Source organism: Herbiconiux sp., from assembly GCF_004297105.1.
Taxonomy (GTDB): domain Bacteria; phylum Actinomycetota; class Actinomycetes; order Actinomycetales; family Microbacteriaceae; genus Herbiconiux.
The window spans coordinates 115,061-171,112 of record NZ_SCVE01000008.1 but is presented as its reverse complement, the minus strand read 5'-3'; the positions used below and the strand labels follow the sequence as shown (position 1 = coordinate 171,112).

53 protein-coding genes (2 of these 53 only partly in view) are annotated in these 56,052 nt (G+C 69.5%); 26 read left to right on the top strand and 27 right to left on the bottom strand.

The window, feature by feature from the left end; all coding sequences use genetic code 11:
• Window positions 1–1,768 carry the 5' portion of a transglycosylase domain-containing protein gene (locus EPO52_RS05360; RefSeq protein WP_290802986.1) on the bottom strand. 542 nt of this gene lie to the left of the window's left edge, so only the first 1,768 of its 2,310 coding nucleotides appear in the window; its start codon is at window positions 1,766–1,768; its stop codon lies off the left edge, out of view.
• A gap of 159 nt (window positions 1,769–1,927) precedes the next feature.
• On the opposite strand from EPO52_RS05360, the gene EPO52_RS05355 reads away from it, so the two are divergent.
• Complete coding sequence (locus EPO52_RS05355; protein WP_290802983.1) at window positions 1,928–2,458, top strand: DUF664 domain-containing protein; 531 nt, start codon at window positions 1,928–1,930, stop codon at window positions 2,456–2,458.
• A gap of 67 nt (window positions 2,459–2,525) precedes the next feature.
• Here EPO52_RS05355 and EPO52_RS05350 read toward each other — a convergent pair whose 3' ends face one another.
• The 4 genes from EPO52_RS05350 to purF form a co-directional block, all read right to left on the bottom strand.
• Complete coding sequence (locus tag EPO52_RS05350; RefSeq protein ID WP_290802981.1) at window positions 2,526–2,996, bottom strand: NUDIX domain-containing protein; 471 nt, start codon at window positions 2,994–2,996, stop codon at window positions 2,526–2,528.
• A 91-nt stretch (window positions 2,997–3,087) separates the two neighbouring features.
• Window positions 3,088–4,368, bottom strand: coding sequence for a putative Ig domain-containing protein (locus EPO52_RS05345; RefSeq protein ID WP_290802978.1), 1,281 nt, complete (start codon window positions 4,366–4,368; stop codon window positions 3,088–3,090).
• A 53-nt stretch (window positions 4,369–4,421) separates the two neighbouring features.
• Window positions 4,422–5,693, bottom strand: coding sequence for a putative Ig domain-containing protein (locus tag EPO52_RS05340; protein WP_290802974.1), 1,272 nt, complete (start codon window positions 5,691–5,693; stop codon window positions 4,422–4,424).
• Between the two features lie 48 nt (window positions 5,694–5,741).
• Window positions 5,742–7,202, bottom strand: a complete 1,461-nt coding sequence (gene purF / locus EPO52_RS05335; protein WP_290802970.1) for an amidophosphoribosyltransferase — start codon at window positions 7,200–7,202, stop codon at window positions 5,742–5,744.
• Between the two features lie 167 nt (window positions 7,203–7,369).
• Between purF and EPO52_RS05330 the strand changes: the two genes are divergently transcribed.
• The 5 genes from EPO52_RS05330 to EPO52_RS05310 all read left to right on the top strand — a co-directional run bounded on the left by EPO52_RS05330 (window position 7,370) and on the right by EPO52_RS05310 (window position 13,882).
• A complete protein-coding gene (locus EPO52_RS05330) occupies window positions 7,370–8,638 on the top strand; it encodes a biotin/lipoyl-binding protein (protein WP_290802968.1) in 1,269 nt (422 codons plus the stop codon).
• 4 nt (window positions 8,639–8,642) lie between these two features.
• A complete protein-coding gene (locus EPO52_RS05325; protein WP_290802965.1) occupies window positions 8,643–9,413 on the top strand; it encodes an ABC transporter ATP-binding protein in 771 nt (256 codons plus the stop codon).
• Window positions 9,410–10,642, top strand: a complete 1,233-nt coding sequence (locus EPO52_RS05320) for an ABC transporter permease (protein WP_290802963.1) — start codon at window positions 9,410–9,412, stop codon at window positions 10,640–10,642. The genes EPO52_RS05325 and EPO52_RS05320 overlap by 4 nt, the downstream gene beginning before the upstream one ends.
• A 65-nt stretch (window positions 10,643–10,707) precedes the next feature.
• Window positions 10,708–11,670 carry a hypothetical protein gene (locus EPO52_RS05315; RefSeq protein WP_290802960.1) on the top strand — a complete coding sequence of 321 codons (963 nt, stop codon included), beginning with the start codon at window positions 10,708–10,710 and terminating at the stop codon, window positions 11,668–11,670.
• 1 nt (window position 11,671) lies between these two features.
• On the top strand, window positions 11,672–13,882 hold the full coding sequence (locus tag EPO52_RS05310; protein WP_290802957.1) for an HlyD family efflux transporter periplasmic adaptor subunit: 2,211 nt from the start codon (window positions 11,672–11,674) through the stop codon (window positions 13,880–13,882).
• A 119-nt stretch (window positions 13,883–14,001) separates the two neighbouring features.
• Here EPO52_RS05310 and EPO52_RS05305 read toward each other — a convergent pair whose 3' ends face one another.
• Complete coding sequence (locus tag EPO52_RS05305; RefSeq protein WP_290802955.1) at window positions 14,002–17,700, bottom strand: hypothetical protein; 3,699 nt, start codon at window positions 17,698–17,700, stop codon at window positions 14,002–14,004.
• A gap of 220 nt (window positions 17,701–17,920) precedes the next feature.
• On the opposite strand from EPO52_RS05305, the gene purM reads away from it, so the two are divergent.
• The 3 genes from purM to EPO52_RS05290 all read left to right on the top strand — a co-directional run bounded on the left by purM (window position 17,921) and on the right by EPO52_RS05290 (window position 20,140).
• Window positions 17,921–19,030: a phosphoribosylformylglycinamidine cyclo-ligase gene (gene purM, locus EPO52_RS05300; RefSeq protein ID WP_290802951.1), complete on the top strand. Its 1,110-nt coding sequence runs from the start codon at window positions 17,921–17,923 to the stop codon at window positions 19,028–19,030.
• Window positions 19,031–19,667: 637 nt separating this feature from the next.
• Complete coding sequence (locus tag EPO52_RS05295; RefSeq protein WP_290802948.1) at window positions 19,668–20,003, top strand: hypothetical protein; 336 nt, start codon at window positions 19,668–19,670, stop codon at window positions 20,001–20,003.
• An 8-nt stretch (window positions 20,004–20,011) separates the two neighbouring features.
• Window positions 20,012–20,140 (top strand): hypothetical protein, encoded by a 129-nt coding sequence (locus EPO52_RS05290; RefSeq protein ID WP_290802945.1) that lies wholly within the window; start codon window positions 20,012–20,014, stop codon window positions 20,138–20,140.
• Window positions 20,141–20,170: 30 nt separating this feature from the next.
• Here EPO52_RS05290 and EPO52_RS05285 read toward each other — a convergent pair whose 3' ends face one another.
• Entirely contained in the window at window positions 20,171–21,913 is a 1,743-nt protein-coding gene (locus EPO52_RS05285; RefSeq protein ID WP_290802942.1) for a hypothetical protein, read from the bottom strand.
• A gap of 110 nt (window positions 21,914–22,023) precedes the next feature.
• Between EPO52_RS05285 and EPO52_RS05280 the strand changes: the two genes are divergently transcribed.
• The 4 genes from EPO52_RS05280 (at window position 22,024) to EPO52_RS05265 (ending at window position 25,354) form a co-directional block, all read left to right on the top strand.
• Entirely contained in the window at window positions 22,024–22,248 is a 225-nt protein-coding gene (locus EPO52_RS05280) for a response regulator (RefSeq protein WP_290802939.1), read from the top strand.
• A 70-nt stretch (window positions 22,249–22,318) separates the two neighbouring features.
• A complete protein-coding gene (locus tag EPO52_RS05275; RefSeq protein ID WP_290802936.1) occupies window positions 22,319–23,362 on the top strand; it encodes a 2-oxoglutarate and iron-dependent oxygenase domain-containing protein in 1,044 nt (347 codons plus the stop codon).
• Window positions 23,363–23,560: 198 nt separating this feature from the next.
• Entirely contained in the window at window positions 23,561–24,472 is a 912-nt protein-coding gene (locus tag EPO52_RS05270) for a pseudouridine-5'-phosphate glycosidase (RefSeq protein ID WP_290802933.1), read from the top strand.
• Between the two features lie 39 nt (window positions 24,473–24,511).
• Complete coding sequence (locus EPO52_RS05265) at window positions 24,512–25,354, top strand: alpha/beta hydrolase (protein ID WP_290802931.1); 843 nt, start codon at window positions 24,512–24,514, stop codon at window positions 25,352–25,354.
• A 120-nt stretch (window positions 25,355–25,474) separates the two neighbouring features.
• Here EPO52_RS05265 and EPO52_RS05260 read toward each other — a convergent pair whose 3' ends face one another.
• The 3 genes from EPO52_RS05260 to purD are packed head-to-tail and all read right to left on the bottom strand — an operon-like array spanning window position 25,475 to window position 28,505.
• Entirely contained in the window at window positions 25,475–26,179 is a 705-nt protein-coding gene (locus EPO52_RS05260; RefSeq protein ID WP_290802928.1) for an alpha/beta hydrolase, read from the bottom strand.
• 59 nt (window positions 26,180–26,238) lie between these two features.
• Window positions 26,239–27,153 (bottom strand): phosphoribosylaminoimidazolesuccinocarboxamide synthase, encoded by a 915-nt coding sequence (locus tag EPO52_RS05255; protein ID WP_290802924.1) that lies wholly within the window; start codon window positions 27,151–27,153, stop codon window positions 26,239–26,241.
• The gene (gene purD, locus EPO52_RS05250) at window positions 27,150–28,505 is read right to left on the bottom strand and encodes a phosphoribosylamine--glycine ligase (RefSeq protein WP_290802922.1); all 1,356 of its coding nucleotides are present in this window, start codon (window positions 28,503–28,505) and stop codon (window positions 27,150–27,152) included. The genes EPO52_RS05255 and purD overlap by 4 nt, the downstream gene beginning before the upstream one ends.
• 59 nt (window positions 28,506–28,564) lie before the next feature.
• Between purD and EPO52_RS05245 the strand changes: the two genes are divergently transcribed.
• Both EPO52_RS05245 and EPO52_RS05240 read left to right on the top strand, forming a co-directional pair.
• The gene (locus tag EPO52_RS05245; protein WP_290802920.1) at window positions 28,565–28,927 is read left to right on the top strand and encodes a sterol carrier family protein; all 363 of its coding nucleotides are present in this window, start codon (window positions 28,565–28,567) and stop codon (window positions 28,925–28,927) included.
• Window positions 28,928–28,969: 42 nt separating this feature from the next.
• On the top strand, window positions 28,970–29,323 hold the full coding sequence (locus EPO52_RS05240; RefSeq protein ID WP_290802917.1) for a hypothetical protein: 354 nt from the start codon (window positions 28,970–28,972) through the stop codon (window positions 29,321–29,323).
• A gap of 31 nt (window positions 29,324–29,354) precedes the next feature.
• Here EPO52_RS05240 and EPO52_RS05235 read toward each other — a convergent pair whose 3' ends face one another.
• The 3 genes from EPO52_RS05235 to EPO52_RS05225 form a co-directional block, all read right to left on the bottom strand.
• Window positions 29,355–29,555 carry a DUF3073 domain-containing protein gene (locus EPO52_RS05235; RefSeq protein ID WP_290802914.1) on the bottom strand — a complete coding sequence of 67 codons (201 nt, stop codon included), beginning with the start codon at window positions 29,553–29,555 and terminating at the stop codon, window positions 29,355–29,357.
• A 102-nt stretch (window positions 29,556–29,657) separates the two neighbouring features.
• Complete coding sequence (locus tag EPO52_RS05230) at window positions 29,658–31,712, bottom strand: APC family permease (protein ID WP_290802911.1); 2,055 nt, start codon at window positions 31,710–31,712, stop codon at window positions 29,658–29,660.
• Between the two features lie 172 nt (window positions 31,713–31,884).
• On the bottom strand, window positions 31,885–32,196 hold the full coding sequence (locus EPO52_RS05225; protein ID WP_290802909.1) for a hypothetical protein: 312 nt from the start codon (window positions 32,194–32,196) through the stop codon (window positions 31,885–31,887).
• Between the two features lie 12 nt (window positions 32,197–32,208).
• Between EPO52_RS05225 and EPO52_RS05220 the strand changes: the two genes are divergently transcribed.
• Entirely contained in the window at window positions 32,209–32,721 is a 513-nt protein-coding gene (locus tag EPO52_RS05220; protein ID WP_290802907.1) for a VanZ family protein, read from the top strand.
• Between the two features lie 11 nt (window positions 32,722–32,732).
• Here the strand turns inward: EPO52_RS05220 and EPO52_RS05215 are convergent, their stop codons facing one another.
• Both EPO52_RS05215 and EPO52_RS05210 read right to left on the bottom strand, forming a co-directional pair.
• Window positions 32,733–34,076 carry a hypothetical protein gene (locus EPO52_RS05215; protein WP_290802905.1) on the bottom strand — a complete coding sequence of 448 codons (1,344 nt, stop codon included), beginning with the start codon at window positions 34,074–34,076 and terminating at the stop codon, window positions 32,733–32,735.
• A 129-nt stretch (window positions 34,077–34,205) separates the two neighbouring features.
• Complete coding sequence (locus EPO52_RS05210; RefSeq protein ID WP_290802902.1) at window positions 34,206–36,770, bottom strand: ATP-dependent DNA ligase; 2,565 nt, start codon at window positions 36,768–36,770, stop codon at window positions 34,206–34,208.
• A 48-nt stretch (window positions 36,771–36,818) separates the two neighbouring features.
• Between EPO52_RS05210 and EPO52_RS05205 the strand changes: the two genes are divergently transcribed.
• A complete protein-coding gene (locus EPO52_RS05205; RefSeq protein WP_290802899.1) occupies window positions 36,819–37,745 on the top strand; it encodes a Ku protein in 927 nt (308 codons plus the stop codon).
• Between the two features lie 12 nt (window positions 37,746–37,757).
• Here EPO52_RS05205 and EPO52_RS05200 read toward each other — a convergent pair whose 3' ends face one another.
• The 6 genes from EPO52_RS05200 to EPO52_RS05175 form a co-directional block, all read right to left on the bottom strand.
• Entirely contained in the window at window positions 37,758–37,907 is a 150-nt protein-coding gene (locus EPO52_RS05200) for a hypothetical protein (RefSeq protein WP_290802897.1), read from the bottom strand.
• A 74-nt stretch (window positions 37,908–37,981) separates the two neighbouring features.
• A complete protein-coding gene (locus tag EPO52_RS05195) occupies window positions 37,982–38,674 on the bottom strand; it encodes a hypothetical protein (RefSeq protein ID WP_290802894.1) in 693 nt (230 codons plus the stop codon).
• Window positions 38,671–39,021, bottom strand: coding sequence for a hypothetical protein (locus tag EPO52_RS05190; RefSeq protein ID WP_290802891.1), 351 nt, complete (start codon window positions 39,019–39,021; stop codon window positions 38,671–38,673). Before EPO52_RS05190 ends, EPO52_RS05195 begins: the two co-directional genes overlap by 4 nt.
• Window positions 39,018–40,883, bottom strand: a complete 1,866-nt coding sequence (locus EPO52_RS05185; protein WP_290802889.1) for a TIGR03767 family metallophosphoesterase — start codon at window positions 40,881–40,883, stop codon at window positions 39,018–39,020. The genes EPO52_RS05190 and EPO52_RS05185 overlap by 4 nt, the downstream gene beginning before the upstream one ends.
• Window positions 40,884–40,980: 97 nt before the next feature.
• Entirely contained in the window at window positions 40,981–41,973 is a 993-nt protein-coding gene (locus EPO52_RS05180; RefSeq protein ID WP_290802887.1) for a multidrug DMT transporter permease, read from the bottom strand.
• Entirely contained in the window at window positions 41,970–43,277 is a 1,308-nt protein-coding gene (locus tag EPO52_RS05175) for a hypothetical protein (RefSeq protein ID WP_290802884.1), read from the bottom strand. The genes EPO52_RS05180 and EPO52_RS05175 overlap by 4 nt, the downstream gene beginning before the upstream one ends.
• Before the next feature lie 78 nt (window positions 43,278–43,355).
• On the opposite strand from EPO52_RS05175, the gene EPO52_RS05170 reads away from it, so the two are divergent.
• Complete coding sequence (locus tag EPO52_RS05170; protein WP_290802881.1) at window positions 43,356–44,738, top strand: glycine--tRNA ligase; 1,383 nt, start codon at window positions 43,356–43,358, stop codon at window positions 44,736–44,738.
• 156 nt (window positions 44,739–44,894) lie between these two features.
• Entirely contained in the window at window positions 44,895–46,514 is a 1,620-nt protein-coding gene (locus EPO52_RS05165; protein ID WP_290802878.1) for an L-serine ammonia-lyase, read from the top strand.
• On the opposite strand, the gene EPO52_RS05160 is transcribed toward EPO52_RS05165, so the two are convergent.
• Both EPO52_RS05160 and EPO52_RS05155 read right to left on the bottom strand, forming a co-directional pair.
• Window positions 46,495–47,424 (bottom strand): GH25 family lysozyme, encoded by a 930-nt coding sequence (locus tag EPO52_RS05160; RefSeq protein ID WP_290802876.1) that lies wholly within the window; start codon window positions 47,422–47,424, stop codon window positions 46,495–46,497. The two genes, EPO52_RS05165 and EPO52_RS05160, sit on opposite strands and share 20 nt — an antisense overlap.
• 29 nt (window positions 47,425–47,453) lie before the next feature.
• Window positions 47,454–48,413, bottom strand: coding sequence for an aldo/keto reductase (locus EPO52_RS05155; RefSeq protein WP_290802874.1), 960 nt, complete (start codon window positions 48,411–48,413; stop codon window positions 47,454–47,456).
• Between the two features lie 130 nt (window positions 48,414–48,543).
• On the opposite strand from EPO52_RS05155, the gene EPO52_RS05150 reads away from it, so the two are divergent.
• Genes EPO52_RS05150 through EPO52_RS05140 form a run of 3 tightly spaced genes read left to right on the top strand, consistent with a single transcriptional unit; the run spans window position 48,544 to window position 50,347 of the window.
• A complete protein-coding gene (locus tag EPO52_RS05150; protein WP_290802871.1) occupies window positions 48,544–49,320 on the top strand; it encodes a TipAS antibiotic-recognition domain-containing protein in 777 nt (258 codons plus the stop codon).
• A 43-nt stretch (window positions 49,321–49,363) separates the two neighbouring features.
• On the top strand, window positions 49,364–49,864 hold the full coding sequence (locus EPO52_RS05145) for a MarR family transcriptional regulator (protein WP_290802869.1): 501 nt from the start codon (window positions 49,364–49,366) through the stop codon (window positions 49,862–49,864).
• A gap of 60 nt (window positions 49,865–49,924) precedes the next feature.
• Window positions 49,925–50,347: an organic hydroperoxide resistance protein gene (locus EPO52_RS05140; RefSeq protein ID WP_290802866.1), complete on the top strand. Its 423-nt coding sequence runs from the start codon at window positions 49,925–49,927 to the stop codon at window positions 50,345–50,347.
• Window positions 50,348–50,494: 147 nt separating this feature from the next.
• Here EPO52_RS05140 and EPO52_RS05135 read toward each other — a convergent pair whose 3' ends face one another.
• Both EPO52_RS05135 and EPO52_RS05130 read right to left on the bottom strand, forming a co-directional pair.
• Window positions 50,495–51,007: a GNAT family N-acetyltransferase gene (locus tag EPO52_RS05135; RefSeq protein WP_290802864.1), complete on the bottom strand. Its 513-nt coding sequence runs from the start codon at window positions 51,005–51,007 to the stop codon at window positions 50,495–50,497.
• Window positions 51,008–51,052: 45 nt separating this feature from the next.
• The gene (locus EPO52_RS05130) at window positions 51,053–51,736 is read right to left on the bottom strand and encodes a DUF998 domain-containing protein (protein ID WP_290802861.1); all 684 of its coding nucleotides are present in this window, start codon (window positions 51,734–51,736) and stop codon (window positions 51,053–51,055) included.
• Between the two features lie 64 nt (window positions 51,737–51,800).
• On the opposite strand from EPO52_RS05130, the gene EPO52_RS05125 reads away from it, so the two are divergent.
• Together EPO52_RS05125 and EPO52_RS05120 are read left to right on the top strand one after the other, a co-directional pair.
• Window positions 51,801–52,457: a TetR/AcrR family transcriptional regulator gene (locus EPO52_RS05125; RefSeq protein WP_290802859.1), complete on the top strand. Its 657-nt coding sequence runs from the start codon at window positions 51,801–51,803 to the stop codon at window positions 52,455–52,457.
• 75 nt (window positions 52,458–52,532) lie between these two features.
• Window positions 52,533–53,111, top strand: a complete 579-nt coding sequence (locus EPO52_RS05120; RefSeq protein ID WP_290803070.1) for an HhH-GPD-type base excision DNA repair protein — start codon at window positions 52,533–52,535, stop codon at window positions 53,109–53,111.
• Here EPO52_RS05120 and EPO52_RS05115 read toward each other — a convergent pair.
• Window positions 53,012–53,743 carry a hypothetical protein gene (locus EPO52_RS05115; protein ID WP_290802857.1) on the bottom strand — a complete coding sequence of 244 codons (732 nt, stop codon included), beginning with the start codon at window positions 53,741–53,743 and terminating at the stop codon, window positions 53,012–53,014. The genes EPO52_RS05120 and EPO52_RS05115 overlap by 100 nt on opposite strands.
• 61 nt (window positions 53,744–53,804) lie before the next feature.
• Here EPO52_RS05115 and EPO52_RS05110 point away from each other — a divergent pair, with 61 nt between their 5' ends.
• Both EPO52_RS05110 and EPO52_RS05105 read left to right on the top strand, forming a co-directional pair.
• Window positions 53,805–55,301: a PLP-dependent aminotransferase family protein gene (locus tag EPO52_RS05110; RefSeq protein WP_290802854.1), complete on the top strand. Its 1,497-nt coding sequence runs from the start codon at window positions 53,805–53,807 to the stop codon at window positions 55,299–55,301.
• Between the two features lie 20 nt (window positions 55,302–55,321).
• On the top strand, window positions 55,322–55,858 hold the full coding sequence (locus tag EPO52_RS05105; protein WP_290802851.1) for a PaaI family thioesterase: 537 nt from the start codon (window positions 55,322–55,324) through the stop codon (window positions 55,856–55,858).
• A 116-nt stretch (window positions 55,859–55,974) separates the two neighbouring features.
• Here the strand turns inward: EPO52_RS05105 and EPO52_RS05100 are convergent, their stop codons facing one another.
• Window positions 55,975–56,052, bottom strand: partial view of a DNA starvation/stationary phase protection protein gene (locus EPO52_RS05100; RefSeq protein ID WP_290802848.1) — the end only. Its footprint extends 468 nt past the window's final position; 78 of the gene's 546 nt are visible here — the last part of the coding sequence; its start codon lies off the right edge, out of view; its stop codon occupies window positions 55,975–55,977.

The following is a 56,052-nucleotide window of genomic DNA, read 5'->3' as shown; positions in this document are numbered from 1 at the left end:
CGGCCGGAGGCGTGAGCTCCGTGCCATCCGGAGCCACGATGCGGTCGATCGCGACGGGCGTGCAGTACAGCCCGTTCGCCGCGATGCCGGCGTAGGCGGCCGCCATGGTGAGCGGCGCGATCTCGTTCGTGCCGAGCACCGACGAGGGCTGCGTATCGAGGTCGGCGCCATCGGCCCGGTGCACGCCGAGCGACTGTGCGGTGTCCTTGATCTGACAGAGATCCATCTGCTGGGCCATCGCCACGAAGGCGTTGTTCACCGAGTTCGTGAGGGCGCTCTGCACCGACATCGTGCCGGGCCGGGAGCTGCCGTCGTTCGCGGGCTCCCACTCGCCACCGAGGGTCGTGCACGAGTTCGGGAACGTCGACATGTCCCAGGTGGTCTCGTTGCCGCTCACCCGGTCGCTCAGCGTGTGCCCCTGTTTCAGCCACTCCGCCAGCGCGAACACCTTGTAGGTCGACCCCACCTGGAAGCCCGACGAACCGCCGAAGTCGATATCGGTGTTGTAGTTCACGGCCGTCGATCCGGCGGTGGTGACAGAGGGGTCTTCGGTGAAGTTGGTGTTCTGCGCCATCGCCAGGATGCGGCCCGTGCCGGGTTCGACCGTGACGATCGTCGAACCGATGGCGATGTCCTCCATCGACGACGGGATGTACTTCTTCATCGTTTCGTCGGCGTTGGCCTGCAGTTCGGTGTTCAGGGTCGTGTAGATCTCGTAGCCGCCCTGCTTGAAGTTCGACCAGCGCTCGTCGGCGGTGTCGCCGAAGGTGGGGTCGTTCTTCACGATCCAGGTGACGTAGTCGCAGAAGTAGGTGGCCCCGGATGCGGCCGCCTGGCAGCCCGTGGTGGGCACCGTGATGTTCGGCGTCACGGGGGTGGCAACGGCTTCGTCGTGCTGCGCCTGGGTGATGGTCTTCTGCTTGAGCATCGAGGCGAGCACGTCTTTGTCGCGGCGGGCCTGGTTGTCGGGGATGTTCTCGGCCTGGTCGATGCGCAGCGCGTTCGGCGCGTTCACCGTGGCGGCGAGCGAGGCGGCCTGGGCGAGCGTGAGGTCGGCCGCGGAGACACCGAAGTAGTAGTTGGCTGCCGCCTCGATGCCGTACACCGAGCCGCCGAAGTTCGCGATGTTGAGGTACCCGAGGAGGATGTCGTCTTTCGAGTACTGCTTCTCGAGCGCGATCGCGAGCCGCATTTCGGTGAGCTTGCGGTCGAGCGACTCGGTGGTCGCATCCTCGTAGGCCGCGTCGCGTTCGGCCTGAGTGGGGAGCTGGGTGGCCTGCTGCACCAGGATGTTGCGCACGTACTGCATCGTGATGGTGGAGGCTCCGCTCGAGACCCCGCCGGATGCCACGTTGCCGAGTGCCGCGCGAAGCGTCGACGCGATGTCGACGCCCGAGTGCTCGTAGAAGCGCGGGTCTTCGGTGGCGACCACGGCATCCTTCACGTAGGGCGAGATGGCGTCCCACCCGACTTCCTGCCGGTTCTGGTCGAACACGGTGGCGAGGAGGGTGTTCGATCCGTCGCTGTTGGTGGCGTAGATCTCCGACTTCTGGGCCAGCGTCGAGGGCCGGATGGAGTCGGGCAGCGTGTCGAGCACGTCGGCGGTGCGGGAGGCGTAGACGCCGGTGACGGCCATGGCGGGCACGGCCATCACGGTCACGAGCAGGGCGGCGATGACGCTGAGGCCCAAAATGAGGAGCACAGGGCGCTTGGTGCCGTCGACCAGGCGCTGGAACGCGCTCACGAAGCGGTGGGGACTTTCGGGCATATGTGCCAGCGTACGGGAGGCTGCCCGGAAGAAGCTGATAGGGTCTCGCGTCCCGGGTGGGGATCCGCTGAGTCCGCCGCAGCCGCAGCCGCAGTCGCAGTCGCCGCCGCCAGCAGGCCGCCGCTTCTCCTGCTGCGCATCCGTGCCTAGGCTGACGACATGACCGCGAGCATCGACATCCTCGAAGACGCCTTCACCCGCATCCGCGACACCGTGCGGCGGGCAGCGGGTGGCCTCGACCCCGACGACCTCACGGCGCGGGTCGACTCCGAGGCCAACACGATCGCCTGGCTCGTCTGGCACCTCACCCGCGTGCAGGACGACCACATCGCCGAGGTGGCCGGCACCGAGCAGGTGTGGACGGCGGGCGGCTGGGAGCAGCGATTCGTCCTGCCCTTCGATCCGGATGCCACGGGGTACGGCCAGTCGGCCGCCGAGGTCGCGCAGGTGGCGGGCCCCGGCGTCACTTCCGAGTCTCTGGTGGGGTACCACGAGGCGGTGTACGCGGCGACCGTCGCCTACCTGCGCTCACTCGCCGGGCCGGATGCGCGCAACGCCCTCGATCGCGTGGTCGACGAGAACTGGGATCCGCCCGTCACCCTTGCGGTGCGCCTCGTCAGCGTGATCTCCGACGACCTGCAGCACGCCGGCCAGGCCTCCTTCGTACGCGGCCTCCTCCAGCGCCGCTGACCCCCACCGAGCCGTCACTCTCCGCGAAAACGCCTCCGGATGCGCGGAATGTGACGTCTCGCGCGCTTTAGAACTCGAAGCGGGCCTCGGGCACGCCGTCGAGGGCGTGGGCGAGGCGCGCGTGCATCTCATCGGACATCGGCGGCAGCGCGTCGAGCGCGAACCAGGCGGCCTCGGAGTTCTCGCCGTCTGCGGGGAACGGTTCGCCCGAGACGTACCGGAACCGGAAGGTGAGGTCGAGATAGCTCGACCGGTCGCCGTTCGCGTACACGATCTCGGGGATCGAGTGCACCCAGGCGAGGTGCATGGGCTCGGCGACGATGTCGGCCTCTTCGAGCACCTCGCGTGCGGCCGCGACCGCGGGCTGCTCACCGGGATCGATGATGCCGGTCACGGGAGTCCAGGCGCCGTTGTCGGCGCGGCGCACCAGTAGCACGTCGCCGTTCTCCCGCGTCACGACGGCCGTGATCCCGCTCAGCCACAGGGGAGCGCTCCCGATCTTCTCCCGCAGAGCCAGCACGAAGTCAGGGGTAGCCATGCCCCGAGCCTACCGACCCGTGGGGTCGCAGCATCCGTCGCGCAATCGGGCAGAAGGCGACCAATGCTGCGACCCAACGCGACGAGTCGCGTCAGAAGTGCGGCGCGGGCCGCACACCGGGAGTCACGATGAAGGTGGCGAGGTACTCGCTCTTGCTGAGTGCGTTGCTGACCTCGAAGCCCACGCGGAAGGTACCCGTCTTCGTCGGCGTGCCGCTCAGGATGCCGGTGGCAGGGTCGAACGACAGACCGTCGGGAATGCTCGGCGTCCACGGCACCCGGAACGTGAACGGCTCGTTGCCGGTGGCTTCGAAACGATAGCTGAACGGCACGCCGGTCACCAGGGCGATCGGGCCGGTTGGAGTATCGCGGAACCGAGCTCCGAGATCGATCCTCATCAGTTCGTTGGTCGTGGCATCGGCCACGGTGATGGCGCCGTTGCGGTCAGCCGTCACGGCAGGGAGGGAGTTGCCGTCAGGCCGGTCGAAGAGGACCGAGGGCGCCGAGCCGTCACCAGGGATGAGAGAGACGCTCGAGTCGCTCTCGTCGACGTAGAGCAGGTCACCCATGGCGTTCATGGCGAGAGATCGCGGCTGAGCGCTCGGATCCAGCTCGACCACCGGCGTCACGGTGCCGGTCGGCGTGATGCGCGAGATGCTTCCGGACGCGTATCCGGCGACGACCACGTTGTTCCGGGAATCGACCGCGATGGCCCGTGGTTCGACCGTGCCGGTCGGCGCGCTCAGCGCAGCGAAGTCGGCGGTGACCGCACCGGAGGCGGTGATGCGGGACACCGTGTCGAGCCCCGAGTTCGCGGTGTACAACGAACCCGAGGAGTCGAAGGCGATAGCACGAGGTGCAGCCCCCGGCGGCAGGACACCGAAGGCCGCGTCGACGACGCCGACTTCACTGATCGAGGTCACGGAATCCACGAGATCGGTGACGATGTAGGCGGGCGATGCCGAGCCGGGGGGTCGAGTGATCGCGCAGTCGATCGCGCCGGTGACGGGAGCGCCGTAGGTTCTCACCGAACCCCAGCCCGGGTTGACGATGGAGACCGTGCCGCTCCCGCTGTTCACGACCCAGAGATCGCCCGAATCGTCGATCGTCATGGCGCACAGGTGCGCGGTCGGCCCGAAGTCGAACGCTCGCGCCGTCAGCACGCCGTGGCTGTCGACCGACGAGATGGTTCCGTCGGAGTTGGCGGAGTACACCGAGCCGTCGCTGGCTCCGGCGAGGGCGACCGGATGCGACGCGGGGGGCAGTGTTGCGTACGACGGAGTGATGAGCGGGGTGGCGTGCGCGGTGGCGACGCCGGCGAACACCATGCCGACGATGAGCGGAAGCGCGAGTGCGAATCGTTGAGGGGTCATGAACATGTGAGCATATGTCACCCCCAAGCGTGCGGCGCCTGAGTAATTACCACTCAGAAGCGCGGGGCTGGGCGCACGCCGGGAAGCACGGTGATGGAGATCTGGAGTGGGTCGAGTCTCAGCGCGTTGCGCGCGAACAGTGCCGACCGATAGACCCCGGTCGCCGTCGGTGTGCCGCTCAGCAGCCCGGTGCTCGCATCGAACGTCAGACCCGGTGGCAGGCCCCGGGATTCGAACGTGATCGGATCGACGCCCGTCGCGGTGAACTGGTGACTGAAGGGCGTTCCGGTGGTCAGCGTGAGGGCCGTGAAGGGAGGTGTGGTGATCTCGGCGCCCAGGCCCACTCTCATCAGCTCATTCGTTGAAGCATCTGCCGAGAAGACGATCCCGCGGCTGTCTTCGACGACGGTGGGAATGAAATCGGTGTCGGTTCGATCGATCAGCACTGACGTCGTGCCGGTTCCCGCTGCGACCATGCCCACGCTCGCTGTGCCCTCCTCGGCGACCAGGATGTCTCCGAGCGATGTGGTGGCGAGAGAGTGGGGATGGGCTGCTCCCGACAGCTCGACGATCGTGGAGACGACTCCGGAGGGGCTGATCCGTGACAGCGTTCCCGACCGATATCCGGCGACGATCACGTCACCCGTGCTCGGATCAGTCGCGACGGCACGCGGCTCGACGCGGCCGCCCGCGGTCGTGAGCGACGCGAACGCCCGAGTCACCACCCCTGCCGCTGTGATCTTCGATACCGTGTCGTCTCCCGAGTTCGCCGTGAAGAGGTTTCCGACCGAGTCGGCGTCGATGGACCGAGGGGACGCTCCGCCCGCGAGCACTGCGAACGACGGGTTCACCGCCCCGGAGTCGGTGATCTCGAGCACCGAGTCGGATGCGCTGCTCACGACGTACATCGGCGCGAAGGTGCCCGGAGCCTGGGTGATCGAGCATTCGCTGCCGACCGGTGCGGGGAAGCTCGTATACGTGCGCCTGTAGACGTTGGCCTCGACGATGGTACCCGTGCCGCTGTTGACGATCCAGAGCTCGCCCGCATGGGAGGTGATCATGGCGCACGGGTGCGCTCCCAGGCCGAAGTCGAAGAGAGTCGACACCGTGCCGTCTTCGCGCACTTCGGAGATCGTTCCGTCGGAGTTGGCGGAGTAGAGCGAGAGATTCTCCACCCCCTCGCTCGTGACCGCAACGGGATGGGACGCCGCGGGCAACGTGGCGAACGACGTGTCGACCAGCGGGGCGGCCTGAGCGGCAGCCGCTCCTCCGAAGGCGAGGGCCGCGACGAGGGGGACAGCGAGGAGGTGCTTCTTACGGATCATGAAGTGAGAATAGCTCACCTCACATGGTATTGCCAGGCATTCGAATGATCAGCTGAGCTGGTTCTTCTCCACCCAGGACAGGTACTCCGGCGAGACCGTGCCCGTGACGTAGTCGCCCGTGAAGCAGCTCATCTCGAGGTCGCGCACGAACGGCGAGCCCTCGGTGATGGCGGCCTGCATGTCGGCCACCTCCTGGTAGATGAGGTGGTCGGCGCCGATCGCCGCGGCGATCTCCGGGATCTTGCGGTCGTGCGCCACGAGTTCGTGCCGCGACGGCATGTTGATGCCGTAGACGTGCGGGAAGCGCACCGGGGGAGCGGCCGAGGCGAAGGTGACCTTGTTGGCGCCGGCCTGGCGCGCCATGTCGACGATCTCCTTCGAGGTGGTGCCGCGCACGATCGAGTCGTCGACGATGAGGATGTTCTTGCCCTTGAACTCGCTCGACATCGCGTTCAGCTTCTGCCGCACCGACTTCTTGCGCGCCGCCTGCCCGGGCATGATGAACGTGCGCCCCACGTAGCGGTTCTTGTAGAAGCCCTCGCGGTACTCGACGCCGAGCTTCTGGGCCACCTGCATGGCAGCCGGCCGCGAGGAATCCGGAATCGGCATCACCACGTCGATGTCGCCCATCGGCGTATAGCGGGCCACCGTGTCGGCGAGGTAGTTGCCGAGTCGCAGCCGGGCCTCGTACACCGAGATGCCCGAGAGCACCGAGTCGGGGCGGGCCAGGTAGACGTACTCGAACGAACACGGCACCAACCGGGGCGCGGGCGCACACTGCTTCGCGATGAGCTCGCCGTCGAGGGTGATGAACACGGCCTCACCGGGTTCCACATCCCGCACCACGTCGTAGCCGAGGCTCTCCATCACGAGCGACTCGGATGCCACGACCCACTCCATCTGGCCGTTCTCCAGCAGTCGCCCGCCGAGGGTCAGAGGCCGGATGCCGAACGGGTCACGGAAGGCGAGCAGCCCGTGCCCGGCGATCATCGCGATCGTGGCGTAGGAGCCCTCGACGCGCTCGTGCACGCGGGAGACGGCCGTGAAGATCTGGTCGGGGTCGAGCGAGAGGCCCGTGATCTGCGACTGCAGCTCGTTGGCGAACACGTTCAGCAGCACCTCGGTGTCGCTGTCGGTGTTGAGGTGCCGACGGTCGATGTTGTAGAGCTCGCTGGTGAGTTCGCGCGTGTTCGTGAGGTTGCCGTTGTGAACCAGGATGATGCCGTAGGGCGCATTCACGTAGAACGGCTGCGCCTCCTGCTCGGAGGAGGCCTTGCCCTGCGTCGCGTAGCGCACGTGCCCGAGGCCCATCGTGCCGAGCAGCGACCGCATGTCGCGCGTGCGGAACGCCTCGCGCACCTGGCCCTTGGCCTTCACGATGTGGAAGATGTCGCCTTCGGCGGTGGCGATACCCGTCGAGTCCTGACCCCGATGCTGCAGCAGCAGAAGGGAGTCGTAGACGAGTTGGTTGACGGGCTCAGACGAAACGATGCCCACGATGCCGCACATTGCACCGATTCTATCCTGCGCGAACGCGCCCCATGTCAGTGCGGTGCGGGCATCCGCCGCACGTCCGGTGACGCACTCATAGGAAAGTGAAAGGTTGCTGAGAAGGTGCGCATAGTCCGCCTTCCTACAGTCGACGAGTCTGTTGCCCGGCCTTTCAGAGGGAGATCATGAAACTCGCCGACACTGTAAAACGGATTCGTCCGCGAACCTGGATCGTGATCGCCGTCGCGGTGGTCATCGTGGCGGGCGGCGGCACCACCTGGGCGATTCTCTCGGCCAACGCGTCGTCGTCGGCCCAGGCCGCCACCAGGACCACGTCGGTCGCGGCTTCGCTCGAGACGATGGAGAAGACCATCGACACGAGCGGCACCCTGGCGCCGACGGTGCAGGAAGACGTGGACTTCGCCGTGGCCGGCACCGTGACCGCGGTGAACGTCGAGGCGGGCGCGACCGTCACGGCGGGCCAGGTGCTCGCCACCGTCGACACCCTCACGGTGCAGGCGGATGCCCTCTCCGCCCAGGCCACGCTCGCCAAGGCGCAGGCCACTCTGGCGTCGGCCGAGGCCGACGACGACGGCACCGACGCATCCGCCACCCAGATCGCGGCGGATGAGGCATCCGTCGCCAAAGCCCAGGCGGCCGCCGACAAGGCCAATGCCGCCGTCGCCGACGCCACGCTGGTGGCGCCCGTCTCGGGCCTCGTCACCGCGGTGAACCTCGAAGTCGGCGACACCACGACCGGATCGAGCAGCAGCGCCAGCACGGGCACCAGCACGAGCACGACGGGTGGCCTCGCATCCGGAACCGGTAGCTCCACCTCGACGACCTCCACCAGCGCCTTCACCATCGTGAGCACCGACTCCTGGGAAGTGAGCCTCTCCGTCGGCGAGACGGATCTCGCGAACGTCACCGTCGGCGACCAGGTCGAGCTCTCCACCGACGACGGCACGGCCTTCTTCGGCACCGTCAGCACGGTCGGGATGCTTCCCTCCACCTCGTCGGGCTCGGCCGCGTACCCGGTCACGGTCGCCGTGACCGGCTCGCCCGAGGGCCTGTACGACGGCGTCTCCGTGACGGCCAAGATCGTCTACGAGCGCCGCACCGACGTGCTCACCGTGCCCAGCGCGGCCGTCACCACGGCCGAGGACGGCACCACGACGGTGAACAAGGTCGACGCCGACGGCAACGAGACCACCACCACCGTCACGGTCGGCGAGACGGTCGGCACGCTGACCGAGATCACCGGCGGTATCGCCGAGGGCGACCTCGTGGCCGTGTCCCTCTTCACCCCGGGCTCCGGCAACGGCGGAACAGGCACAGGTACAGGCACCGGCACCGGCGGCTTCCCCGGCGGCGGCACCCTGCCCGAGGGCTTCGACCCGAGCCAGCTGCCGAGCGGCGGCCAGTTCCCCGGCGGCACGACGGGCGGCAACTGAGCCCATGACCACCACACGAGCGATCGCGAACGGGAACATGCCCGACAAGGAATACGGCGAACCGGTCATCGAACTGACGGCAGCCCGCAAGGTGTACCGCAGTGGCACGATCGAGTTCGAGGCCCTCCGCGGGGTCGACCTCGAGATCCGCCAGGGCGAGTACGTGGCCATCATGGGCCCCTCCGGTTCGGGCAAGTCGACGCTGATGAACATCCTCGGATGCCTCGACACCCTCACCACGGGCCACTACCGCCTCGCCGGCCACGATGTCGACGACCTCGATGAGGCCGAGCTGGCCGAGATCCGCAACAAGGAGATCGGCTTCGTGTTCCAGCAGTTCAACCTGCTGCCCTCGCTCGAGGCCTGGCGCAACGTGGAGCTGCCGCTGATGTACGCCCGGGTACCCGGCCACGAACGGCGGGCGCGCGCCGAGCGGGCGCTCGAGCGGGTGGGACTCGGATCGCGGTTCGTCAACAAGCCGGGCGAGCTGTCGGGCGGCCAGCAGCAGAGGGTTGCCGTGGCGCGCGCCCTGGTCGGTGAGCCCACCATGATCCTGGCCGACGAACCCACCGGAAACCTCGACTCGGTCTCCACCGAAGACGTGCTCGGGCTCTTCGACGAACTGCACGATCTCGGCCGCACGATCGTGCTCATCACGCACGAGCTCGAGGTGGCCCAGCGTGCCCGGCGAATCGTGAGGGTCAAGGACGGCCTGATCCAGGGCGACACGGCCGAGGGCGCCCTGCTCGCAACCGTCGCCGGAGGTGCCGCATGAACTGGAGCGAGACCCTCCGCACGAGCTGGGCGGCCGTGCGCTCGCACGGACTCCGCTCGCTGCTCACCGTGCTCGGCATCCTGATCGGGATCGCCGCCGTCATCCTCACCGTGGGCCTCGGCCTCGGCACCCAGAAAGACGTCAGCGCCTCGATCTCGTCGCTCGGCAGTAACCTGCTGATCGTCTCGCCCGGCTCGAGCACCGACAGCTCGGGAGTGCGCGGCGGCTTCGGCACGAGTGCCACCCTCACGGCGGCGGATGCGACCGCTCTCGCCTCGAGCGTGAACGCCCCCGACATCGAGGGTGTGGCCGCCGAGAAGTCGACGTCGCTGGCGCTCGAGGCCAACGACACCAACTGGACGACCACGGTCACCGGCACCACCGCGTCCTGGCTCGATGTGCGCTCCCGCGACCTGATCGCGGGCGAGTTCATCACCGATGAGGATCAGGCGTCCCAGGCCGCGGTCACCGTGCTGGGATCGGAGACGGCCACCGAGCTGTTCGGCACCACGAACGTGGTGGGGCAGTCGGTGACCATCGACGGGCACACCTTCGAGGTGGTGGGGGTGCTCGCATCCGCGGGGTCCGACTCGTCGTCGAACCTCGACGATGTGGCGATCGTGCCGCTGTCGACGGCCGCCAACCAGCTGGTGGGCGGAACCACGGCGAACTCGGTGTCGACGATCTATCTGAAAGCGGCATCGGATGGCCAGCTCGCCGCCGCCTATCAGGAGGCCGAGGCCGTGCTGCTGAACCTGCACTCGATCTCGTCGGCCGACTCCGCCGACTTCACGATCAGCTCGCAGAACGCGCTCGTCGACACGGCCACCTCGATCTACCAGACGCTGACCGTACTGCTCACGGGCGTCGCGGCCCTGTCGCTGCTCGTCGGCGGCATCGGCGTGATGAACATCATGCTGGTCTCGGTCACCGAGCGAACTCGCGAGATCGGGCTGCGCAAGGCGCTCGGGGCGCCACCCTGGGCGATCCGGAGGCAGTTCCTCGTCGAAGCCGCGATCCTCGGCCTCACCGGCGGAGTGCTGGGCGCCGTGCTCGGAATGGGTGCCGCCCTGGCGCTCCCGGGGGTGGTCGGCTCGTCGATCGTGATCTCGCCCGAGGCCGTCGGCCTCTCCATCGGGGTCGCGATCGCCATCGGCCTCATCTTCGGGGTCTACCCCGCCACCCGGGCGGCCCGGCTGGCCCCGATCGACGCGCTGCGCAGCGAATGACCCCCGCACCCTCCGACCCCACCGACGCCTCAGGCCTCACCTCACGCACAGAAGGAACCACTGCCATGAGAATCCGAAACACCACCGAACAGACCTCCCCCACCCGCCGCTCCGGCCGGCACTGGTACATCAGCGCCGGGGTCCTTCTCGCCGCCGCCGGCGTGTTCGCGATGTCGGCCTGCGCGTCGACCACCGCTTCGAGTGACTCGGTGCCGGCCGCCACCAGCGCGGCCGGCGCCCCGGCCGGCGGACTGCCGGGCGGAGGAGGCACCTCGGGCGAGATCGCGGCCATCACCGGCACCACGCTCCAGGTGCAGGACACCGATTCGCAGACGGCCGTGACCTACTCCGACTCCACCACGATCACCCAGACGGTCGCGGCCGCACTCTCCGACGTCACGGCGGGCGTGTGCGTCACCACGGTGAGTGGCGGGTTCGGCGGTGCGGGTGCGCCCGGATCGAGCAGCACCGACTCCAGCTCGACGGATGCCGCATCCACCGCGGCCACCTCGGTCACGATCTCCGCGGCCACCGACGGCACCTGCACCACCGGCTTCGGCGGCGCAGGCGGCTTTGCGGCGGGCGGCGGCACGCCACCGACGGACTTCCCCGACGGAGCGATGCCGACCGACGTGCCCGACGGTGTGATGCCCACGGGCGCGCCCGACGGCTCGAGCGGCGCCGGCGCCGCCGGCTTCGGCGGCTTCGCGAGCGGACTGGTGACCGCGGTCAGCGGCACCACCATCACGGTGCAGACCACCTCGGCCGACGGCACGACGTCGACCACAGACGTCACCGTCGACGGCACCACGACCTACTCGACCACCAAGACGGCCGATGCATCCGCTCTCGTGGTGGGGGCGTGCGTGCTGGCGCAGGGCGAGTCGGACTCGAGCGGTACCGTCGCGGCGACCTCGCTCGCCGTGTCCGAAGCGGGCGACAGCGGCTGCAGCACCGGCTTCGGTGCAGGCCCCGGCGGTCAGCGTCCCGGCGGTACCGGATCCGGTACCTCGACGAGCGGAAGCTGAGATGGCGCCTCGTACCCCCCGCACACCCCGACAGCCGGCGGCCACTCCCGCCGACGCTGCATCAAGTACCACGGGCACGGAGGCCACGGCCGCCGGCACCGAGACCGCGGCCTCGACGGCTGTGGCCACGGAATCGGCGAAACCCGCTCGCCCGGCGCTGTCGCCCAAGAAGCTGAAGGCGCGGCAGAAGCGCAGACGGCGCATTATCGCGGTGGTCGCCGCCACGGCCGTGCTCTGCGCGGTCGGCGGTGGGGCGGCCTTCGCCCTCTCGCAGGGATCCGGCAACGACTACCGCACCACCGTCGCCACGCTCGGCACGGTCGATGAGAACCTGGCGCTCACCGGCACCATCGCCTCGGCCACGCGCCGCGACTCGGCCTTCCAGGTGGGCGGCACCGTGTCGTCGGTCTCGGTGAAGGTGGGCGACACCGTGACGGCGGGCCAGCAGCTCGCCACCCTCGACACCTCCGATCTGCAGGACGCGATCGACTCCGCCGAGGATGCCGTCACCGCCGCCGAGGATCAGCTCACGAGCGATCTCGATGCCCAGTCGTCGGGCACCACGAGCAGCGCCTCGACCTCGACCTCGACGTCGACGTCGACCGGCACGCTGCCGGGGGCCACCGGGACCACCGGGACATCCGGAACCTCCGGCCTTCCCAGCACCGGTGGGGCGGCCACCGACGCCGGCACGGGAACCGTGCCCGGGGGCGGCTCGGGCTCCGGCTCGGGCTCCGGTTCGGGCTCCGGCTCGGGCACCACGCTCGACACCACGGCCATCGACGCCGCGGTCGCCGCGGTGAAGTCGGCGCAGGAGGCGCTCCTCGCGCAGTACTCCACCGCGCAAGACGCCCTCGCCGCCACCCAGGAGACCATCGCCACCTCGGATGCCACCTGCCAGCCGTTCCTCGAGGCCACCATCGAGTCGCTCACCACCGATGACGGCTCGACCGATGGCAGCGGCGGCGCGGAAGGCGATGCAACCGCAACCGATCCGACCGCTGACGCGAACGCCCAGCTCGACGCCATCAAGGCCGATCTGGCCGCCTGCCAGAGCGCTATCACCGAGGTGCAGACCGAGCAGTCCACGGCGAACGACGCGCAGAGCGCGGTGCTCGACCTCATGACTCAGCTCGACGACGCGGTGGCCGCCCTCCAGACGGCCGTCGCCGACGCCACGGCGGCTGCGACCGCCGGCACCGGAGCCGGAGGCACGAGCACCCCGACCGGTGCGGCCGACCAGAGCGCCACCTCGGCCGACCTCTCGAGCGCGAGTACGTCGACGACCGGCACCACCGCATCCGTTCACCTGGCGTCGGCCGTGACCGTGGTCGCGGCGACCACCCCGACGGCGACGGACTCCTCGGGCACCGGGACCGGCACGACGACCTCGACGGGAACCGCCATCACCGGGGGTACCTCGGCCACCATCACGGCCGAGACCATCCTCGCCGACCAGGCCGAGATCGACCTCGCGAAGGCGGATCTGGCGATCGCGCAGCAGAACCTCACCCTCGCCACGCTCACGGCTCCCATCACGGGAACCGTCGCGGCCGTGTCGATCACGAGCGGCACCACGGTGAGCGCGGCCTCCTCCGACGCGGTCATCTCCATCATCGGCGACGACGGGTTCGTGGTCTCCTCGACCGTGACGCTGTCGAACGTGCCGAAGCTCGCCGTGGGCCAGACCGCCACGATCACGCAAGCGTCGAGCGCGACGCCCCTCACGGGAACCGTCTCGTCGATCGGCGTACTGAACGTCGCGAGCGACTCGTCGACCCCGTCGTACGACGTCACGATCGCGATCGACCCCACCGATCAGGCTCTCCTGAACGGCGCCTCGGCGCAGGTCTCGGTGTCGGTGGCCGCGCAGGACGAGGTGCTCACCGTGCCGACATCCGCGGTGCACCGTGACGGTTCCTCATACACGGTGGACACCCTGGTGAACGGCACCTCGCAGTCCACCGTGGTGGAGATCGGAGCGATGGGCTCGGAGCGCACCGAGATCACCTCGGGTCTGCTCGTGGGCGACGTCGTCGTGCTCGCCGACCTCAACTCGGATGTGCTCGACACCTCAACGAGCGACGACTCGTCGAGCTCGGGCCTCAGCGGTCTGGGCGGTTCGGGTTCCACGGGCACCGGCACCTTCACCCCGCCCGAGGGATTCACCATCCCCGACGGCGCCTCGTTCCCGGGCGCGCCCTCGAACTAGTCCGCGCACGAGGAACGGAAGGACAGAACGCACCCCCCTCGCCAGAGGGTCGAGGGGGGTGCGTTCTCTTCTACCGCGCGAATGAACCTGAGGCGGACGCGTGTTGCAGCGCCTGCCGATCAGGCTCCGAGGCGGTCCGCGGAGGTCGGACGCCTGCGGAGTCGCACCCTCCACGCGGCCAGCAGCGCGCCGAGCGCGAGGGCGAACAGCCCGAGCGGCAGAAGCGGACTCGGCGATGTGCCGGTTGCGGCGAGCTGTGCCGACCCTGCGCCGGCAGTGGTCGTTCCCGCACCCCGCTCGGGCTCCGAGCCGCCCCCGGGCGGAGCGCTCGTTGTCGGCTCCTCGGTCGCGCCACTGCGGTTGCGCACCTCCTCAGGAGTGCCCGAATAGAGGGCGTGCGCGTCGGCGTCGCGCAGCACCATCACCTCCCTGCCATCGAGCAGCCGATACACGGCGTAGCTCTCGACCGGATAGAGGATGAGCGCGTCGAGGTCGGCGGCGCCCCCCGCCCCGACGGTGATGTCGAGGGGCACCGATCCTGCATCGAGGTCGGCCCGCCCGAGACCCCGGATCGACACCGTCCCCTCCGTTCCCGACAGCACGGCATCGGCGGTGAAGACTCCCGGCGAGCTGAGCGTGGCCGCAGCGCCGGCGTCTTGACGCTCGATGGCGCTCAGGAACAGCAGGTGGTCTCCCGACGTCGGACTGTCGAACTCGACATGGTCGGTGGTACCGGCGTCGAGGTGCGCGTACGACCGGTTCGAGAAGGCCGATGAACCGTACCGGATCTCGGGAACGCCCAGGCGGTGCAGCGAGGCCAGGGTCACCGTGGCGTAGCCCTCGTGAGCGACGGGGTTCGTGGAGCTGTTCGAGAAGCGCACGATGATGCCCGCCGAATCGTCGGGGACCGCGTCGATGAGGGTGGTGCGCACGGAGCCCGCCCCCGAGTACCAGGTGCGCGGGTTGTAGCCGAAGCCGCTGTCGTCGGCCAGGAGCGTCTCCGACCCGCCGGCGTCGACCGAGATGACCTCCGCGTCGAGGTCGGTTCCGAACTGCAGCAGGGCGGCGAAGTCGAGCATCAGCGCATCGCCCGGGTGCGGCTGGCCCGGCGCTCCGACCCCGATCCTGGTCTCGATCGAGCCGCCGTCGAAGAGGCGGATGTTGTTGTACCCCGACCCCGAGACGAAGAGGGCGTTCGACCCCTGCCAGTTCTGGTAGATCGGCTGCGTCGAATCGATCGCCAGGGAGTCCTGGTACACCGCGAGCTCATCGACTCCCGAACCGGCGCCCTGCGTCACCACGGCCCGGGCGGGGTCGTTGAGTCCGCCGTCGGGGAGGTCGAGCAGCTCATCGGCCGGCCGGCCCTCGGCGATCAGATCTTCGATCTCGACCGTCGTCGCGGTGCGTTCCTCCACCTTCGTGGCGGTCATCACCGCCAGCGCCTCCGGTACCCGCTGCACACGGAGGATGGCGCGCAGGGCCTCGTCGACCGACTCGGCGCCGCTGTTGCTGTTCAGGCCGTCGATCGTGATCCCGTCGAATGCGAGGCCCCGGCTCTGATCGAACATCGGTGTGCCGAGCGAGTTCTGGCCCATCCACCAGGTGGCTGCCACTCCCGCCATGTCCGCGTACTTCACCTCGCCCGTCACGGCGTAGAGCGCGAGGTAGTTCTCGACATAGCTCGCGGTCCCGTAGTTGATCTCGGGGAGGCCGCTCTTGTTCGGACCGATCTCCATCGACCTCCCCGAGATCAGGAGGTCGGCGAGGAAGCTGTCGGCGGAGAGCTTGGCCGCGTCGATCCAGGCGGAGTGTCCGGTGAGCTGCCCGGCGAGGGCCAGGGCCTTCGTCTGGATGCTGCCCCACTCGTACCAGTTGCCGTTGCTGTGCTTCACCGCTCCGAGCGGATAGCGGTCGAAGTCACCCTCCTGGTAGTACGCGATCCCCTCGGCCAGCTCGCTCACCAGCGTCACCGCCTCAGCGTGCTCAGGGCCCTGCAGCAACGCGGCGTGCTTCACGAGCGCGGCGACCGCGGTGGCGGAGAGCCAGCTGTCGTCGAAGAGCAGCCACGACGGCGAGCCGTCGGCCTCGTGCTGACCGTAGTCCGGGGAGACGAGTTGGCCCACCCGGTCGAGACACAGCTGTAGGCGCTGCGTGAGGCGATCTGCCAGCTCGGCATCGGCATCCGTGATCAGGGGGAGTGCCGTGGCCATGGCCTCATAGGCGCGCGCCGCCCAGTAGCTGAACGCGGTCTGCGAGGAGGCGCTGTCCTTCTTGAACAGGTTCCCGTCGGCGTCGCGGGCCACGAAGTTGTCGAAGTCGCCGTTCGGCGCCTGCATCCACATCGCGAACTCGAGGCCGCGTTTCATCTGCTCGTAGCTGTGGGTGTCGCCGTAGGTCGAGTAGTGCTCGGCGTACACGATCACGGCGCGCGCCACGTCGTCGAGCGCGGAGACTCCCTCCTGCGGGTCGCCGACCCACTCGTAGCCGCTGTCGAGATCGTTGCGATCGATCGGCTCGGCATACAGGTGCACGATCATCATCGGGATGCCGTCGAGCTCCACGTGCTCGCTCAGGAAGTCGAGGTGAGAGAGGTTGGCGTAGACCTCGGAGGTGTCGCCGAGCACGAAGCGCACGAAGAACGACAGGTCCTTCTTCGTCACCTGCCCGTCGTGGTCGTAGTCCAGGGCGGGGTCGCTCGTGCCGGCCGCGATCTGGGCGCTGAACCACGAGGCGTCGGCGGAGTCCACCACGCCGTTCCCGTCGAGGTCGTCGCTGCCCTCACTGCGCAGGCCGGTGAGCCGTACATCGCGCAGCCGCACCGGGTAGGCGGTGGTGTTGCGCAGTTCGAGGGTCAGGCCGTCGGTCGTGGCATCGAGCACGGTGTCACCGGATGCGGTGGCCGCGACATCCTGCCAGCTCGCTCGGGCGAGCCCCGCGGAGTCCGCCGCGCGGAGGAGGCTCGCCCCCTGGTTCCGTACCTCGCCCAGGGTCTCGGTGCCGCTGGGTGTGCGCGGGTCGATGAAGGCTCCGAGCGTCAGGGCCACGTCGTCGTCGCCGCGCATCGGCAGAGTGGGATCGGAGCCCACGGGCACCGTGCGCGACACCACGGAACCGGGCTCGAGTACGGCGGCGGACGCGATGCGGGCCTGCGCGCTCGACCAGTTGGTCGAGCCGTCGAGCTCCTGGGCGAAGTCCGCGTTCGGCAGGGCGACCGGATGCTCGCCCGAACCGCTGTCGACCCAGAGCCGAACCTGGTGGAACTCGATCGTGCCGCCGGTGTCGTTGTGGAGTTCGATGTAGACCGCATCAGCCGCGCTGCCGATTCGACCGCCCGCGGACACGACCTGCGTGGAGACGGTGACCCGCTGACCGCGCGGCAGGGTCGTGAGGTCGCTCCACTCGGAGAGAACCGCGCTCCCGTCGGTCACCCGAGCCAGCACGGTGGAGTCGGCGGTGACGTCACCGTGCAGCGTCACGTCGACCTCGGCCCGCACGAGGTCGCCCCGGGCCGCGCCCGATCCGTCTGTCGTGAGGGGGACGCCCTGGTAGGCGACGCCTGAGGGAGCGAGCTCCAGGGTGCGCTCCTGATGAGCGGCGCCCTCCACCGTCCACCCGCTCTCCAGTGGAGCGCTGAAGTCGGAGTTCGGCAGCTCGTAGTGCACCGGCGCGGGAACGGCCGTCGCCGGGGCGGTGGCGGGCGCGGCGACCACGAAGGCTCCGGCGAGCACCAGGGCGAGAGCGGCGGAGACCGTGGAGCGGCCTCGGGCCGAGTGGCGCGCAGCGCCCGGAGCAGTCGAAGCGGCTGGGCTGTGGTGCATGGATCGGCTCCTCATTCGGCACGGCAGAAACATCGTTGTCTTGCAGTCGCGACCCATCGTCGGCGACGTGATCGGGGTCTGTCAAGGGCGCGACCGAACATCGGATCCGGGGCTTGACGCCGCGTTCTAAACCGGTATAGCGTAGGAAATCTTAAACCGGTATAGCAATCCGCTGATCCGGATGTCGCCTGCGCTACCCGCTGTCCGGGAGAATGGACGCATGAGCAACAGTTACGCCGAGGCCGGAGTCGACACCGAGGCGGGCGACCGCGCCGTCGAGCTGATGAAGGCGGCGGTGCAGCGCACCCACGGGCCCGAGGTACTGGGCGGGGTCGGCGGCTTCGCCGGGCTGTTCGACGCATCGGCATTGGCGGGGTACGCGCATCCGCTGCTCGCCACCTCCACCGATGGCGTGGGCACCAAGATCGCCATCGCCCAGGCGCTCGACAAGCACGACACCATCGGGCAAGACCTCGTGGGCATGGTCGTCGACGACATCGTCGTGGTGGGCGCCAAGCCGTTGTTCATGACCGACTACATCGCCTGCGGCCGGGTGGTACCCGAGCGCATCGCCACGATCGTGGCCGGCATCGCCCGCGCCTGCTCCGAAACGGGCACCGCCCTCGTGGGCGGCGAGACCGCAGAGCACCCCGGGCTGATGGGTGCTGACGACTACGACGTGGCGGGCGCCGCGGTCGGAGCGGTCGAAGCGGATGCGGTGCTCGGCGCCGACCGCGTGCGCCACGGCGACGTGGTGCTCGCCCTCGAATCATCGGGGCTGCACTCGAACGGCTTCTCACTCGTGAGGCACATCCTGGCGGGTGCCGGCCTCGGCTACGCCGACAACTCCTCCGACTTCGGCGGCATCGTCGGCGAGGTCCTCCTCGAGCCCACCCGCCTCTACACGGGCCCCTTGGTGCGCGTGCTGGCCGCGCCGGCGCTCGCCGGGGCCATCCACTCGCTCTCGCACGTCACCGGCGGCGGCATCGCGGCGAACCTCGCCCGGGTGCTGCCGCGCGGGTCGTGGGTCGAGGTCGATCGGGCCACCTGGTCGCCGTCGTCCGTGTTCCGGGTGCTGTCGTCGCTCGCCGGTACCACTCTCGAGAGCGCCGAGGGCACGTGGAATCTCGGCATCGGCTTCTTCGCCGTGGTCGACGCCGCGCAGGCCGCTGCGGTGACGGCCGCGATCGAGGCGGAGGGCATCCGCACCTGGCCGGTGGGCACGGTCTCGACGGCGGCGCGCGCCTTCGACCCTGCCGAGGGCTTCGAGCAGGGCGCCAAGGGCGTCGACGGCGGCGCGGTGCGCCTCGTGGGCGCCTACGCCGACTGACCCGCCCGTCGCTTGCCACAAGTTGTGGCAACTCGGGCTGCGGGGCAACGGTTTCTGGCAAGTCGGTGTGTTCGTGGCATCGGCTTGTGCGGCCGCGCTTGGTGGGTTGCCACATGTTGTGGCAACTCGGGCTGGTGGGCAACGGTTTCTGGCAGGTCGGTGTGTGTGCGGCATCCGCTTGTGCGGCGGCGCCTGGTGGGTTGCCACATCTTGTGGCAACCCGAGGCCGCGGGCAACCACTACTGGCAAGTCGGCGGGCGAGCGGCCATCCCCTCATTCAGCGGCTCAGGGCGGTTGCCACATGTTGTGGCAACTCGGGCTGGTGGGCAACGGTTTCTGGCAGGTCGGTGTGTGTGCGGCATCCGCTCGTGCGGCGGCGCCTGGTGAGTTGCCACATCTTGTGGCAACTCGGGGCCGCGGGCAACCAGTAGTGGCAAGTCGGGGTGTGTGCGGCATCCGCTCGTGCGGCGGCGCCTGGTGGGTTGCCACATGTTGTGGCAACTCGGGGGCGTAGCCCACCGCTTCTGGCAAGTCGATGCGCAGTGCTCGCCTGCCGCGTGCTCGGGCGCTACGATTTCGGCACGCCTGAACGGTGTTCCCGTGCCAGGCGCGCCGAACAGCGGGAGGAGGCGGGCGGATGGCGGCACCCACGAACTCCCAGGAGGCCCTCGAGCGCCTCGATCTCGTCGTGGCCGAGCTCGGCGATCCCGCCATCACCCGCGGCCGCATGATGGGCCGGCCCATCCTCACCTATCGCGGCACGATGTTCGCCTGCCTCAACGGTGAGCTGCTCGGCCTGAAGCTCGGTGCAGGCACGGCCGAGCACACGGCGGCCTTGAGGATTCCCGGCTCCGAGCTCTTCGATCCCGGGGGCAAGGGCCGCCCGTTCAAGGACTGGGTGAGTCTCGCGCCCGACGCCGCCGCCGAGTGGCCGCGCTTCGCATCCGACGCCCTGGCCTTCGTGCGGGGCTGAGGCTCCGGATGCGCGATCCCCGGCTCTTCTCGAAGCTGCGCACCGATCTCGCCGACGGCTTCGCGGGCGGTACCTCTGCCCGCCACCCCGACGGCCAGCTCGTGGGCACGTTGGCCCAGCCGACCGAGCGCCCTTGAATGACTCGCCGTGTTGTCGGATGGTGCGATCTAGGCTGACTTGTCGTGTCGGCGACGCAGCCAGGAGAGAGCCCTCTTCGGTGCCTTCGCAGGTGTCGCAGCCGGAGCTGCGCCCTCTGCGTCTGCGTCTGCGTCTTCGCCATCGCTATCGCCGCCGTCGAGGTTCGCGCGGGATGAACCATCCGATTCGCTTGACGGTGCGAGCGAGCCTCTGTCATCGCCGGCGAGAGCTTCATCGGCTGCCACGTCGTTGTCGGCATCAGCTCCCGCACCAGTTTCACGAGCCGCCACCCCACCGGCGGCCATCACCTCGGCGGGGTTCCCATCACGGGCAGCGCCGACTCCGCCGGTTCCACCGGCGCTGTCTCCACTGCCTCCAGCGGCACCACCGGTTCCTCCGGCGCGGTCTCCGCCGGTGCCGGTTCCTCCGGCGCGGTTTCCGCCGGTGCCGGTTCCTCCGGCGCGGTTTCCGCCGGTGCCGGTTCCTCCGGCGCGGTTTCCGCCGGCACCGGTTCCTCCGTCGTGGTCTCCATCGGCGCCGGTTCCTCCGGCACGGCCCCCACCAGAACCGGCCCCTCCAACAGGGCCTCCATCGCCAGCGGTTGCGCCAGCTTCACGTGCGCCGGCGGCACCGACTCCACCAGCCCCCGCCGCATCCGACTCCGACGCGGCCGCATCCGGATCCGCATGGCTCGCATCGGGCTCGACGCCCGCGGCCTCCGCCTCCCCACCCGCCTCCGCTGAGCCGTCCGCCGCTTCATCGCCCACCGTGTCGCCCACCATGTCGCCCACGGTGTCGCCCACCGCGTCGCCGGGAGCCATCCCGGCAGCCATCCCCCCAGTCCCCGCCGAGTCCAGCTCGAGCTTCACCCGCAGCAGCACCGTCGCCCACGTGCGATACGGCGCCCACCCGTCGGCTATCGCCTCCACCTCGTCGACCGACGGCGGCGCGGGCAACGAGTAGGCGAGCTGCATCGCCGACACCAGCCGCGGCTCCCGGCTCGGCACCTGGTCGGGATCACCGGCCCCCCTGAGCAGGATCAGCTCGGCCGAGAACGGCCCGATGCCCGGCAGCTCCTCGAGCGCGGAGAGAGCATCCTCGCGCGGCATCGATCGCAGAAGTTCGCTGTCGATGGTGCCGCGCCGGGCCACATCGGCGAGATGCCGCAGCCACTCGACCTTTGTGCTCGGCAGGCCGGGGAACTCGGTGAGCTCCTGAAGAACCCGGGGCGCCGGAAAAGCATGGCGTCGAACGCCGTTCACGAGCACGCCCACACCGAGCTGCTGCGACATCCGCTCCTTGAGGGCCGCCGCCTGCGACATGCGGGTGCGCTGCCCGATGATCGCCCAGGCCGCAGCCTCGTACCAGGAGTAGAAGTTCACCGGCCGCAGCCCGTGGAAGCGCTTCTGCAGCGCGCCCACGACGGGATCGCGCTCACCCACCTCGGCGAAACCGCTCCCGTCGACATCGAGCGACAGGATGCGCAGCACCTGCGACTTGGCCGCCGACATCTCGTCGCGCGTGAGTGCCCGCGCGGCGAAGAGCCGCCCGCGTACGGTGCTTCCGGCTTGATCGACGGAGACACCGATCGTTCGCCAGGTGCCCTCGAGGGCGAAGGCCATGTCGAGGCTGTCGGGAGGAGCATCCGCATACGCCGCCGGCGTGAAGCCCTCGAGGAACCGGATGCTCGACTCGAGCGAGAAAGGCCCTTTCGGTTCGATCGTGAACGATCCCCGCGGCGCTTCCGCCGCGAGTCCGCGCGCGTCGACCATGTTGCCTCCTTGTGCCCATCCTGGGGGATGCGCCTGGCAGATGCCAGTGCGGCAGCCGCACGGCGTGGGTGAAGACGGCGGAAGGGCAGCACCCCGAGTACCCTGGGCAGATGACTACTCCCGCACTCGCACACCTCTCCGGCGGACCGCTCGACGACCAGACCATCCCGCTGGACGACGGCGCCCCCGACGAGCTCGTGCTGCCCTACAGCGAGGGCCAGCTCGTGTACAAGCTCGTCACCAGCACCGACGACTCCGAGGGCCCGGCCACCGCCGAGTACCGGTTCAATGAGGTCTCCGAGATCCTCTTCGAGGGCAAGTACGACGAGCACTAGGCCGCGACCAGGCGCCGATACACGGCTGTAACACCCGCGGAGTAGCGTCGTTCCTCACGAAGGAGGGGCTATGGCGTTCGAGGTTCCTGCGGTCGACATCACCGCATACGTGCAGGGCGGAACCGTGGACGACAAGGCGGCCGTCGCCCGGGCGATCGACGCGGCCTGCACCGAGGTCGGGTTCATCCAGATCCTCGGGCACGGCATCCCGCGTGAGATCCTGCAGGGCCTCGCCGAGGCGATGGACGAGTTCTTCTCGCTCGACCTCGCCACCAAGAAGGGCTACCGCACCCCGCCGGAGATCAACCGCGGCTACTCGCCGCCGAAGTCGGAGTCGCTGAGCCTGTCGCTCGGCGTCGAGTCGGCCTCGCGCATGAACGACTTCTTCGAGGCGTTCAACATCGGCGCCACCCAGGCCGACTACCCGGGTGCCGATGTCGACCCGGTGAACTACGCCGAGAACCTGTGGCCGGATGCCGCGCCCGGCTTCGAGCCGCGCGTCACCGCCTACTTCACCGAGGCCCGCCGCGTGGCCGAGACCATGACCGACATCTTCGCCGATGCTCTGGGCCTTCCGGGCGACTTCTTCGACGGCTACACCGACCACTCGCTCGATGTTCTGCGCATGAACAACTACGCCCTGCCACCCGGCACCGTCGACCTCGACGGCGACCTCACCGGCATGGGCGAGCACACCGACTACGGCATCGTCACCGTGCTCTGGGCCGATCAGGTGCGAGGCCTCCAAGTGCTCGCCGCCGACGGCTCGTGGAACGACGTGAGCCCCGCGGATGACGCCCTGCTCATCAACCTGGGCGACGTCACCGCACGCTGGACCAACGAGCGCTGGATGTCGACTCTCCACCGTGTGAAGCCGCCCATCATCGACGGCACCATCGAGCGTCGGCGCTCGGCGGCCTACTTCCACGACGGCAACGTCGACGCCCTCATCGAGACGCTGCCCTCCTGCGTGAGTGCGGAGCATCCGAACCTCTACGACCCCGTCACCGTGGGCGAGCACATCGCCGCGAAGCTCGCCGGCTCGCGAGCCGGCGTGCGCAATGCGGGAGCGACGCGTGAAGCGGCCCGAGTGACGGCAGCCGCGTCAGCGTGAGCCGCGGAGGTCCGCCGCCCCGCCCGGCCCGGCCCCGTCCCGCCCGGCCCCGAGCTGGCGCCTCGCCGCCCATCTACTTGCCGCGAACTGCTGCGTGCGCGGCCGACTTGCCACAACTTGTGGCAAGTCGGGTTATCGCTGAGCCCCTGGTAGCGTCGAAGCATCCATCACCCCTCCACCCTCGGGAGACGCTGCTTCATGACCACGCCTGGCATCCGCATCTCGGATGACGTCCGCTCGGCCCTCGACGAGGGACGCCCGGTGCTCGCCCTCGAGTCCACCATCTTCACCCACGGGCTGCCGCGGCCCCGCAACATCCAGGTGGCGCTCGAGGCCGAAGAGGGCCTGCGGGCCGCGGGGGTCGTGCCCGCCACGATCGGCGTGGTGCACGGCCAGCCCGTCGTGGGCCTCTCCGTGGCCGAGATCGAAGAGCTGTCGAACGACGACGCGGTGGTGAAGGTGAGCCTTCGCGACCTCGCGGTGGCCGGCGCCAAGGGCCTCAACGGCGGAACCACCGTCGCGGCGACCGCCTATCTGGCGGCCAAGGCGGGCATCCAGGTGTTCTCCACCGGCGGCCTCGGCGGCGTGCACCGCGGAGCCGAGGCGACCTTCGACGAGTCGGCCGACCTCGGCACCCTCGCCACGCTGCCGCTCGTCGTGGTGAGTGCGGGCGTCAAGTCGATCCTCGACATCCCGCTCACGCTCGAGCGGCTCGAGACCCTCAACATCGCGGTGGTGGGCTACCGCACCACCGACTACCCCGGCTTCTACATCTCCGACTCGGGCTACGACATCGAGTACTCGGTCGACTCGCCCGAGGAGATCGCCTCCGTGGTCGCGCACCGCGACGCGCTCGGCATCGCGTCGACCGTCCTGGTGGCGAATCCGGTGCCCACCGACAAGCAGCTCGACCCCGCGGTGCACGACGCGGTGCTCGCGGAGGCGCTCGCCGCCCTCGAGGCCGACGGGGTGTCGGGGCACGACATCACGCCGTTCCTGCTCGACTACATCCAGCGGGCGACATCCGGAACCAGCCTCGACGTCAACGTGGAGGTCTACAACGGCAACGTGGCGCTCGGCGGCGAGATCGCGAAGGCGCTCACCGCCTGATCCATTGCCTGGTGGCGCACCAGCCGCCAGAGTGGAGCCATGGCACCCTTGCTGCGCGACCTGATCGAAGGCCTCCACGATCCCCGGGCGCCGCTCCTGCACGTGGCGATCGACACCGGCGACCCGAAGACGAAGAGCGACGAGGAGCGGCCCGTCGTGGTGATGGTGCACGGCATCGCCTCCTCGTCGGCCACCTTCACCTACGTGATCCCGCTGATCGAGCAGACCCACCGGGTGATCGCCATCGACCTGCTCGGCTTCGGCGGTTCGCCCCAGCCCGAGGGAGCCGAGTACACGCTCGAGGAGCACGTCGCCGCGATCGCCCACACCATCCGTTCGCTGCACCTGAAGAAGCAGTTCATCCTCGTGGGGCACTCGCTCGGGTGCCTCATCGCGAGCCGCTATGCCGCCACGCATCAGGATCACGTCGACAAGCTCGTGCTCGTGAGCCCGCCCGTGTACCTCTCGCCGGATGAGATCTCCGATCCGAGGGCCAAGGCGCGGATGAGCGGGTACCTCCAGGCCTTCCAGTACTTCCGCGCCAACAAGGACTTCACCACGGCCACGGCGAGCGTGGTGAGCCGTCTGCTGCCGATCGAGCACGTGATGGAGGTCACGGAGCAGAACTGGGAGCCGTTCGTGAAGTCGCTGGAGCACTGCATCGAGTCGCAGACGGTGATCAGCGACCTGGCGCGGGTCGACCGACCGGTCGACGTCGTCTACGGCCGGCTCGACGAGTTCCTGGTGCAGGGCAACCTCGCGATCATCGGCAAGATGCGCGGTGTGACGATGCATGTGGTGCCCGCGAGCGATCACATGATCCGCAAGCCGATGGCGAAGGTGGTGGCGGCCGCCATCGAGGCGGCTCCGCCGGCATCCTGAGCGCGTGCGACGGAGGCGAAGACCACGAGCAGGTGAGTGATCCGTGCGGAAACACGGAGGACCGGGGCCTTCTCTGGCCTCGGTCTACCTCACACCGACACCGATTCGGGGCGATCCGCTTCAGCGCCCCAGTGCGGTGAGGATCTCGCGGGCCAGTTCGGTCGGCTTCGTGAACTGCGGCCAGTGACCCGTCGGCAGTTCGACGATGGTGACGCGGTCCATCAGCGGCACCTCCGCGAAGTACGGAACTCCTGCCGCGATGGCCTCGTCGATCTCTGCGCGGGTGAACGTGCAGGAGATCAGGGTGATCGGCACGCCGTACCGCTCCCGGTTCACGAGCTTCTGCGGGTCGTGCGCCACGCGAGCCGGCTCGGGGATCGCCACCGCGCGGAAGCCGTCGAGCTGTTCCTCGGTGAGGTCGCGCAGATCGTCGTCGCTGAACTCGTCCCACGGCGGAAGCGGCGCATCCGCTCCCACCGCCTCGATCGACGAATTGATGGCCACGCCGTCGGGAGTGGGGCCGCTGTCGACGTAGATGGCCCGCTGGATGCGGTGGGGCCGGGCATCGACAACCCCGTGCACGATGGCGCCTCCGCCTGAGTGGCCGACCAGCACCAGCGCCTCGTGCTCGTCGAGCGAGTCGACGAGCGCCACCACCTCGGCGGTCTGCGAGGCCAGCGTGACGGCGCTCCGGTCGTCGTCGACCGAGTGCAGCCCCTCGAGAGTGGGGGTGTGGACGGTGAGCCCCGCCTCGCGGAGCGGGCCGACGACGTCGCCCCACGAGTCGCCCTGGAGCCAGAAACCTGCGATGAGTACCACGTTCATGGTGCCGACCCTAGGCCCCACGACCGACATCCGGAACCGGGATCGGTGCCCGCGGCCCGTCAGGCCGGGTCGGAGCCCGTCAGGCGCGCGAGCAGCTCGCGGTAGCGCGCCACGGTCTGCTCCACGATCTCGTGGGGGAGTGTGGGGGGCGTGCCCGTCTGGTCCCAGTTCGCGGCCAGCCAGTTGCGCACGATCTGCTTGTCGAAGCTCGCGGTGCGCTCACCCGAGTCGTACGCCGCCGCATCCCAGTACCGGCTCGAGTCGCTCGTGAGCACCTCGTCGGCGAGCGTGATGGCGCCGGTGGCCTCATCCCGCCCGAACTCGAACTTCGTGTCGGCCAGGATGACCCCCCGCGCCTCGGCGATCGCCGCCGCCCGCGAATAGATCGCGAGCGAGAGGTCGCGCAGTGCCGTGGCGTCGTCGACGCCGACGAGCTCCACCGTCTTCTCGAAGCTGATGTTCTCGTCGTGCTCACCGAGCGGAGCCTTGTAGGCGGGGGTGTAGATGGGCTCAGGCAGCCGGTCGCCGTCGCTCAGACCCTCCGGAAGACGGATGCCGCACACGCTCTGCGTGGCCTGGTACTCCTTCCAGCCGCTGCCCGAGAGGTAGCCGCGCACCACGCACTCGATCGGGAACATCGCGAGCGACTTCACCACCATCGAGCGCGCCGCCAGGTCGTCGGGAACGGCCGGCAGCCGCGCCGCCTCGGCCGCGGTCAGCAGGTGGTTCGGCGTCTCGGCCAGCTGGTGGAACCACCAGCGGCTGAGCGTCGTGAGCAGCTCGCCCTTGCCGTGGATGCCCGGCTCCAGCACGTGGTCGAACGCGCTCACGCGGTCGGTGGCCAGCACGAGCAGGGCGGCGGGCTGCGCGCCCTCGGCCGTGGCCTGCGGCACGTAGAGCTCGCGCACCTTGCCCGAGTAGAGGTGACGCCAGCCGGGAACGGATGCGGCCGAGGTGGTGGTCTCGGTGCTCACGCTGCACCTCCCGCGGTGCCGGTGGCCGGGGCCGGGGCCGCAGCGGGAGCCACTCGCGCCGCGATGTCGGTGCGGTACTGCGAGCCCTCGAGCCCGATGCCCGCCAACGCCCCGTACACCCGGTCGCGCGCGGTGCCGAAGTCGGGAGCCGTGGCCACCACGGAGAGCACGCGTCCTCCCGTGGCACGGATGACGGGTGCGTCGCCCGACTCGTCGCGGTCGGTGGCCGCGTGCATCACGGTCACTCCGTCGAGGCCCGTGCCCGAGAGCCCGGATGCTCCGACGCTGAGTGCCTCGTCGAGCCCCGTGATGACGCGGCCGGTGACCGGTGAGCCGGGGTAGTTCTCGCTGGCCAGCACGACCGTGACCGCGACATCCGGAGCGAACTCGGGTCGCGGTGCCTGGCCGAGCGTGCCCGTGGCGGCGGCGAAGAGGAGGGTGCTGAGAGGCGTGGTGAGCCGCGGCAGCACCACCTGGGTCTCCGGGTCGCCGAACCGGGCGTTGAACTCGATCACCCGGATGCCCTTGGAGGTGAGGATGAGGCCGCAGTACAGCAGCCCGATGAACGGGGTGTTCTCGGCCGCGAGCTGCCGGATGGTGGGCAGGGCGACGGTGTCGATCACCTCGTCGACGAAGGCCTTCTCGCTGCCGAAGCGCTCGTCGAGCCAGGGCAGCGGGGAGTAGGCGCCCATACCGCCGGTGTTCGGCCCCTCGTCGCCGTCGAGCAGGCGCTTGTAGTCCTGGGCGGGGGAGAGGGCGGCGACGGAGTGCCCGTCGGAGAGGAGGAAGAGCGAGACCTCTTCGCCGTCGAGGAACTCCTCGATGAGCACGTCGCCGTGCTGCAGCCAGTGGCGCGCGTGGGCGGTGGCCTCGGCGAGGTCGGTGGTGACGAGCACGCCCTTGCCCGCAGCGAGCCCGTCGGCCTTCACCACGTAGGGGGCGCCGAACTCGGCGAGGGTGGACTCGGCCTCGGCGAGGGTGGCCGCGTTCACGGCGCGGCCGGTGGGAACGCCGGCGGCATCCATGATCCTCTTCGCGAAGGCCTTGCTGCCCTCGAGGGCGGCGGCCTCCTTGCCGGGGCCGAACACGGGGATGCCTCGGGTGCGCAGCGCATCGGCGACCCCGGCCACGAGGGGTGCCTCGGGCCCGATCACCACGAACTGCACGTCTTCGGCCAGGGCGTAGTTCGCCACGGCCTGGGGGTCTGAGGCGTCGAGGTCGACGGTGGGCACATCGGCCGCGATGCCCGCGTTGCCGGGGGCCGCCACGATCTCGTGGGCGTCGCCCTCGCGGAGCAGTGCGGTGATGATGGCGTGCTCGCGCGCGCCGGAGCCGAGAACCAGGATCTTCACCCCCTCAGCCTAGCGAGCGCGCACCCCTCGCATCACGAGAGGCGCGGTAGCGTGGAGGGATGGGCAAGGCGAGGATCGACGAGGCCGTTGGTGCCGCTGCAGTGGCAGCCGCGACAGAGGATTTCGAGGGCGCGAGCCGCGACATCCGGGCAGCGGCGGTGCGCTACCTGCTGCAGAGGCTCGCCGACGAGGCACCGGGCAACTCCGTCGAAGTCCGTGTGCCGCCGTTCGGGGCCGTGCAGTGCATCGAGGGGCCGGGCCACACCCGCGGCACCCCGCCGAACGTGGTGGAGATGGATGCCCGCACCTGGCTCGCGCTCGCCACCGGCGCCCTCGCGTGGGCCGACGGACTGACGGATGCCCGCATCCACGCCTCGGGCCAGCGCGCCGACCTCAGCGCCCACCTGCCTATCCGGCGCTGACACCCGCACGCGATGCCCAGCCGGGTGCGCGACAATGGAGGGGTGAGTGAACAGCCCGAGCAGCCCGCGCCGCGCGAAACCGTCGACACCGTCGGCGCGGTGACCGTCCGTCGCGCACCGAAGTTCTACCGCTTCATGGCGGCAGGTGCCGTGGCCGGTGTGATCATCACCCTCATCGTGACGCTCTCGTTCCCCGAGCAGAACGACTTCAGCGTGCTGCAGGTGGTGGGTTTCACCGGCATCTTCGTGGTGGCCATCTGCGTCGCGCTCGGGGCGCTCGTGGCACTCGTGCTCGATCGCGCCAGCCGCAAGCGCTCCCGCACGGTGCGCGCCGAGCGCATCGAGGAGCACGAGGTCGTGGTGGCCGAGCCCGCCGACGACGAAAAAAAGGCCTGACCGCAGCCAGGCCTTTCACACGAGCGACGCGTCAGGCGCGCTTCTGCTCGTCGTTCGGCTCGAACGCCTCGTCGGCGTCGTCGTCGTCATCGATCCACTTCGAGTAGTCGGGCTCGCCCGGCTGGCTGCTCGTGAGTTCACGCTCGAGCGCCGAATAGTTCGTGTCGGGGCTGAAGTACTTCAACTCGCGAGCGACCTTCGTGTGCTTGGCTTTCTGACGGCCACGCCCCATGCGAGACCCCCTCATGATTCGGGCCGGAGGCGAAAGCCACCCGGAGGAGACGAATAACTACGAAAACTTGGGTCAGTTTAGCACGCAGGCCTGCGTCGGCTTTCAGTCCCAGCCGCGTTTGTGCACAGTGCTGTGAACGCTGTGGGCGGGCGATTCTCCGGCGATGGGCCGCCGCGGAACGGGCCGCACGGGCTCGCCTCGGCGCTCCTGCCCGGGCAGGGGGCGTGAGCGGCGTCCGTAGAGCAACTCGGAGGAGTCGAGCAGCCAGGGCACGAGGGCGATCGTGACCCCGTGCACGAGCATCAGCTTCTTGCGGATGCGCCGCGCCTTGTGGTTGTGCAGGAACGTCTCCCACCAGTGCCCCACGATGTAGATCGGCGTGTACACCGTCACCACCTCGGAGCCGTGCTCGGCCCGGTGCTTCATGATGTACTTCGCCAGCGGCACCGCTACGTCGCGATACGGCGACTCGATGATGTTGAGCGGAACCTCGATGTTCATCGACCGCCAGTCGGCCTCGAGCTGGGCGGTCTGCTCGTCGTCGATCGAGAGGTGCACCGCCTCGATCGAGTCGTGCCGGGCCGCGATGGCGTAGTCGAGCGCCTTCAGCACGGGCTTCTGCATGCGGTTCACGAGCACCACGGCGTGGTCGCCGGATGCCCCGAACGTGGTGTGCGGGTCGACCTCGACCTCTTTGCTCACATCGCGGTAGTAGCGGTTCACGCCCATCATCAGGATGAACAGGATCGGCATGATGGCGAACACCAGCCAGGCGCCATGGGTGAACTTGGTGATGGTCACCACGATCAGCACCACCGCCGTGAAGACGGCACCGAGCAGGTTGATGGCCAGGCCACGATAGACCGCGGCGCGGTCGGAGCAGCCTTCGCGGAGCATCCGGAGCCAGTGTCTGACCATGCCCGACTGACCGAGCGTGAACGAGACGAACACACCGATGATGTAGAGCTGGATGAGCTGGGTGAGGTTCGCCTGGTAGACCACGAGGATGAGGATGGCGAACAGCGCGAGCAGGATCATGCCGTTCGAGAACACGAGGCGGTCACCGCGGGTGAGCAGCGCCTTGGGGGCGTAGGAGTCTTTCGCGAGCACGGAGCCGAGCAGCGGGAAGCCGTTGAACGCGGTGTTGGCGGCGAGCAGCAGCACCGCGGCCGTGGCGGCCTGGATGATGAAGAACAGGATGGAGTTGTTGCCGAAGGTGGCCGCGGCCACCTGGGCCATGAGGCTGCGCTGTGGTGTGGTGGCGCAGTCGGCGAAGCCGACCAGGTGGCAGGCGTCTTCGGCATAGTGCACGTTCGAGATGAGCGCCAGGGCGGTGAGGCCGGCGAAGAGGCAGATGGCGATGGATCCCATCAGCACCAGAGTGCGCTGCGCGTTCTTGATCTTCGGCGCACGGAACGCGGGTACCCCGTTCGAGATGGCCTCGACGCCGGTGAGGGCGGAGCATCCGCTCGAGAAGGCGCGCAGGAGCAGCAGGATCATCGCCGCCTGGGTCAACTGCTCGGCCTTCACGTCGAAGCCGGCCGACTCGGCCACGGGGGCGTCGCCCAGCACGGTGCGCACGAGCCCGGTCACGATCATCACGGCCACGCTGCCCACGAAGAGGTAGGTGGGGATGGCGAAAGCCTTGCTCGACTCCGCCACGCCTCGCAGGTTCACGGCCATCAGCACCACGACGAAGCCCACGGCGATCTCGACCCGGTAGGGGTTGAGGCCCGGCAGTGCGGAGATGATGTTGTCGACGCCCGAGGCCACCGACACCGCGACGGTGAGCACGTAGTCGACGAGCAGAGCGGATGCGACCACCAGCCCGGCCTTCTCACCGAGGTTCTTGTGGGCCACCTCGTAGTCGCCGCCGCCGCTCGGGTAGGCCTTCACGAGCTGCCGGTAGCTGGCCACCACGACCACCAGAAGCAGCACGACCGCCGCCGCCACCCAGGGCGCGAAGCTGAGGAACGCGAGCCCGCCGATGAGCAGGATCATGAGCAGTTCCTGGGGCGCGTAGGCCACCGAGGAGAGCGGGTCGCTGGCGAAGATGGGCAGAGCGAGCCGCTTCGGGAGGAGCTGTCCGTCGAGCTTGTCGCTCGGCAGCGGATCGCCGATCAACCAGCGTTTCGCGGAGCGGGTTTCGTTGACCACGAGTGAGAACACTACTCGCGCGCGAACCGGTGTCAAGTTGACCCGGCCCCGGATTATTCCCGATTCGTCTCCGGCATGACGAAGACGCCGTGCGGCGCGTCTTCACGCGGCTCACGGCGTCTTCTCGATCATCGGTCAGGCAGGGTGGCGGCGACCGCTCCTGCCTGCCCGATCACTCGTCTTCGGGGATGACGCTGTCGGTGTACTCGCCGGAGCGGGGCTCGGGAACCTCGACGTCGTCCGCCTCGGTGTCGGTGTACTCTCCGTCGCGCTCGCCGCGATCTTTCTTCTCGGTCATGAGATCCTCCTCGATGTCGTGGGCCGTCGGCTTGTTCGCGAAGCTACCACCTGGCTCGCGGGTCGACCAGGACTTCGCACGGATGTGCATCCCCGGCTCCCGCAGTGCGTCACGCATCGCCTCGCCGAGGTGTGGCGTGGCGTGGCGTGGCGCCGCATTCAGCTCCGCGGATGCTTCACGTGCCATCGTTGCCGCACGATGTCTTCTCTCGCCCTCAATCTCCTGTTCGCCGCCGTGCTGGCCACGGTCACGCTGGTCGGCGTGGGCGTGCTGGTCATCCGCCGCCGCAGCATCGGCGCCGCGCTCGCCCTCGGAACGGTGTGGGCGGTGAGCGTGGCGTTCATGACGCTCCGCCCGGGATCGGGGCTGGGCATGAGAGTGAACCTCGTTCCGCTCGCCTTCGACGGACGCGGCTCCGCCATCGACGCCGTGCTGAACGTCGGCGTGTTCGTGCCGCTCGGCATCGTGCTCGTTCTGGGCGGCGTGCGGCTGGGCCCAGCATTCCTCATCGGACTGGTCACGACCGGCACGATCGAGGTCACGCAGTACCTGCTCGACGTCGGGCGCACGGCCGACATCAACGACATCATCACGAACACCACGGGTGCGCTCGTGGGCTGGCTCGCCGCCGCCGGAGTGCGCGCGGCTGCCTCCGCCTCACCGTCGTACGGCGAGCTCCCGGTCCGGGGACGCCAGCCGCGCCGGCCGTAGCAGCGAACCCTCTAGAAGAGCGTGCCCGTCTTGACGAACCGCGAACGGATGGCCGGGGGAACGGCAGAGTCGGACGGAGTCTCATCGGGGTTCAGGATCACCTGCTGCCCGGGGGCGGTGTGCAGGAGCACGCTGAGGTACTTGTTCGTGTACGTCCATCCGTAGATGGAGGTGCCTTTCACCGGGAGCCCCGCATCGTCGAGGGCGATCTGGCCGCCCGGCTGGGTGGCCACGCTCTCGAACTGACTCAGCCAGTGGGCGTATCCGAACGAGCGGTATCCGAACGGGATCGTGAGCGTGACGAGCAGAGTCAGCGATGCCATCCAGAGCGTTCCCGACTCCGGTCCTCGCCGGGGCCGGAACTCCCGGAAGGCAACGGCCAGAAGGATCGCGAAGAGCAGGGCGCCGGAGTACGAGCGCGCGGAATAGTGCATCCACGGCTCGGCCCAGGTCGTGGGATCGAGGAGGAACAGACCGATGATCACCAGAGCGATCGTTCCGATGCGCTGGAGGAGCGGCGGAGCCACGATCCACAGCACGATCAACGGGATGGCGACGGCGAGGGTCAGCCTCAGGGCGGGGTCGAACCTGAACGCGAACGTGATGTCGGCGGCGCTGCCCAGATTGGCGGCGTCGCGGGGCGACAGGATCCAATAGGCGCTGTAGACGGTGGCGAGTGCGTAGAGGGCACTCAGCACCCAGAACGTCCCCCGTCCGAGCGCCCGGCGCTGGAGGAAGGCGAAGACGATGAGAGCGGGACCGAGAAACACGAGGGACTCGTAGGACGCAACGAGAACGACCGCTGTGACTCCGAGCACGACACGAACGAACGTGCGCTCGGGGTGACTCATCAGGAGGGCCGCGCTCAGCGCCACGAGAGCGTAGGCGAGGTTGTACTCCCCGATGGTGATGAACCCCGACGTGAGATAGGTCACCGAGAATGCGAGAACGAACATCCAGAACGTGCGGTGCCGCCGGAGAACGACGAGCGTCAGAGCCCAGATCAGAATCGGAACAGCGCCTGCTCCGAAGCTGAAGATCCGGGTCAGCGTGGGGACGTCGTTGACACCGAGACCGATGGCGGCGAGAAGAGGGGCTTGGGCGACGATCTGGGCGAACACCCGTGACGGGTAGAGGAAGAACGTCTCGGTGTCGAGCACGCTCCAGAGGTAGAAGGTGCCGTCCGCGACCAGCCCGCGTGCCGTCCACACGGTCTGAACGGCCAGCACCAGCAGTACTGCTACGGCGCCGTACCGGCCCACCGTCTCAGCCCTGCCGACGATCGCTGAGGAGCGGGATCGTCGATCGGATCGGGCGACAGGGTGCTGCCCTTCAGCGGGGACGACTGCCGTCATCGGATCTCCGTTGCGCTTCGAGGTGCCAAGGGGTGCGCGCGCGGGATCGATGGCAGACCTCCCCCGCGCAGGCTGCTCCGATCACGATACACGTGCCCTCATCGGCCTGAGGGCGGTGGAGGCTGCAGGTCAGTCCTCGCGCACCACGTCGGAGGGCGACTTGTCGGGGCGCCAGCCGCGCCAGGAGGGCTGGCGCAGACGAGCGGTGCCGGTCCACTCCGCGAACTCCACCTCGCCCACGAGCTTCGGGGTCACCCAGTGCGCGTCGCGCGCGTCGACGGCCGGCACGTCGTGAAGGGGGTTCGTCTTGCGTTCGAGCGTCGTGAGGCGTGCGGCGATGGCGTCGAGCTCCTTGTCGCTGAAGCCGGTTCCGACGCGGCCGACGTAGCGCAGCGTGCCGTCGGCATCCGGAACCCCCATCAGCAGCGAGCCGATCTGCGCGGCGCGGCGGCCCTTCCCCGGGCGCCAGCCCGCGATCACCACCTCCTGGGTGAGATGGTGTTTGATCTTCAGCCAGGCGCCCGAGCGCCGGCCCGCCGCGTAGCCGCTGTCGCGGCGCTTGGCCATCACGCCTTCGAGGCCGAGCTCGCGGCTCGCCTGCACGGCGTGCGCGAGGTCGCCATCGAAGGCGGGCGGCACGTGCAGCGGCCCCTCCGATTCCGGCATGGTGTCGAGCAGGATCTCGCGGCGACGGTCGTACTCCTCCTTCGCGAGCGACTCGCCGTCGAGCTCGATCACGTCGAAGATCATGAGGTCGACCTTCACCTCGCGCTGCGCGGTCTCGACGTCGCGCGGCTTGGAGAGCCCCATCCGTTGCTGCAGTCGGCCGAAGCTCGGGCGCCCTCGCGTGTCGAGAGCCACGATCTCGCTGTCGAGCACGATGTCGCGGTCGCCGAGCTGCGCCTCGAGCGCGGCGACGAGTTCGGGGTAGGTGGGGGTGATGTCGTTGCCGTTGCGGGTGAAGAGGGAGACGGCGCCGCCCGACGCGCGCACCAGGGCGCGGATGCCGTCCCACTTCATCTCGAAGGCCCAGTCGTCCTCGTCGGTGAGCGCCCCCTCGGCGCTGAGGGTGGCGAGCATCGGCTTGGGCACACGAGCGGATACGCCCTGCGTCTCGCGATCGGAGGTTCTGCGTGAAGACTGGGCGCGCCTGACTCGCCCGGCGCTGGACCCGGCGTCGCGGCGACCCGCCGGGTCGTCGCTTCCCGCTCCCGCGCGCACCGGCGCCTGATCCTTCATCAAGTGGATGAGCCACTGGTTCTCGCCCTTACCCCCCTTGCCTCCTGTATGGATGAGCGCGAACCGTCGAGGTTCGCCGAGTCCGCCCGACTCCTGACCGTGCAGGGTCGCGATGATCTCCGTGCCGTCGCGCCACTTCTCGAGATCGAAGGTGCCGAAGTCCCAGATCGAGACCGAGCCCGCACCGTATTCGCCCTTCGGGATGGTGCCCTCGAACGTGCCGTACTCCATCGGGTGGTCTTCGGTCATCACGGCGAGGTGGTTCTTGCCCGCATCCGTCGGGAACCCCTTCGGCAGCGCCCAGGAGACCAGCACGCCGTCGTGCTCGAGGCGGAAGTCCCAGTGCAGGCTCGACGCGTGGTGCTCCTGGATCACGAAGGAGCGGCCGTCGGTCGGCGGGGGCGTCGCATCCGGAACCGGCTCCGGGGTCTTCGCCCCGTCGCGCTTCGAACGGTAGACGGAGAGCCGGTCGTCGGATGCCGGAACCGCGTTGCGTCCGGGCTGGTCGTCGGCGCGGCGATCGGAGTGCCACTCGCCGCCCGGTGCCTCGATCGAGCCCGGTGCGTCCGCACTCTCGGCCAGCGGATCGGCGTGCGTCGTCATCCGCTCGAGCACCTCGTCGAGCTCGAGCTGCCGCAGCCCCTTCGCCGAGAGTTCGCGCCAGGTGCGCGGCACGGCGACGGTGGGATGCGAACGGCCCCGCAGCGAGTAGGGGCAGATGGTGGTCTTGTTCGCGTTGTTCTGGCTCCAGTCGACCAGTACCTTGCCGGTGCGGAGTGCCTTCTTCATGTCGGAGACCACGAGATCGGGATGGTCGGCTTCGAGCGCACGGGCCAGCTCGTGGGCGACGGCGGAGACCTCGTCGGAGGTCTGCTTTCCGTCGAGGGCCGCGTAGAGGTGGATGCCCTTGCTGCCGCTCGTGACGGGAACCGGGTCGAGGCCCATGTCGGTGAGGATGCCGCGGGCCAGCTTCGCCACCTCGACGCACTCGGGCAGGCCGGCGCCCTCGCCCGGGTCGAGGTCGATCACGAAGCGGTCGGGATTCTTGGGTCGGCCGTGCGCATCCACCCTCCACTGGGGAACATGGATCTCGAGGGCCGCGATCTGCGCCAACCACGCGAGGGTGGCCTGGTTGTTGACGAGCGGGTAGATGTTCACGTGATCGGAGTGCTGGATGCTCACCCGTTTCACCCACTCGGGTGTGCCCTCGCCGAGGTTCTTCTGGAAGAAGACCTCACCCGGATGCTCGTCGTCGCCCACACCGTGCACCCACCGTTTGCGCGTGGCGGGCCGGTTGCGGGCATGGGGGATGAGCACGTTGGCGATCTCGGCGTAGTAGCGCAGGACATCGGCCTTGGTGGTTCCGGTGGCGGGGTAGATCACCTTCTCGAGATTGGTGATGCGCAGCCGGTGGCCCCCGACGGTCACCGTCTGCTCGCCCCCCGTCGCCGCCATGTCGTCAATCCTCTACCCGAAACCCACGGTTGCGCGGTCTAATTGGCTATGCGATCGATCTGGAAAGGCGCCATCACCTTCGGGCTCGTCAATGTGCCCGTGAAGGTCTACGGAGCGACCGAAGACCATGACATCTCGCTGCACCAGGTGCACGAGAAGGATGGCGGGCGCATCCGGTACCAGCGGCGGTGCGAGATCGACGGCAAGATCATCGACTACCAGGACATCGCGCGCGCCTACGACGACGGCGACCGCACGGTCATCCTCACCAAGGAGGATCTGGCGTCGCTGCCCGAGGAGCGCAGCCGCGAGATCGAGGTGGTGGAGTTCGTGCCGAGCGAGCAGATCGACCCCATCATGCTCGACAAGAGCTACTTCCTCGAGCCCGACTCCTCGTCGCCCAAGGCCTACGCGCTGTTGCGCAAGACGCTCGAGACCACCGATCGCACGGCGATCGTGCACTTCGCGCTGCGGCAGAAGACGCGCCTCGGAGCCCTGCGGGTGCGCGGCGATGTGCTGGTGCTGCAGTCGTTGCTCTGGGACGACGAGGTGCGCGAAGCCGCCTTCCCGGCGCTCGACGAGCCCACGCGGGTGTCGTCGCAGGAGCTCGAGATGGCGATGTCGCTGGTCGACCAGTTCTCGAGCGACTTCGCGCCCGAGAAGTTCACCGACGACTACCAGGAGCAGTTGCGCACCCTCATCGAGGCGAAACTCGAGAAGGGCGACACCATGGACACCGACGAGACCTTCGGCCGCGAACCCGGGGCGGACGACGCATCCGGCGGCGAGGTGCTCGACCTCATGGAGGCCCTGAAGCGCTCGGTCGACAAGAGCCGTTCGGGTCGCACGGGCTCCGCCGACGATTCGGATGCGGGCGCCGTCACCTCGACCGCGAAGAAGCCGGCCGCGAAGACCCCCGCCAAGAAGGCGCCGGCGAAGAAGGCCCCGGCCAAGCGCGCGACGAAGGCCTCCTGACCCGCTCGTCGGTCAGGCCATCGCCTGCTGGATGCGCCGGTCGAGGTCGTCCAGTTCGGCGAGGAGCTCGGCCGCCATCCACACGCGATCGCGCTTCCGGCCGGTGATCTCGCGAATCACTCCGGCCTCGACGAGCCGATCGATCGCCGCGTACGTCTGCACCGCGCCGTGAAGTACTCCTCCCGCCTCGCGCTGATACTTCGGATCTACAACCGCAAACCGAAATAACGGTCGAACTAGTTCAATTCGGATCCTCGCGGGCGCGGTGACGGGCGGGCTGCGAGGGACTGCCAGTGGGAGATGAGGATGGCGGCCGCGCTACCGGCGGCCAGCCAGGTTACGGCAGCGGCCGGCCAGCCTGTGACGAAGAGCCCCACGAGCAGGGCCACGATCTCGATCAGCACGACCACGATCACCGTCACGACGGCGAGGACGGTGAGCCGCACGGGATGCCGGGCCGCGAGGGCGATGGACGGGCGGAATCCACCGGCGGCCACCACCGCGCAGCCAAGGGCGATCACGATCGGCACCAGGTACGGGAGGAGGACGGCCGCCAGAGCGGCCACGGCACCCACCGCTGTGCAGCGCAGGATGAGCGCGCCCACGCCGGATGACGTGCTGCCGCCCGGTGCGCGGGCTGCCGTGCGCCACATCGCGACGGATGCCGCGAGAAGCGCCGCCGCGGAGAGCACCGCGAGCACCACGCCCAGGAGGGACAGGGCGAGGCCGGGCTCGAGGGCCACGAGCAGGGCCTGAATCGCCGCGTTCGCCGCGACCGTGATCGCCAACACGGGAGCGCGGTGCGCGAGCGTGCGCCAGGGTCCGCGTGGGAGGTGTGCAGCGGGGCCTGCCAGCGCCGCCGGCTGCGCGGCCGAGACGTTTGACGGCACAGGGCCCGGGGTGGCGCCGGCGCGGTCGGGAGCGGTCACGAGCGGGCCGCCTCGTCGAGCACGGTCTGCAGGGAGCCGGAGTAGAGCACGCGCGTGGCGACCTTCACCTCGAGCTGGGCATCCGCGCGGGTGCTCGACACCACCGCGATCGTCTCACCCGCCGCCGTGGTGCCCTCGCAGGTCACGGCGTCGCCGGAGGCGACGCACGCCGGCGCCTCGAGGATCTCGACCCCGTCACCCAGCAGCACGTCGATGGCGCCGTAGCGCACCTCGGCCACGCCGTTGCCGCCCACCGGGGCGAGCGCCGCGACTTGCGAGCAGCCGCTGAGCAGGGCGGCGGCGGAGAACGCACAGATCAGCGCCCCAGCGGTGCGCCCGCGGGTCATGCGGCACCTGCCGCATCCGTGCCGCCCGACCGCGCCGAGTGGGCCAGGATGCGCGTGCGCTCCACGAGGTGCTGCAGCTCGAGGGCGGCATCGGTGATGGCGGACAGATCGAAGGGGGCGGGCAGCAACAGCTCCGTGTTGCGGTCGAGAGCCGAACCGCGACGCATCAGGGGAGACTCGGCCCAGTCGTTGGCGGCGAACTCGCGACTGCGGGAGGCGAGCGCGAGGTAGTCGCCGCCGCTGCCGGGCACCGCATCCGCGGCGTGGTCGACCACGGTCGTGAAGAGGGAGAGAGTGCCGTCGCGGTTGTCGACGAGCTCCACCATCTGCTGCTGCTGCGGGAAGTCGATGCAGGATGCCGTGGTGATCTCCCAGAAGCCCGTGCCACCACCGGGCGCCTTGTGCGCGAGGATCTGGTTGAGGTGCGTGTGCCCGTTCAGCCACCCGACCATCACGGGGTACTCGAGCAGCATCGCCACGAACTCCTCGGCGCCGTGCAGCACCTCGGTCTGTCCGGGCCGCTGCGCGCGGTTCTCCAGGGTGTCGCTGTTGTGATGGCTGAACACCAGGGCGAGCTTCTGCTCGCGGGTGGCCTGCTCGAGCTCGCTGCGAAGCCACTGGAACTGCGAGTCGGGCACGGCGCCATCCGGCCCGGCCACCTGATTGCAGGTGTCGAGCCCGAAGGCCCGCACCGAGGGAGTGAGGTCGGCCTTCCACCAGGTCTCGCCGCTGTCGAGATTGTGCTGCGTGAAGCCGTGGCCCACGGGCCCGGGGTACTGCTCCGTCGCGAAGTGCTGCTCCATGAACTCGCGCTGGCTGAAGAGCGCCCGGCCCGCATCCGACGGCACGCTGCGGAAGCCGGGGCGCAGGCCGAGTGCGATTCCGAGGGAATCGAGCAGCTGCTGCAGCGGTCCGGTGCTCGCGGCGTACCCGCCGAGGATCGACGAGGCCGTGGCCTCCACGGTGTACGACTTCTGACCGCCGACCGCAAGGCCGCGCAGCTGCGTGTCGAGGCCGAAGGTGCCGAGCAGGAGGGTGTCGTGGTTGCCGTAGACCGTGTACCAGGGCGCGGGCAGTCCCACCGAGGGCACGGGTTGCGCGATGGCTTCGTCGAGCAGCGTCGGCAGGGTGGGGAAGCCGTAGTCGCCGAACGACCCGCCCGCCGGATCGCCGGGGCGATAGGCCCAGACCGCCTCGGCCCAGGCCTGCACGCCCTGGAAGGTGGCGCTCGTCCTGGGGTCGACCGAGAGCCCGTCGAGCAGGTCGATGTACCAGCGCAGCTCGCGCGTCGAGTGCATGTCGGCGCTGTCGCCCGTCACCACCGCGGCGCCCATCGGGGCACCCGTCACCGGGCTGAACGCGAGGTCGGACATCGACTTCACCATCGACGCGATCACGTGCGGGCTGAGGGGGTCTTGAGGGTGGAAGGCCGAGCCCCAGGCCGAGTGGTCCTGCTCGATCATGGGCTCGATCCGGCCCGGTGACTGCGCGTCGATCACGTGCATGTCGGAGAGGTGGCCGAGATAGAGCAGCGAGCGGCGGCTGGCCGCCCGGTTCGCCGAGGCCGCGCGACCGAGCACGTCGAGGCGGGCGAGGTAGGGCTCGCCCGGCCCGGTGACCAGGGTGCGATAGCTGCCCTTCTGCACGGCCCCCTGCAGGATCGTCTGCTGCAGACTGCTCGGGGCGGCCGCGGCCGTGGCCGACGAGGGTGCGGCCGCCATCCGGATGCCCTGCCGCCCGGTCGTGGGCAGGGCCGCTGCTTCGCCGGCCAGAGCCGGCGCGAGCGCCTCGAGGGGGAGTGCGCTCGCCGCGGCGAGAGAGCTGGCCGCCGCGAGGAATTGGCGGCGCGAAAGTCCGGTCACGCGGGTCCTTCGGGTCGGGTTCTTCCGACACTAGCGGGCGCGGATGCCGGCCAGCGAGGCCCCGAACGGGGTGCGAGGGGTTCAGATGGTCGGGCCGTCAGGCTCCGGATGCGTCGGATGCGGCCACGGCCAGCCGCTCGTCTTTCTGCTGAGCGGCCGAGAGCAGGAAGACGCCCGCCACCGCGACACCGCCCGCCAGCACGAAGAGGATGAGAGCCCACCACGGTGCGCCCGCCGCCTCGCCGAGGATGGTGACGCCCAGGATGACGGCCACGAACGGGTCGATCACCGTGAGACCCGCCACCACCACCTCCGGCCGGTTGCCGGTGTGCGACATCTGCACGAAGTAGATCGACAGCCCGCCGGCCACGAGCAACCCGAGAACGCACGCACCCGTGAGGATCGTGGCCGAGTCGACCATGAAGGCGGGCGACTCGAGCACCGTCTGCACCCTCAGGATGACGGTCTTGCCGAGTGTCGCCACGAACCCGGTGAGCGCGCCGCCCGCCAGCACGAAGAAGATCGGCGGCACCGCCCGGCGGGGGGAGAAGCGCAGGAAGTACACGAACGAGCCGCCGAGGGCGAGGAGCACCACGCCCAGCACGACGAGGATCGCGATGAGCTCCGCATCCTGAATCGGATGCTGCTGCGCCACGAGCGCCGCCACCGTGACGAACACGGCCACACCGCCCACGCAGATCAGGATGCTGCGCACCACGCGTCTGCTCGGCAGGCGATGCGTCGCCCATGCGGTGAGCAGCGCCGCGAACACGAGCGCCACCACGCCGACGGGCTGCACCACGATCAGCGGCGCGAGGGTGAGGCTCGCGAGCTGCACCAGAACGCTGAGGCCGAGCGAGAGGGTGCCGAGCAGCCAGACTCCGCTCTTGAAGAGCCGCCGGAACTGCCTCATGCCGAGCGCGGCCGGTTCGTCCACCTTCGCCGAGACCTTGGAGATGCCCCGCGCCTGGAACTCGTTGCCGACGGCCAGGAGGGCGGCGGCCACGATGGCCAGCGCGATTCCGGCGACAGGCAGAGACGAGATGGTGATGGGCGCCACGTCTGCGACCGACATGTCGAACCAGTTCACTCCGACCCCCGCCCAGGTTCGATCATTCCGGGCTCGATCATACCGGGGTGCCTCGGATGTGGCTCGTCATCCTCGTGGTCGAATCCGTCTGATCCGTCGGGCTCTTCGGTGATCGCGGTCGCCTCGGGACCGTCGTCGTGCGACAGGTAGGCCGCCCGCACCGACAAGGCCGTACGCGCCCGCTGGAACTGCGGGTCGTAGAACGCCGTGCGGTACGCCCGGTTCGTGGTCACCGACACCAGGAAGTTGAGCGACGACACCGCGCTCAGGAAGACGGCGGTCTTCACGAGGGCCCAGGTGAACGGCAGCTCGACCCCGAACACCTCGATCGTGGTCTCGCGCGGCCCCACCCACTCCTCGAGCACCTCGGACGAGAAGGCGAGTCCGCCGAGCACGAGCAGGAACACGCACACGATGAGGGCGAAGAAGACCACCTGGAAACCCAGGGTCAGCGTGAACACCGACTCGAGGTTCGCCCTCTCGGACCGACGTGGCGCCGGGCCCGGTCGCAACGCCCTCTCGTAGAGGCTCGTCAGGCCGGTGGACCGCACATCCCGAACGCGGTCGGCCGGGTCGATGCGCTGATCGAGCTCCTTCATCTCGGTGCGCGTGATCGGCACCACGAAGAGCACCCCGAGCAGTGCGAAGAACAGCACCACGAGCAGCAGTCGCGCGGGCGACATGGTGCTCGTCACCTCCCACAGCGGCCGCGAGAAGAACGCGAACACCACCACGAGCATCAGGATCGGCAGGGCTCGCGTGGCCAGTGCACCGATCGCCGCCAGCTGGCGCAGCGCCGTGCGCGCGGCCCAGGAGAGCAGGGCGCCGATGCCGAGCCACGTGAGCAGATAGGCGAGCCCGATCACCACGAGGTTCACGACGACGCCGATCATCGCGGATGTCGGCCCCACGACGATCGCGGTGACCAGCGGGATGCCCGCGAGGCAGAGCGCGAGCAGGGCGATGGTGGCCGGCAGCGCCGCCCGCGGAGTGCGCCGGAGCAGCACGCCGGCGAGATACGACAGCACGAACGGCGTGATGATGAGGGCGATGGCCGCGATCACGAGTCCGACAAGGAGCAGGGCCGCGATGGCCGCGTCGTCGACCTCGACGGTGATCAGGGCATCCAGGATCCCCGAGGTGCCGATGTCGATGACGATGAGGAACACGAGAAACGGCGCCACGCGCACGAACAGCCGGTCGGCCCAGAGCTTCCGCGGCACGAAGTAGGGGAGGCCCTGGCGGCGCAACCACTGCTCGGCCGCCCGCCCGGTGTCGCGGTCGAGCTCGCCCTCAGCGGTCATCGTGCCCCTCCTGGACCCCTATTAGAATTGACGTCGATCCATGCGCGCAGCCGGCCGCGTGGAGATACCGGAGCCTCAATGCCTGCCTCACGTCTCGATTCTGTCATCGCACTCGCCAAGCGCCGGGGATTCGTCTTCCCCACCGGTGAGATCTACGGAGGCACCCGGTCGGCATGGGACTACGGGCCCCTCGGCGTGGAGCTCAAGGAGAACATCAAGCGCCAGTGGTGGAAGTTCATGGTGCAGGGTCGCGACAACGTGGTGGGCCTCGACTCGGCCGTCATCCTGCCTCGGCAGGTGTGGGAGGCATCCGGACACGTCGAGGTGTTCACCGACCCGCTCGTGGAGTCGCTGCACACCCACAAGCGCTATCGCGCCGATCACCTCCTCGAGGCGTACGAGGAGAAGCACGGGCACCCGCCCGTGAACGGCCTCGCCGACATCCGCGACCCCGACACCGGGCAGCCCGGTTCGTGGACCGAGCCGAAGAACTTCTCAGGCCTCATGAAGACCTACCTCGGTGCCGTCGACGACGAATCGGGCATGGCCTACCTGCGCCCCGAGACCGCGCAGGGCATCTTCGTCGACTTCAACGCGGTGCTGAACTCCTCACGCCAGAAGCCGCCGTTCGGCATCGGCCAGATCGGCAAGAGCTTCCGCAACGAGATCACCCCCGGCAACTTCATCTTCCGCACCCGCGAGTTCGAGCAGATGGAGATGGAGTTCTTCGTGAAGCCCGGCGAAGACGAGGAATGGCACCAGTACTGGATCGACCAGCGCTTCCAGTGGTACGTCGACCTCGGCATCGACCCCGAGAACCTGCGCCTGTTCGAGCATCCCAAGGAGAAGCTGTCGCACTACTCGAAGCGCACGGTCGACATCGAGTACCGGTTCGGCTTCACCGGATCGGCCTTCGGTGAGCTCGAGGGTGTGGCGAACCGCACCGACTACGACCTCAGCACGCACTCGAAGGCATCCGGCACCGACCTGTCGTACTTCGACCAGACCACGAACGAGCGCTGGACGCCGTATGTCATCGAGCCCGCAGCCGGCCTCACCCGCTCGCTCATGGCCTTCCTGGTCGACTCGTTCCACGAAGACGAAGCGCCCAACACCAAGGGCGGCGTCGACAAGCGCACGGTGCTGAAGCTCGACCCGCGCCTCTCGCCGGTGAAGGCCGCGGTGCTGCCGCTCTCCCGCAACGAGGCACTCTCGCCGCTGGCCCGCACGCTGGCCGCCGACCTGCGCAAGAACTGGAACGTCGACTTCGACGACGCCGGCGCCATCGGCCGCCGCTACCGCCGTCAGGACGAGATCGGCACCCCGTTCTGCATCACCGTCGACTTCGACTCGCTCGACGACAACGCGGTGACCGTGCGCGAGCGTGACTCGATGGCGCAGGAGCGCATCTCCCTCGACCGCCTCACCGGCTACCTCGCCGAAAAACTCGTAGGCGCCTAACCCCCCTCCTCGCGACCCGTCGATTTTCGCCCCAAAACGCTGCTTTTAGGGCGAAAATCGACGGGTCGCGAGGAGGTTTTCGGTGAGTTGCGCGGGATCATTGCGCGGTGGCTCGCCGGGGCATGCGGGGGCCCGCCGAGAACGTAGGGTGGCGGGATGAGTTCGCGCGCTGATGACGTCGCCGACCGCGCCGATACGGGGAACGAGCAGCGCATCGCCGGGACGTTCGAGCTGTTCTCGATCGGGATCGGTCCCTCGAGTTCGCACACCGTCGGGCCGATGCGGGCCGCTCGCGAGTTCGCTCTCGAGTGCGCCGACCGCTGGCCCGACCGGGCCCCGGATGGGCTCGCGATCGACGTCTACGGGTCGCTCGCGGCCACCGGTCGCGGACACAACACGTTCGGCGCCGTGCTGCTCGGCCTCGAAGGCGCCGAGCCCGAGACGATCGACCCCGAGGCGGGCCGGATGCGCGTGGCCGCCCTCGACGACGGTGCACCGCTGCTCCTCGCCGGCTCCGCCGCCGCGAGGGTGCACTTCGCCACGAGCGACATCGCGAAGCATCCGCTCGTCGTGCGAGGGCGCTTCGCCAACGAACTGCATTTCTCGGCGCGCTTCGGGGCCACGACGCACGAGGCGACGTTCTTCTCGATCGGCGGGGGCTTCATCCTGCGTGGCGGTGCCGACGGGAGCGAGCCGGATGTCGCGGCGGCGCTGCCGGCCGGAGCGCGGCACGTGCCGCATCCGTTCTCCTCCGGGGTGGAGCTGCTCGAGGTGTGTGCCCGTACGGGCCTTTCGATCGCCGAGGTGGTGCGGGAGAACGAGTCGGCGCTCCTCCGCGGTCAGTGGGGCCGGGTCGACTCCGATGGCACGGGCGATGCCGAGGGAGCCCGCGGAGCCCGCGGAGGCCGCGGAGCCCGCGGAGGCCGCGGTGCCGACGACGGCGCGAGTGGCCGTGATGCGGGCACGGGTACAGCCGGCGAGGCGGACGCGGCGGTGGGCGAGCGCCTCCGCACGATCTGGGCCGTGATGCGGGAGTGCGTCGAGGCAGGGTTGCGCACCGAGGGTGTTCTGCCCGGCGGCCTCAAGGTGCCGCGGCGGGCCGCGCGACTCGCGCGGGCGCTCGAGGCGGAGGGCGCCGCCTACAGTCCCGAGTGGGCCACGATCGCGGCCATGGCCGTCAACGAGGAGAACGCCGCCGGAAACCGCGTGGTCACGGCGCCCACCAACGGCGCCGCCGGGATCGTGCCGGCGGTGCTCTACCACGCGCTGCGGCACCTCCACCCGGAGTCGTTCGCCGGCGCGGATTCGCTCGAGGCCACGGAGTCGGCCCGCGCCCGTGCCGCCATCGAGACCTATCTGCTCACGGCGGCGGCGATCGGTGGGATCGTCAAGTTCCGTGCGTCGATCTCCGGGGCGGATGTCGGCTGCCAGGGCGAGGTCGGATCCGCGTCGGCGATGGCCGCCGCCGGCCTCGCCGCGATGCTCGGGGCCACGCCCGCCCAGGTGGAGAATGCCGCCGAGGTCGCGATGGAGCACCACCTGGGCCTCACCTGCGACCCCATCGGCGGACTCGTGCAGATTCCGTGCATCGAGCGCAACGGCGTGGCATCCGTCACGGCGATCACGGCGGCGAAACTCGCGCTCGGTGGCGACGGAGCACACCACGTCACCTTCGACCAGGTTGTGGAGACGATGCGCCAGACCGGTCTCGACATGAGCGACAAGTATCGCGAGACGGCGCGCGGCGGGCTCGCGGTCAACGTGCCGGAGTGCTGATCTCGCGAGTCGAGTGATGGGCCTCCGACGGCGTGCTCGCGAAACGCCCGAGCTCGGCGAGGGACCCGTTGAAGTACTGCTGGTCGCCGGGGAGCAGGCTCTCGGCGGGGGTGTAGTCGAGGGCCGCGTCGCCGTGCTGCCAGAAGGTCCAGGTGCTCCAGCCGGCCGGCAGCACGCCGGGCCCGCCCTGCTTGTCGGTCGACCAGTCGGCGAGCGAGAGGGGTGATTCGGTGAACTCGGCGGAGTCGCCCGTGCACAGTCGCCACCAGCTCGTGTTGGTGTAGATCACCGGTGGGCGGCCGAACAGCAGGGTGGCGGTGTCGACGAAGTCGTGGATCCAGTCGACCATCTCGGCCGGCGTGCGGTCGTAGCAGGCGTTCCCGTCCTCCGGGTAGGGGTTCCATTCGAGGTCGACCATCGGCGGGAGCAGCTTCTCGCCCGCGAGCGGTAGGTCGGCGAACGGCGCGTTCCACGCCACGCTGTACTCGGCGAACAGCCGGGCCTGCGTGGCCCCGGAGGCGTAGTGCGCGCTCGGATTGGCGAAGTGGTAGGCGCCGGTGTACAGCCCGTGGGCGGCTGCGGCCTTGCGCTGAGCGACGTACCGGTCGGAGGTTCCGCCGTAGGAGCCCTCGGATGCCTTGATGTAGGTGAAGCGCGCACCACGCTCCACCGCCTCGGACCAGTCGATCGTCTCGGCCTCGCCCTGCCAGTAGCTGACGTCCATTCCCGCCGTCCAGCCGGGTACCTCCGCCGCACCAGGGGCCTCGCCCGCTTGGCCGGAGGAGCCGGATGAGCCCGTGGCATCCGTGGCCGGCCCTTCGACCGCGACCGCGGTCGACAGACCCCCGATCGTGCACGCCACGACGACACCGAGTGCGAGGAGTCGGGACACGGGGCCCGGAAACACCATGCCTCTCGTCCTCCCCGGAGTTCCGCGGCTCACGCCGAGTGGCCGGCGGGCCTCCACGCCGAGACCTCGTCGAGCTGGGCGACCTCCTCGGCCGACAGAGCGACGCCGCCCACCGCCACGAGGTCGGCCACCTGCTCCACCCGGCTCGCGCTCGCGATCGGCGCGACCACGGTGGGCTTCGCCACGAGCCAGGCCAGCGCGGTGGTGGCGATCGAGACGCCGTGGTCGCGGCCGATCTGCTCGAGGGCGTCGACGATCGCGAGCCCCTGCGGGCTCACGTACTTCGAGGCCGCGGGAGCGCGCACGGCCCCCTCGACGTCGCTCTTCGAGCGGTATTTGCCGGTGAGGAATCCGCTCGCCAGGGCGTAATACGGCACCAGCGAGAGCTGCTCGCGTTCGGCGATCGGCATCCAGTTCTCCTCGACGTCATTGCGGTGCACGAGGTTGTAGTGCGGCTGCAGGGCGACGGGTCGGGCCCATCCGTTCGTGTCGGCGATCTCGAGGTAGCGCTCGATGGTGGCGGGCGCGAAGTTCGACAGGCCGATGTAGCGCACCTTGCCGGCGCGCACCAAGGCGTCGAAGGCCTCGACGGTCTCGTCGAGCGGGGTCTGCGGATCTTCGTAGTGCGCCCAGTAGAGATCGATGCGGTCGGTCTGCAGCCGGGTCAGCGAGGCATCGGCTGCCGCGGCGATGTTCGCGGCCGCGAGGCCCTTGAACTCCGGATGCCGCGACACCTTGGTGGCGAGAACCGTGGAATCGCGCGTGCCCCGGCTCGTGAACCACTCGCCGATGATGGTCTCCGACTCGCCCCCGACGTTGCCCGGCACGCTCGCCATGTAGCTGTCGGCGGTATCGATGAAGTCGCCGCCACCTGCCGCGTGCGCGTCGAGGATGGCGAGCGAGGCGTCGTGGTCGGCCGTCCAGCCGAAGACGTTGCCACCGAGGGAGAGGGGGAACACATCGAGGTCGCTGGTACCGATCTTTGCCATGCCTTCGACGCTACTCCTCCCGTGCGACGAGCTCGCCCGCACCGCTTGACCTTGACGTAACGTCAATCCCTACGGTGGGCTCAGCGCCGATCCCGGCGCGAGTGGATCGAGGGGAACGGAGTTCGTGATCATGGAGTGGTCGATCCAGGATGTCGCGCGGCGCGCCGGCACCACGAGCCGGACGTTGCGGCACTATGCCCAGATCGGGTTGGTGATGCCGACCCGCGTGGGCGCGAACGGCTACCGCTACTACGACGAGTCGGCCCTTCTGCGGCTGCAGCGGGTGCTGTTGCTGCGCGAGCTCGGGCTCGGGCTGCCGGCCATCGCGGAGGCGCTCGCGCAGCGCGGCGGCGCCCCGACCGAGGTCGAAGCACTGCGGCAGCACCTGGAGTGGCTGCAGTCGGAGCGGGCCCGGCTCGCGCGGCAGGCCGCATCCGTGATCTCCACGATCGACGTTCTCGAGAAAGGTGGACAACTGATGATGGAGACGATGTTCGACGGCTTCGACCACACCGCGCACAGGCGCGAGGTGGAGGAGCGATGGGGCTCCCGGGCCTACGAGACGAGCGATGCCTGGTGGACTTCGATGAGCGCCGAGGAGAAGTCGTCGTGGCAGGCGCGGCTCGCCGGGCTGCAGGCCGACTGGCGTGACGCCGCCAGGAGGGGGGTCGACCCTGCCGGTGCGGAGGGGCAGGCGCTCGCACGGCGGCAGGCCGAGTGGCTGGCGGGCATCCCGGGCACCCCGGGTGCCGACGCCGGAGCTCCGACGGCCGCCTATCTCACGGGTCTCGGCGAGATGTACGCGGCAGACGAGCGCTTCGCGGCGCACTTTGGCGGTGTGGAGGGCGCCCGGTTCGTGAGGGACGCGCTGGCGCGGTACGCGGAGACGGAGCTGGGCGGGTCCTGAAAATAAGTTGCGCACAACTCAATCGTGCGCAATGATAACCAACATGACCTCCACCGGCACCTCGCCCCTCGACTCGATGGCGTGCTTCGCCCTCTACTCGGCGTCGAATGCCGTGGGTCAGGCGCACCGGGCCGCATTGGCGCCGTGGAATCTCACGTACACGCAGTACATCGCCCTGGTGGTGCTGGCGGATGCGGCCGCACCGGCCGACGCATCGGCGGGCGCGGGCGCATCCGCCGGTCTCACCGTGGGCGAGCTCGGCACGCGTCTCGGCCTCGACTCCGGCACCCTGTCGCCGCTGCTGCGCCGGCTGGAGGCCCGTGGGCTGGTGGCGCGGGAGCGGGTCTCGGCCGACGAGCGTGTGGTGACCGTGTCGCTGACGGATGCCGGCCGCACCACCCGTGCCGAACTCGCCGAGGCCGTGGCCTGCCTCACCCCCGCCTACGGGCTCGGCTCGGTCGACGAGCTGCACCAGCTCATCGCGAGCCTGCGTGGCATCGCCGAGGGCATGCGCTCTCAGGCGAGCGCGCTGACGTCGGCCTGAGCCGAGCGCGCCGGCCCCTCATCCGTACTCCCTTCCACAACCCCGACGAAAGGCAACACCATGGAAGCCCTCTACACCGCAGAAGCTCTCTCGACCGGCGAAGGCCGCAACGGGCACGTGCGCACCACCGATGGCACGGTCGACTTCGACATGGCGATCCCGAAGGAGATGGGCGGATCGGGCAACGGCGCGAACCCCGAGCAGCTCTTCGCCGCCGGCTACGCCGCGTGCTTCCACTCGGCGCTCAACGCCGTGGCGCGCATGCAGAAGGTCGACGTGAGCGGATCCACCGTCGGCAGCCAGGTGCACATCGGCTCGAACGGCGAGGGCGGCTTCCAGCTGGCCGTGCTGCTCGAGGTGGTCATCCCCACCCTCGAGCACGATGCGGCCCAGGCGCTCGCGGACGCTGCACACCAGGTGTGCCCGTACTCCAACGCGACCCGCGGCAACATCGAGGTGACCATCACGGTCTCCGACGACTGACCCGGAGCGCACCCCGCGCCCTCGACTCCCGTTCCCGCTCGGCAACGACGGAGTTCTGCGGGGTATCCCGATGACGACGGAGCCTCAGCCCGAATTCAGGCTGAGGCTCCGTCGTTTTGCCGCCCGGATGCTCGCGCAGCAGGGCGGTCAGCCGAGCTGTTTGCGCATCTCGAGCTCGCGGAGCGTCGGGTCGAGAGGGTAGGGCCGCGTCACGCCCGTCTCCACGAAGCCGCGCTTCGCGTAGGCGGCGCGAGCCCTCGGGTTCTGCTCGTTCACCTCGAGGGTGAGGGTGGAGCCGCGTTCGGCCGCCCAGGCCTCGATGCGCGAGAGCAGCGCATCCGTCACGCCGGCGGCGTCGCCGCGGTGTGAGGGCGTGACGTACACGCCGTAGAGGAAGGCGCCGGATGCTCCCTGCGGCACCTTCGACATCATCGTGGCGAGCCAGCGCCCGTCCGCGGTGTCGATGGCCACGACCGTGATCGACTCCGCCGACGAGCCGTCGCGGGCCCACGTCCGCCACTCGGCCTCGCTGCGCCGCTCGGCGTGCTCGAGGGTCTCGAGGTAGGCGAGCGGGGTATCGGCGATCATCTCGAGCCGCAGGCCGCGTACCTCGGGCCAATCGGACTCGACGGTGCGGCGAACGGTGAAGGGGGAACTCATCCCTCGACCCTATGACGGCCCCCGCCTGCCGGCAGCGGGGTGTTCTCAGGCGCTGCGCTGCGCGATCACCGGATGCGGCACCGCGCGATAGGCGGCCACGCAGGTGAAGGCGAGCCACGCCCAGCCCACCACGACCGCCACCCACAACACGGCCACCCCCGCCGGCCCCTGTGAGAGCGCCGCGCCGCCGGCGAAGCCCACGATCACCACGATGCCGGCGATGCGTGAGAGCAGAGCGCCACGTCGGTCACCGCGGGCCGTGAACCAGCCCCCGGCGAGCACGGCGCCGATCCCGAGCGCGAGGAACCCGACGCCGCCGAACACGAGGTGCAGGATGCCGGCCGCCGAGAAGCTGCCCGTGGTCGATCCGGGAGGGAACGACCCGGTGGGGTCGGGCGGGAAGAACGCGCTCAGCACCAGGCACGCGCCGTACACGGCCACGAGCACCGCGGTGGCCTTCGGGGCGCGCGGGACGCGCGACAGCCCCACGGCGGCCACGATCGTCATCAGGCCGCTGAGCACCAGGTTGAGGGTCTGCAGCCAGCCGATGTCGCCGAGCAGCAGCGCGCTCAGTGCATCCCGCGTCAGATCGAAACCCGGCCGCGTGAGGGCGAGCACGAGCCCGAAGACCAGATAGAACGGGCCGGCCACCACACCCCAGCCGAGCATCGACCGGGTCACGGCCGCGGCCGTGTCGAATCCGGATGCCGGCACTGCTTGTTCGGTCATGTCATCTACTCCCTCGCCGACACTGATCAGTGTATTAATACACCCGACGGTGCATAATCTCCACATGCAGCACACTGATCCGCGGCCCGCCCGGTCGCGCGCGCTGATCATGACGGCCGCCATGGCGCACTTCCTCGAACACGGCTACTCGAACGGCAGCGTCGACGGCATCGCCGCAGAGGCGGGTGTCTCGAAGCGGACGATCTACAACCTCTTCGAGAGCAAGGAGGAGGTGTTCCGGGCGGTGGTGGCGGAGTCGTTCCGTACCGCGGAGCGCTTCACGGCGAGCCTCGCGGCCGCCTCACTCGCGCCGGCGGATGGCGGGGGACCGGGCCGGCCGATCGCCGAGGTGCTCGAGGAACTCGCGGTCGCCCATGCGCGCGCGGTGCTCGATCCGCGCGTCATCCGTCTGCGCCGTCTGCTGATCGGTGAGGCCGAGCGCTTTCCGGAACTCGCCGCCGAGTACTACGAGCGGGCACCGCAGGCGGTCATGACCGCGCTCGAACAGGTGCTGCGCCGTCACCGGGAGAGCGGCGAACTGAACATCCCCGAGGAGCTCGTGCCGATCGCCGCGGAGCAGTTCGCCTTCCTCGTGCTGGGCGCCCGACTCGACCGCGCCCTCTTCTTCAGCGCGGAGGACGCCGAACTCCCTTCAGCCCCCGAGATCGCCGAGCGCGCCCGAGCGGGTGCCCGCGCCTTCCACCGCGCTTACGCCGCCTGACCTGGGTGCGACCTGCTCCGATGCTTCCCTCTGCTGGGCCGATGCGGAGGAGAGAGCGAGAATAGGGCCATGACCATTCAGCTGCACATCACGGGGGATGCGACCGCCGATACCCTCCTCTCCACCGACCCTCTCGCGCTGCTCGTCGGCATGCTGCTCGACCAGCAGGTGGCGATGGAGACGGCCTTCGAGGGCCCGGCGAAGATCGCGGCGCGCATCGAGGGGCCGTTCGATGCGGCCACTCTCGCCGCCTACGATCCAGAGGCGCTGGAGGCCGTGTTCCGCGAGACGCCGGCCGTGCACCGCTACCCGGGATCGATGGCGGGTCGCGTGCAGGCGCTCTGCGCGGCGCTCGTCGACGACTGGGGCGGCGACGCATCCGCTCTCTGGACCACGGGCGAACCCGATGGCGCCGACCTGCTGAAGCGCCTCAAGGCGTTGCCCGGATTCGGCGAGCAGAAGGCGAAGATCTTCGTGGCCCTGCTCGGCAAGCAGTACGGTGTTCAGCCCGACGGATGGCGCGCTGCCGCGGGAGCCTACGGCGACGAGGGCTCCTACCGTTCGGTGGCCGACATCGTCGATGCGGCCTCGCTCACCCGGGTGCGGGAGACGAAGCGTGCGGCGAAGGAGGCGGCGAAGGCCGCCACGAAGTAGCCGCCCCGCGACCGCCGTGCCCCCGCCGAACCCGCGGGGCGGGCGGAGCGGCCCGCGAAGAGCGGCAGCGTGATGCCGCACAGCGGGCCGATCAGCAGGGCGAAGGCGAGCGTGCCGAACCCCACGTCTCCGCCCAGCGCCCACCCGGCGGCGAGAACGGTGCCCTCGACGGCGGTGCGCCCGGCCCAGATCGGCCAGCCCAGACGCGAATGGATGCCCGTCATCAACCCGTCGCGCGGCCCCGGCCCGAATGCCACCCCGATGTAGATGCCACTCGCCACGGCGAGCAGTAGAAGCCCGACTGTGAAGAAGCCGATCTGCAGCCACAGCGTGCCGGCCGGGGAGGGCAGCAGCCAGAGGCCCACCTCGATGAACGGCCCGAGCAGCAGCACGTTCAGCACCGTGCCGAGCCCCGGCTTCTGCCGCAGCGGGATCCACGCCAGGAGCACCAGTGCTCCGATCACGATCGTCAGCACCCCGATGCTCAACCCCGTCACGCGCGAGAGCCCCTGGGCGAACACGGTCCACGGGTCGATGCCGACCGCCGCACGGATCATGAGGGCCTCGGCGAAGCCGTAGAGGAAGAGTCCGACCACGAGGCGGGCGAGACGAGCGGGGAAGCGGGTGAGCATGGGTCAATCCAATTGCCTGATTGGCTCTTGAACAAGAAGCCAATATCGCTAGAGTGGATCCATGGCTGACGCTCGCATCGGAACCCGCGCCCTGCTCGCGCTGCTCGGAGACTGGCGGCAGACGTCATCCGGGCCCTCCTATCTCGCCCTCTTCGACCGCATCAGGCTGCTCGTGCTCGACGGCCGCATCGCCACCGACACCCGGCTCCCCGCCGAGCGCGACCTGGCCCAGACCCTCGGCGTGAGCCGCACCATGGTGTCGGCCGCCTACCGCGAACTGCGTGATGCCGGCTACACCGTGAGCGTGCGCGGCTCCGGCAGCGTCACCCGCCTGCCCGGCCGTGCGCCCATCGGCGGCCACGACGTCACGGGCGAGTTCATCGACTTCAGCAAGGCGACGCTCACCGCGTATCCCGGCCTCGTGGGTGCCACCCAGCGGGTGCTGGACGACTTCGCCGTCGAACTCGGCGGCACCGGCATCGACCCCTTCGGCTCCCGCGTGCTGCGCGAGGCGGTGGCCGACCGCTACACCGCCCGCGGGCTCCCCACCAGCGTCGAGCAGGTGATGATCACCATCGGCGCCCAGCACGCCATCTTCCTGCTCGCGCGCACGTTGCTCGGCCGAGGCGACCGCGCGGTGGTCGAGCTGCCGAGCTACCCGCACGCCTATGAGGCGCTGCGGGCCGCGGGCGCGCGGCTCGTGCCGGTGACGGTGACGTCGAGCACCGAGGCGACCGGTCGAGCAGCCGGACAGACGGATGCCATCGCCCCCGACCACGGCTGGGATGCCGCCGGGCTCGCCCAGGCCTTCGCCCGCACGAGCCCGGCGCTCGCGTACCTCATGCCCGACTTCCACAACCCGACGGGCGAGTCCATGGCGCCCGAGATCCGCAGCCAGGTTCTGCACGATGCCGCCCGTCAGGGCTCGCTCGTGGTGGTCGACGAGACCACGGCCGAGCTGAACATCGACCGGCCGGGCTCCTACCTCCCGTTCGCCGCCTACGGCGATGCGGCGAGTGCGGAGGCGGCGGTGCTCGTGGGGTCGGTGGGCAAGACGGTCTGGGCGGGCATCCGGGTGGGCTGGGTGCGGGCGCAACCCGCGATCATCCGCAAACTGGCCGCCGCGCGCTTCTCCGGAGACCTCGGCACGCCCGTTCTCGAGCAGCTCATCATCGCCGAGCTGCTGCGCGACTTCGGCCCCGTGCTCGAGCTGCGCTCGACTCAGCTCGGTGAGGGCCGCGACGCACTCGGCCGGATGCTGGCCGAGCACTTCCCGACCTGGCAGGTGCCACGCGTGCAGGGCGGACTCTCGACCTGGGTGAACCTCGGGGCTCCCGTCAGCAGCCAGCTCGCGCTTGCCGCGCGGTCGCAGGGACTGCTCATCACGGCCGGGCCGCGCTTCGGCATCGATGGGGCATTCGAGCGTTTCCTGCGCATTCCGATCGGCTATCCGCGTGCCGAGCTCGAACGCGGGGTCAAGGCGCTCTCGGCAGCGTGGCACTCGCTCTCGAACGGGCCGCTGCTCTCGAGCGACGAGCTCTACGCCGACATGGTGTGAGGCGGGCGTAGCGTGAAGCCATGGCACTCGACGACGACGCGAACACGACCCTGAACGACTCCGCGAACCGCAGCAGGCTGGTGGAGTGGCACGACCCCGCCATCGGGGCCGCGGCGATGCCGGGCCTCTCCGGCATCGACTACCTGCGCCGCATGATCGCGGGGGAACTCCCGCCGCCGCCCATCGGCGAGCTGGTGGGCATGCAACTCGTGTCGGTCGGCGAGGGCACCGCCACGTTCACCTGCCTGCCGGACGAGTCGCACTACAACCCCATCGGCATGGTGCACGGCGGCCTCGTGTGCACTCTTCTCGATTCCGCGGCCGGATGCGCCGTGCAGTCCACGCTGCCTGCCGGCGTCGGCTACACCTCCATCGAACTGAAGGTGAGCTATCTCCGGCCGCTCCGGCACGACTCGGGAGTCGTGACCTGCACCGGCACGGTGGTGAAGCCGGGCCGACGCGTGGCGTTCGCCGAGGCGAGCGTGACGGATGCGAGCGGCGCTCTCATCGCCACCGCCACGAGTTCGCTCCTCGTGTTCCCCCTGGCCGGCGCCTGACGCATTACGGAGCCCGACCCATCGCCTTGCCACAAAGCGTTGCCCGAGCGGTCGAGTTGCCACATCATGTGGCAACTCGATGGGCGAGCGCACAGGATGGGGCAACCCGACGCAGGTCAGCGCTTCTTCGCGGGGGTGCGGTTCTCCGCGCTCACCATCCAGGCGTACTGCTCGAGCTTCTCGATGATGCCGTG

Coding starts and splice junctions, on each gene's coding strand:
- EPO52_RS05355 (WP_290802983.1), top strand. CDS start 1,928: ATGACCGCGAGCATCGACATCCTCGAAGACGCCTTCACCCGCATCCGC.
- EPO52_RS05350 (WP_290802981.1), bottom strand. CDS start 2,996: ATGGCTACCCCTGACTTCGTGCTGGCTCTGCGGGAGAAGATCGGGAGC.
- EPO52_RS05345 (WP_290802978.1), bottom strand. CDS start 4,368: ATGACCCCTCAACGATTCGCACTCGCGCTTCCGCTCATCGTCGGCATG.
- EPO52_RS05340 (WP_290802974.1), bottom strand. CDS start 5,693: ATGATCCGTAAGAAGCACCTCCTCGCTGTCCCCCTCGTCGCGGCCCTC.
- purF (WP_290802970.1), bottom strand. CDS start 7,202: ATGTGCGGCATCGTGGGCATCGTTTCGTCTGAGCCCGTCAACCAACTC.
- EPO52_RS05330 (WP_290802968.1), top strand. CDS start 7,370: ATGAAACTCGCCGACACTGTAAAACGGATTCGTCCGCGAACCTGGATC.
- EPO52_RS05325 (WP_290802965.1), top strand. CDS start 8,643: ATGACCACCACACGAGCGATCGCGAACGGGAACATGCCCGACAAGGAA.
- EPO52_RS05320 (WP_290802963.1), top strand. CDS start 9,410: ATGAACTGGAGCGAGACCCTCCGCACGAGCTGGGCGGCCGTGCGCTCG.
- EPO52_RS05315 (WP_290802960.1), top strand. CDS start 10,708: ATGAGAATCCGAAACACCACCGAACAGACCTCCCCCACCCGCCGCTCC.
- EPO52_RS05310 (WP_290802957.1), top strand. CDS start 11,672: ATGGCGCCTCGTACCCCCCGCACACCCCGACAGCCGGCGGCCACTCCC.
- EPO52_RS05305 (WP_290802955.1), bottom strand. CDS start 17,700: ATGCACCACAGCCCAGCCGCTTCGACTGCTCCGGGCGCTGCGCGCCAC.
- purM (WP_290802951.1), top strand. CDS start 17,921: ATGAGCAACAGTTACGCCGAGGCCGGAGTCGACACCGAGGCGGGCGAC.
- EPO52_RS05295 (WP_290802948.1), top strand. CDS start 19,668: ATGGCGGCACCCACGAACTCCCAGGAGGCCCTCGAGCGCCTCGATCTC.
- EPO52_RS05290 (WP_290802945.1), top strand. CDS start 20,012: ATGCGCGATCCCCGGCTCTTCTCGAAGCTGCGCACCGATCTCGCCGAC.
- EPO52_RS05285 (WP_290802942.1), bottom strand. CDS start 21,913: ATGGTCGACGCGCGCGGACTCGCGGCGGAAGCGCCGCGGGGATCGTTC.
- EPO52_RS05280 (WP_290802939.1), top strand. CDS start 22,024: ATGACTACTCCCGCACTCGCACACCTCTCCGGCGGACCGCTCGACGAC.
- EPO52_RS05275 (WP_290802936.1), top strand. CDS start 22,319: ATGGCGTTCGAGGTTCCTGCGGTCGACATCACCGCATACGTGCAGGGC.
- EPO52_RS05270 (WP_290802933.1), top strand. CDS start 23,561: ATGACCACGCCTGGCATCCGCATCTCGGATGACGTCCGCTCGGCCCTC.
- EPO52_RS05265 (WP_290802931.1), top strand. CDS start 24,512: ATGGCACCCTTGCTGCGCGACCTGATCGAAGGCCTCCACGATCCCCGG.
- EPO52_RS05260 (WP_290802928.1), bottom strand. CDS start 26,179: ATGAACGTGGTACTCATCGCAGGTTTCTGGCTCCAGGGCGACTCGTGG.
- EPO52_RS05245 (WP_290802920.1), top strand. CDS start 28,565: ATGGGCAAGGCGAGGATCGACGAGGCCGTTGGTGCCGCTGCAGTGGCA.
- EPO52_RS05235 (WP_290802914.1), bottom strand. CDS start 29,555: ATGGGGCGTGGCCGTCAGAAAGCCAAGCACACGAAGGTCGCTCGCGAG.
- EPO52_RS05225 (WP_290802909.1), bottom strand. CDS start 32,196: ATGGCACGTGAAGCATCCGCGGAGCTGAATGCGGCGCCACGCCACGCC.
- EPO52_RS05220 (WP_290802907.1), top strand. CDS start 32,209: ATGTCTTCTCTCGCCCTCAATCTCCTGTTCGCCGCCGTGCTGGCCACG.
- EPO52_RS05215 (WP_290802905.1), bottom strand. CDS start 34,076: ATGACGGCAGTCGTCCCCGCTGAAGGGCAGCACCCTGTCGCCCGATCC.
- EPO52_RS05210 (WP_290802902.1), bottom strand. CDS start 36,770: ATGGCGGCGACGGGGGGCGAGCAGACGGTGACCGTCGGGGGCCACCGG.
- EPO52_RS05205 (WP_290802899.1), top strand. CDS start 36,819: ATGCGATCGATCTGGAAAGGCGCCATCACCTTCGGGCTCGTCAATGTG.
- EPO52_RS05190 (WP_290802891.1), bottom strand. CDS start 39,021: ATGACCCGCGGGCGCACCGCTGGGGCGCTGATCTGTGCGTTCTCCGCC.
- EPO52_RS05175 (WP_290802884.1), bottom strand. CDS start 43,277: ATGACCGCTGAGGGCGAGCTCGACCGCGACACCGGGCGGGCGGCCGAG.
- EPO52_RS05170 (WP_290802881.1), top strand. CDS start 43,356: ATGCCTGCCTCACGTCTCGATTCTGTCATCGCACTCGCCAAGCGCCGG.
- EPO52_RS05165 (WP_290802878.1), top strand. CDS start 44,895: ATGAGTTCGCGCGCTGATGACGTCGCCGACCGCGCCGATACGGGGAAC.
- EPO52_RS05160 (WP_290802876.1), bottom strand. CDS start 47,424: ATGGTGTTTCCGGGCCCCGTGTCCCGACTCCTCGCACTCGGTGTCGTC.
- EPO52_RS05155 (WP_290802874.1), bottom strand. CDS start 48,413: ATGGCAAAGATCGGTACCAGCGACCTCGATGTGTTCCCCCTCTCCCTC.
- EPO52_RS05150 (WP_290802871.1), top strand. CDS start 48,544: ATGGAGTGGTCGATCCAGGATGTCGCGCGGCGCGCCGGCACCACGAGC.
- EPO52_RS05145 (WP_290802869.1), top strand. CDS start 49,364: ATGACCTCCACCGGCACCTCGCCCCTCGACTCGATGGCGTGCTTCGCC.
- EPO52_RS05140 (WP_290802866.1), top strand. CDS start 49,925: ATGGAAGCCCTCTACACCGCAGAAGCTCTCTCGACCGGCGAAGGCCGC.
- EPO52_RS05135 (WP_290802864.1), bottom strand. CDS start 51,007: ATGAGTTCCCCCTTCACCGTTCGCCGCACCGTCGAGTCCGATTGGCCC.
- EPO52_RS05130 (WP_290802861.1), bottom strand. CDS start 51,736: ATGACCGAACAAGCAGTGCCGGCATCCGGATTCGACACGGCCGCGGCC.
- EPO52_RS05125 (WP_290802859.1), top strand. CDS start 51,801: ATGCAGCACACTGATCCGCGGCCCGCCCGGTCGCGCGCGCTGATCATG.
- EPO52_RS05115 (WP_290802857.1), bottom strand. CDS start 53,743: ATGCTCACCCGCTTCCCCGCTCGTCTCGCCCGCCTCGTGGTCGGACTC.
- EPO52_RS05110 (WP_290802854.1), top strand. CDS start 53,805: ATGGCTGACGCTCGCATCGGAACCCGCGCCCTGCTCGCGCTGCTCGGA.
- EPO52_RS05105 (WP_290802851.1), top strand. CDS start 55,322: ATGGCACTCGACGACGACGCGAACACGACCCTGAACGACTCCGCGAAC.